General features: G+C 73.1%; 58 protein-coding genes and 12 pseudogenes (2 of these 70 running past the window's edge). 49 read left to right on the top strand and 21 right to left on the bottom strand.

Annotated elements, in window-relative coordinates; genetic code table 11:
• The 15 genes and pseudogenes from U6N30_RS24535 to U6N30_RS24465 form a co-directional block, all read left to right on the top strand.
• Positions 1-535 carry the 3' portion of a BMP family lipoprotein gene (locus U6N30_RS24535; protein ID WP_324274336.1) on the top strand. Its footprint begins 509 nt before the window's first position, so only the last 535 of its 1,044 coding nucleotides appear in the window; its start codon lies beyond the left edge, outside the window; its stop codon occupies positions 533-535.
• 170 nt (positions 536-705) lie between these two features.
• Positions 706-1,344 (top strand): annotated as a pseudogene (locus U6N30_RS24530) (ATP-binding cassette domain-containing protein); the annotation flags it as partial.
• A gap of 404 nt (positions 1,345-1,748) precedes the next feature.
• A complete protein-coding gene (locus U6N30_RS24525) occupies positions 1,749-2,453 on the top strand; it encodes an ATP-binding cassette domain-containing protein (protein WP_324274335.1) in 705 nt (234 codons plus the stop codon).
• Entirely contained in the window at positions 2,450-3,016 is a 567-nt protein-coding gene (locus tag U6N30_RS24520; RefSeq protein ID WP_324274334.1) for an ABC transporter permease subunit, read from the top strand. The genes U6N30_RS24525 and U6N30_RS24520 overlap by 4 nt, the downstream gene beginning before the upstream one ends.
• A 70-nt stretch (positions 3,017-3,086) precedes the next feature.
• Entirely contained in the window at positions 3,087-3,692 is a 606-nt protein-coding gene (locus U6N30_RS24515; RefSeq protein ID WP_324274333.1) for an ABC transporter permease subunit, read from the top strand.
• A gap of 55 nt (positions 3,693-3,747) precedes the next feature.
• Positions 3,748-4,920 (top strand): ABC transporter permease, encoded by a 1,173-nt coding sequence (locus U6N30_RS24510; protein ID WP_324274332.1) that lies wholly within the window; start codon positions 3,748-3,750, stop codon positions 4,918-4,920.
• A pseudogene (locus U6N30_RS24505) lies at positions 4,920-5,300 on the top strand (cytidine deaminase); the annotation flags it as partial. The gene U6N30_RS24510 and the pseudogene U6N30_RS24505, both read left to right, overlap by 1 nt.
• A gap of 40 nt (positions 5,301-5,340) precedes the next feature.
• Entirely contained in the window at positions 5,341-6,471 is a 1,131-nt protein-coding gene (locus tag U6N30_RS24500) for a thymidine phosphorylase (RefSeq protein WP_324274331.1), read from the top strand.
• Positions 6,420-6,608 carry a hypothetical protein gene (locus U6N30_RS24495; protein ID WP_324278446.1) on the top strand — a complete coding sequence of 63 codons (189 nt, stop codon included), beginning with the start codon at positions 6,420-6,422 and terminating at the stop codon, positions 6,606-6,608. The genes U6N30_RS24500 and U6N30_RS24495 overlap by 52 nt, the downstream gene beginning before the upstream one ends.
• A 126-nt stretch (positions 6,609-6,734) precedes the next feature.
• Positions 6,735-7,145: an ATP-binding cassette domain-containing protein gene (locus tag U6N30_RS24490; protein WP_324274330.1), complete on the top strand. Its 411-nt coding sequence runs from the start codon at positions 6,735-6,737 to the stop codon at positions 7,143-7,145.
• Positions 7,028-7,609 carry an ABC transporter ATP-binding protein gene (locus U6N30_RS24485; RefSeq protein WP_324274329.1) on the top strand — a complete coding sequence of 194 codons (582 nt, stop codon included), beginning with the start codon at positions 7,028-7,030 and terminating at the stop codon, positions 7,607-7,609. The genes U6N30_RS24490 and U6N30_RS24485 overlap by 118 nt, the downstream gene beginning before the upstream one ends.
• Positions 7,610-7,622: 13 nt before the next feature.
• Complete coding sequence (locus U6N30_RS24480) at positions 7,623-9,236, top strand: ABC transporter permease (RefSeq protein WP_324274328.1); 1,614 nt, start codon at positions 7,623-7,625, stop codon at positions 9,234-9,236.
• A complete protein-coding gene (locus U6N30_RS24475; protein WP_324278445.1) occupies positions 9,125-9,538 on the top strand; it encodes a hypothetical protein in 414 nt (137 codons plus the stop codon). The genes U6N30_RS24480 and U6N30_RS24475 overlap by 112 nt, the downstream gene beginning before the upstream one ends.
• Before the next feature lie 241 nt (positions 9,539-9,779).
• Positions 9,780-10,052, top strand: a pseudogene (locus tag U6N30_RS24470) (DEAD/DEAH box helicase); the annotation flags it as partial.
• 178 nt (positions 10,053-10,230) lie between these two features.
• Complete coding sequence (locus U6N30_RS24465; protein WP_324274327.1) at positions 10,231-11,310, top strand: DEAD/DEAH box helicase; 1,080 nt, start codon at positions 10,231-10,233, stop codon at positions 11,308-11,310.
• Between the two features lie 113 nt (positions 11,311-11,423).
• Here the strand turns inward: U6N30_RS24465 and U6N30_RS24460 are convergent, their stop codons facing one another.
• The 6 genes and pseudogenes from U6N30_RS24460 to deoC form a co-directional block, all read right to left on the bottom strand.
• Positions 11,424-11,846 (bottom strand): hypothetical protein, encoded by a 423-nt coding sequence (locus tag U6N30_RS24460; RefSeq protein ID WP_324274326.1) that lies wholly within the window; start codon positions 11,844-11,846, stop codon positions 11,424-11,426.
• A gap of 59 nt (positions 11,847-11,905) precedes the next feature.
• Positions 11,906-12,523 carry a hypothetical protein gene (locus tag U6N30_RS24455; RefSeq protein ID WP_324274325.1) on the bottom strand — a complete coding sequence of 206 codons (618 nt, stop codon included), beginning with the start codon at positions 12,521-12,523 and terminating at the stop codon, positions 11,906-11,908.
• Positions 12,496-13,764: an aldehyde dehydrogenase family protein gene (locus tag U6N30_RS24450; protein ID WP_324274324.1), complete on the bottom strand. Its 1,269-nt coding sequence runs from the start codon at positions 13,762-13,764 to the stop codon at positions 12,496-12,498. Before U6N30_RS24450 ends, U6N30_RS24455 begins: the two co-directional genes overlap by 28 nt.
• Positions 13,761-14,709, bottom strand: a pseudogene (locus U6N30_RS24445) (aldehyde dehydrogenase family protein). Before U6N30_RS24445 ends, U6N30_RS24450 begins: the two are co-directional and overlap by 4 nt.
• A gap of 83 nt (positions 14,710-14,792) precedes the next feature.
• Positions 14,793-15,200, bottom strand: a pseudogene (locus tag U6N30_RS24440) (aldehyde dehydrogenase family protein); the annotation flags it as partial.
• A 7-nt stretch (positions 15,201-15,207) separates the two neighbouring features.
• The gene (deoC, locus tag U6N30_RS24435) at positions 15,208-16,203 is read right to left on the bottom strand and encodes a deoxyribose-phosphate aldolase (RefSeq protein ID WP_422677978.1); all 996 of its coding nucleotides are present in this window, start codon (positions 16,201-16,203) and stop codon (positions 15,208-15,210) included.
• A 203-nt stretch (positions 16,204-16,406) separates the two neighbouring features.
• Here deoC and U6N30_RS24430 point away from each other — a divergent pair.
• Positions 16,407-17,288, top strand: a pseudogene (locus U6N30_RS24430) (DUF222 domain-containing protein); the annotation flags it as partial.
• 373 nt (positions 17,289-17,661) lie between these two features.
• Here the strand turns inward: U6N30_RS24430 and U6N30_RS24425 are convergent.
• Together U6N30_RS24425 and U6N30_RS34535 are read right to left on the bottom strand one after the other, a co-directional pair.
• The gene (locus tag U6N30_RS24425) at positions 17,662-18,831 is read right to left on the bottom strand and encodes a hemerythrin domain-containing protein (protein ID WP_324274323.1); all 1,170 of its coding nucleotides are present in this window, start codon (positions 18,829-18,831) and stop codon (positions 17,662-17,664) included.
• A gap of 472 nt (positions 18,832-19,303) precedes the next feature.
• Positions 19,304-19,714, bottom strand: a pseudogene (locus tag U6N30_RS34535) (TetR family transcriptional regulator); the annotation flags it as partial.
• Here U6N30_RS34535 and upp point away from each other — a divergent pair.
• Genes upp through U6N30_RS24410 form a run of 3 tightly spaced genes read left to right on the top strand, consistent with a single transcriptional unit; the run spans position 19,635 to position 21,304 of the window.
• Entirely contained in the window at positions 19,635-20,258 is a 624-nt protein-coding gene (gene upp, locus U6N30_RS24420; RefSeq protein WP_324274322.1) for a uracil phosphoribosyltransferase, read from the top strand. The pseudogene U6N30_RS34535 and the gene upp overlap by 80 nt on opposite strands.
• A gap of 2 nt (positions 20,259-20,260) precedes the next feature.
• The gene (locus U6N30_RS24415; RefSeq protein ID WP_324274321.1) at positions 20,261-21,151 is read left to right on the top strand and encodes a Gfo/Idh/MocA family protein; all 891 of its coding nucleotides are present in this window, start codon (positions 20,261-20,263) and stop codon (positions 21,149-21,151) included.
• Positions 21,152-21,157: 6 nt separating this feature from the next.
• A complete protein-coding gene (locus U6N30_RS24410; protein WP_324274320.1) occupies positions 21,158-21,304 on the top strand; it encodes a hypothetical protein in 147 nt (48 codons plus the stop codon).
• Here the strand turns inward: U6N30_RS24410 and U6N30_RS24405 are convergent, their stop codons facing one another.
• The 5 genes from U6N30_RS24405 to U6N30_RS24385 form a co-directional block, all read right to left on the bottom strand.
• On the bottom strand, positions 21,305-21,871 hold the full coding sequence (locus U6N30_RS24405) for a dihydrofolate reductase family protein (protein WP_324274319.1): 567 nt from the start codon (positions 21,869-21,871) through the stop codon (positions 21,305-21,307).
• Between the two features lie 61 nt (positions 21,872-21,932).
• Positions 21,933-22,265 (bottom strand): hypothetical protein, encoded by a 333-nt coding sequence (locus U6N30_RS24400; RefSeq protein ID WP_324274318.1) that lies wholly within the window; start codon positions 22,263-22,265, stop codon positions 21,933-21,935.
• A 41-nt stretch (positions 22,266-22,306) separates the two neighbouring features.
• The gene (locus U6N30_RS24395; protein WP_324274317.1) at positions 22,307-22,762 is read right to left on the bottom strand and encodes a phosphohexomutase domain-containing protein; all 456 of its coding nucleotides are present in this window, start codon (positions 22,760-22,762) and stop codon (positions 22,307-22,309) included.
• Complete coding sequence (locus U6N30_RS24390; RefSeq protein ID WP_324274316.1) at positions 22,717-23,571, bottom strand: phosphohexomutase domain-containing protein; 855 nt, start codon at positions 23,569-23,571, stop codon at positions 22,717-22,719. Before U6N30_RS24390 ends, U6N30_RS24395 begins: the two co-directional genes overlap by 46 nt.
• Before the next feature lie 274 nt (positions 23,572-23,845).
• The gene (locus U6N30_RS24385) at positions 23,846-25,231 is read right to left on the bottom strand and encodes a purine-nucleoside phosphorylase (RefSeq protein WP_324274315.1); all 1,386 of its coding nucleotides are present in this window, start codon (positions 25,229-25,231) and stop codon (positions 23,846-23,848) included.
• A gap of 108 nt (positions 25,232-25,339) precedes the next feature.
• Here U6N30_RS24385 and U6N30_RS24380 point away from each other — a divergent pair, with 108 nt between their 5' ends.
• From U6N30_RS24380 to U6N30_RS24345, 9 genes and pseudogenes are all read left to right on the top strand, one after another.
• Positions 25,340-25,858: a peptidase M16 family protein gene (locus U6N30_RS24380; protein WP_324274314.1), complete on the top strand. Its 519-nt coding sequence runs from the start codon at positions 25,340-25,342 to the stop codon at positions 25,856-25,858.
• 95 nt (positions 25,859-25,953) lie between these two features.
• Positions 25,954-26,544 (top strand): hypothetical protein, encoded by a 591-nt coding sequence (locus U6N30_RS24375; protein ID WP_324274313.1) that lies wholly within the window; start codon positions 25,954-25,956, stop codon positions 26,542-26,544.
• Positions 26,541-26,831: a hypothetical protein gene (locus U6N30_RS24370; RefSeq protein WP_324274312.1), complete on the top strand. Its 291-nt coding sequence runs from the start codon at positions 26,541-26,543 to the stop codon at positions 26,829-26,831. The genes U6N30_RS24375 and U6N30_RS24370 overlap by 4 nt, the downstream gene beginning before the upstream one ends.
• 51 nt (positions 26,832-26,882) lie before the next feature.
• Positions 26,883-27,056, top strand: a pseudogene (locus tag U6N30_RS34530) (AfsR/SARP family transcriptional regulator); the annotation flags it as partial.
• Positions 27,032-27,925 (top strand): AfsR/SARP family transcriptional regulator, encoded by an 894-nt coding sequence (locus U6N30_RS24365; protein WP_324274311.1) that lies wholly within the window; start codon positions 27,032-27,034, stop codon positions 27,923-27,925. The pseudogene U6N30_RS34530 and the gene U6N30_RS24365, both read left to right, overlap by 25 nt.
• Positions 27,814-28,731 (top strand): annotated as a pseudogene (locus U6N30_RS34525) (nSTAND1 domain-containing NTPase); the annotation flags it as partial. The gene U6N30_RS24365 and the pseudogene U6N30_RS34525, both read left to right, overlap by 112 nt.
• Positions 28,732-29,539: 808 nt before the next feature.
• Positions 29,540-30,379 carry a WD40 repeat domain-containing protein gene (locus tag U6N30_RS24355; protein ID WP_324274309.1) on the top strand — a complete coding sequence of 280 codons (840 nt, stop codon included), beginning with the start codon at positions 29,540-29,542 and terminating at the stop codon, positions 30,377-30,379.
• Complete coding sequence (locus tag U6N30_RS24350) at positions 30,369-30,536, top strand: hypothetical protein (RefSeq protein ID WP_324274308.1); 168 nt, start codon at positions 30,369-30,371, stop codon at positions 30,534-30,536. Before U6N30_RS24355 ends, U6N30_RS24350 begins: the two co-directional genes overlap by 11 nt.
• Before the next feature lie 25 nt (positions 30,537-30,561).
• A complete protein-coding gene (locus U6N30_RS24345; protein ID WP_324274307.1) occupies positions 30,562-31,275 on the top strand; it encodes a WD40 repeat domain-containing protein in 714 nt (237 codons plus the stop codon).
• Positions 31,276-31,284: 9 nt separating this feature from the next.
• Here U6N30_RS24345 and U6N30_RS24340 read toward each other — a convergent pair whose 3' ends face one another.
• Positions 31,285-31,590: a hypothetical protein gene (locus tag U6N30_RS24340; protein WP_324274306.1), complete on the bottom strand. Its 306-nt coding sequence runs from the start codon at positions 31,588-31,590 to the stop codon at positions 31,285-31,287.
• A gap of 501 nt (positions 31,591-32,091) precedes the next feature.
• On the bottom strand, positions 32,092-32,358 hold the full coding sequence (locus U6N30_RS24335; RefSeq protein WP_324274305.1) for a hypothetical protein: 267 nt from the start codon (positions 32,356-32,358) through the stop codon (positions 32,092-32,094).
• 252 nt (positions 32,359-32,610) lie between these two features.
• On the opposite strand from U6N30_RS24335, the gene U6N30_RS24330 reads away from it, so the two are divergent.
• The 7 genes and pseudogenes from U6N30_RS24330 to meaB form a co-directional block, all read left to right on the top strand.
• Positions 32,611-33,915 carry a glutamate--cysteine ligase gene (locus U6N30_RS24330; protein WP_324274304.1) on the top strand — a complete coding sequence of 435 codons (1,305 nt, stop codon included), beginning with the start codon at positions 32,611-32,613 and terminating at the stop codon, positions 33,913-33,915.
• Entirely contained in the window at positions 33,812-35,308 is a 1,497-nt protein-coding gene (locus U6N30_RS24325; protein ID WP_324274303.1) for an amidohydrolase, read from the top strand. The genes U6N30_RS24330 and U6N30_RS24325 overlap by 104 nt, the downstream gene beginning before the upstream one ends.
• A gap of 8 nt (positions 35,309-35,316) precedes the next feature.
• A complete protein-coding gene (locus U6N30_RS24320; RefSeq protein ID WP_324274302.1) occupies positions 35,317-35,805 on the top strand; it encodes a methylmalonyl-CoA mutase family protein in 489 nt (162 codons plus the stop codon).
• Positions 35,806-35,864: 59 nt separating this feature from the next.
• Positions 35,865-37,079, top strand: a complete 1,215-nt coding sequence (locus U6N30_RS24315; RefSeq protein WP_324274301.1) for a methylmalonyl-CoA mutase family protein — start codon at positions 35,865-35,867, stop codon at positions 37,077-37,079.
• Positions 37,076-38,943, top strand: a pseudogene (gene scpA, locus U6N30_RS24305) (methylmalonyl-CoA mutase). Before U6N30_RS24315 ends, scpA begins: the two are co-directional and overlap by 4 nt.
• Complete coding sequence (locus U6N30_RS24300; protein WP_324274299.1) at positions 38,907-39,281, top strand: cobalamin-dependent protein; 375 nt, start codon at positions 38,907-38,909, stop codon at positions 39,279-39,281. Before scpA ends, U6N30_RS24300 begins: the two are co-directional and overlap by 37 nt.
• A gap of 58 nt (positions 39,282-39,339) precedes the next feature.
• A pseudogene (gene meaB, locus U6N30_RS24290) lies at positions 39,340-40,190 on the top strand (methylmalonyl Co-A mutase-associated GTPase MeaB); the annotation flags it as partial.
• 105 nt (positions 40,191-40,295) lie between these two features.
• Here the strand turns inward: meaB and U6N30_RS24285 are convergent.
• Positions 40,296-40,721: a gamma-glutamylcyclotransferase gene (locus tag U6N30_RS24285; RefSeq protein ID WP_324278443.1), complete on the bottom strand. Its 426-nt coding sequence runs from the start codon at positions 40,719-40,721 to the stop codon at positions 40,296-40,298.
• A gap of 120 nt (positions 40,722-40,841) precedes the next feature.
• Between U6N30_RS24285 and U6N30_RS24280 the strand changes: the two are divergent.
• The 14 genes and pseudogenes from U6N30_RS24280 to U6N30_RS24215 all read left to right on the top strand — a co-directional run.
• Positions 40,842-41,177 (top strand): annotated as a pseudogene (locus U6N30_RS24280) (FAD-dependent oxidoreductase); the annotation flags it as partial.
• 86 nt (positions 41,178-41,263) lie between these two features.
• Positions 41,264-42,289: an NAD(P)H-quinone dehydrogenase gene (locus tag U6N30_RS24275; protein WP_324274297.1), complete on the top strand. Its 1,026-nt coding sequence runs from the start codon at positions 41,264-41,266 to the stop codon at positions 42,287-42,289.
• Between the two features lie 184 nt (positions 42,290-42,473).
• The gene (locus U6N30_RS24270) at positions 42,474-43,916 is read left to right on the top strand and encodes a metallopeptidase domain-containing protein (protein WP_324274296.1); all 1,443 of its coding nucleotides are present in this window, start codon (positions 42,474-42,476) and stop codon (positions 43,914-43,916) included.
• Positions 43,916-44,140, top strand: a complete 225-nt coding sequence (locus U6N30_RS24265; RefSeq protein WP_324274295.1) for a hypothetical protein — start codon at positions 43,916-43,918, stop codon at positions 44,138-44,140. Before U6N30_RS24270 ends, U6N30_RS24265 begins: the two co-directional genes overlap by 1 nt.
• A gap of 130 nt (positions 44,141-44,270) precedes the next feature.
• Complete coding sequence (locus U6N30_RS24260; RefSeq protein ID WP_324274294.1) at positions 44,271-44,717, top strand: hypothetical protein; 447 nt, start codon at positions 44,271-44,273, stop codon at positions 44,715-44,717.
• Positions 44,696-47,203 (top strand): reprolysin-like metallopeptidase, encoded by a 2,508-nt coding sequence (locus U6N30_RS24255; protein ID WP_324274293.1) that lies wholly within the window; start codon positions 44,696-44,698, stop codon positions 47,201-47,203. The genes U6N30_RS24260 and U6N30_RS24255 overlap by 22 nt, the downstream gene beginning before the upstream one ends.
• Before the next feature lie 194 nt (positions 47,204-47,397).
• Positions 47,398-47,898, top strand: a complete 501-nt coding sequence (locus U6N30_RS24250; RefSeq protein WP_324274292.1) for a hypothetical protein — start codon at positions 47,398-47,400, stop codon at positions 47,896-47,898.
• A complete protein-coding gene (locus tag U6N30_RS24245) occupies positions 47,793-48,761 on the top strand; it encodes a rhamnosyltransferase WsaF family glycosyltransferase (RefSeq protein ID WP_324278442.1) in 969 nt (322 codons plus the stop codon). Before U6N30_RS24250 ends, U6N30_RS24245 begins: the two co-directional genes overlap by 106 nt.
• The gene (locus U6N30_RS24240) at positions 48,754-49,677 is read left to right on the top strand and encodes an NAD-dependent epimerase/dehydratase family protein (RefSeq protein WP_324274291.1); all 924 of its coding nucleotides are present in this window, start codon (positions 48,754-48,756) and stop codon (positions 49,675-49,677) included. The genes U6N30_RS24245 and U6N30_RS24240 overlap by 8 nt, the downstream gene beginning before the upstream one ends.
• The gene (locus tag U6N30_RS24235; protein WP_324274290.1) at positions 49,670-50,200 is read left to right on the top strand and encodes a glycosyltransferase family A protein; all 531 of its coding nucleotides are present in this window, start codon (positions 49,670-49,672) and stop codon (positions 50,198-50,200) included. Before U6N30_RS24240 ends, U6N30_RS24235 begins: the two co-directional genes overlap by 8 nt.
• Entirely contained in the window at positions 50,197-50,607 is a 411-nt protein-coding gene (locus tag U6N30_RS24230) for a hypothetical protein (protein ID WP_324274289.1), read from the top strand. The genes U6N30_RS24235 and U6N30_RS24230 overlap by 4 nt, the downstream gene beginning before the upstream one ends.
• A 79-nt stretch (positions 50,608-50,686) precedes the next feature.
• Positions 50,687-52,060: a class I SAM-dependent methyltransferase gene (locus U6N30_RS24225; protein WP_324274288.1), complete on the top strand. Its 1,374-nt coding sequence runs from the start codon at positions 50,687-50,689 to the stop codon at positions 52,058-52,060.
• Between the two features lie 642 nt (positions 52,061-52,702).
• Complete coding sequence (locus U6N30_RS24220; protein ID WP_422677977.1) at positions 52,703-53,071, top strand: glycosyltransferase; 369 nt, start codon at positions 52,703-52,705, stop codon at positions 53,069-53,071.
• 111 nt (positions 53,072-53,182) lie between these two features.
• On the top strand, positions 53,183-53,608 hold the full coding sequence (locus tag U6N30_RS24215; protein WP_324274287.1) for a glycosyltransferase family 2 protein: 426 nt from the start codon (positions 53,183-53,185) through the stop codon (positions 53,606-53,608).
• Between the two features lie 9 nt (positions 53,609-53,617).
• Here U6N30_RS24215 and U6N30_RS24210 read toward each other — a convergent pair whose 3' ends face one another.
• The 5 genes in view from U6N30_RS24210 to U6N30_RS24190 are tightly spaced (at most 58 nt apart) and all read right to left on the bottom strand, a layout consistent with a single transcriptional unit that may run on beyond the window.
• Positions 53,618-53,977, bottom strand: coding sequence for a Wzt carbohydrate-binding domain-containing protein (locus U6N30_RS24210; protein ID WP_324278440.1), 360 nt, complete (start codon positions 53,975-53,977; stop codon positions 53,618-53,620).
• Entirely contained in the window at positions 53,899-54,633 is a 735-nt protein-coding gene (locus U6N30_RS24205; RefSeq protein ID WP_324274286.1) for an ABC transporter ATP-binding protein, read from the bottom strand. The genes U6N30_RS24210 and U6N30_RS24205 overlap by 79 nt, the downstream gene beginning before the upstream one ends.
• Positions 54,591-54,824, bottom strand: coding sequence for a hypothetical protein (locus tag U6N30_RS24200; RefSeq protein ID WP_324274285.1), 234 nt, complete (start codon positions 54,822-54,824; stop codon positions 54,591-54,593). The genes U6N30_RS24205 and U6N30_RS24200 overlap by 43 nt, the downstream gene beginning before the upstream one ends.
• Positions 54,825-54,829: 5 nt before the next feature.
• Entirely contained in the window at positions 54,830-55,060 is a 231-nt protein-coding gene (locus tag U6N30_RS24195; RefSeq protein ID WP_324274284.1) for a hypothetical protein, read from the bottom strand.
• A 58-nt stretch (positions 55,061-55,118) separates the two neighbouring features.
• A protein-coding gene (locus tag U6N30_RS24190; protein ID WP_324274283.1) for an ABC transporter permease crosses the window boundary here: on the bottom strand, positions 55,119-55,470 show its 3' portion. 266 nt of this gene lie beyond the right edge of the window; 352 of the gene's 618 nt are visible here — the last part of the coding sequence; its start codon lies off the right edge, out of view — the gene reads right to left on this strand; the stop codon is at positions 55,119-55,121.

The following is a 55,470-nucleotide window of genomic DNA, read 5'->3' as shown; positions in this document are numbered from 1 at the left end:
CGGTGTCGAGACGCCGCTGATCCAGAAGTTCCAGGCCGGTTTCGAGGCCGGCGTCGAGGCCGTGGACCCGGCCATCACGGTCACCTCGGAGTACATCTCGCCGGCCGGTGACTTCTCCGGCTTCAACGACCCGGCCCGTGGCCAGATCGTCGCGCAGGGCATGTTCGACCGCGGGGCGGACATCGTCTACCACGCCGCCGGTGGCTCTGGTCTGGGTGTCTTCCAGGCCGCTGCCGCCTCCAACGGCCGCGCGATCGGCGTCGACTCCGACCAGTACCAGACCGTCGACGACCCGGCCCTGCAGGCCGTGATCATGACCTCGATGCTCAAGCGCGTCGACAACGCCGTCCAGTCGTTCATCGACAGCTTCGTCGAGGGCGACTTCGAGGGCGGCCAGGACGTCATCTACGACCTCGAGTCCGAGGGCGTGGGCCTGTCCGAGTCCGGTGGCTTCATCGAGGACATCCAGGGCGAGATCGACGAGTACCGGCAGCAGATCATCGACGGTGAGATCGAGGTCCCGACGACCCCGTGACACCCGGTCGCGGGCCCGCTCGGGTGGGCCCGCGACCGCGATCGACCCCGACGGCGGGTCCGGGCGCGCCGCTCCACGGTGCGGAACCCGGGCCCGCCGTCGTGATCCGGCGCCGCTCGCCCGCCGCCGCCGAACCCCGGTCTCCCACCTGGACGGCGTGGTGCGACATCATGCGGCCAGCCCGATCCGCGCACCCCGAGGGTCCGCCCGGCCCGGGAACCCGCCGTTCGACGGTCGATCCCGTCGCCGGCGCAGACGAGCAGACGTGCGCCGCGCACCCGTGGCCGCACACGAGGGAGAGGCCCACCATGGCCGCAACAGGAGTGACCGGCGGGAGCCCGCCCCCGGCGCAGGCCGGCCAGGCCGCCTACGCCGTCGAGCTGCGCGGCATCACCAAGCGTTTCCCCGGTGTCGTCGCCAACCGTGACATCGAGTTGCGGGTCCGCCGCGGTGAGGTGCACGCGATCGTGGGCGAGAACGGCGCCGGCAAGTCCACGCTGATGAAGACCCTCTACGGCATGCACCGCCCGGACGAGGGGGCGATCCTGCTCGACGGCCGCGAGGTGCACTTCCGGAGCCCCGCCGACGCCATCGCGGCGGGGATCGGCATGGTCCACCAGCACTTCATGCTGGCCGACAACTTCACCGTCCTCGAGAACATCGTCCTCGGCAGCGAACCCACCCGGGGGTTCCGGCTCGACCGGACCGAGGGCCGCCGCCGCATCGTGGAGATCTCCGAGCGATACTCCCTGGACCTCGACCCCGACGAGCTGGTCGAGAACCTCGGCGTCGGCGCCCGGCAGCGGGTCGAGATCGCCAAGGTGCTCTACCGCGGGGCGACGGTCCTCATCCTCGACGAGCCGACCGCGGTCCTCGTCCCGCACGAGGTCGACGAGCTGTTCGGCAACCTGGCCGAGCTCACCCGCGAGGGCCTGACGGTCATCTTCATCTCGCACAAGCTCGACGAGGTGCGCCGCGTCGCCAACGCGATCACCGTCATCCGGCGCGGGACGACCGTCGGGGTGGCGGACCCGCGGACGACGACGGTCAAGCAGCTGGCCGAGATGATGGTCGGCTCGGAGCTGCCCTCCCCGGAGACCCGCAGCTCCACCGTGCGGGACGAACCGGTGCTGGTGCTGCGCGGCCTCACCGTGCACACCCGCGAGGGAGGGCGCTCGTCGACGACGTCAGCCTCACCGTCCGGGCCGGCGAGGTGGTCGGGATCGCCGGGGTCGAGGGCAACGGCCAGGCCGAGCTCGTCGACGCGATCATGGGTCTGCGTCCGCTCGTCGCCGGCGAGGTGCGCCTCGACGGCGGACGCGCGGGCGACGGCGGGGACCACGGCCCGGAGGACATCACCGGCTGGAGCACCAGGGCCCGGCGCGAGGCCGGTCTGGGCTTCATCCCGGAGGACCGGCACCGCCAGGGCATCCTGCTCGACGCGCCGCTCTGGGAGAACCGGATCCTCGGCCACCAGACCCTCCCGCCCGCGGCGAAGGGCCAGTTCATCGACCGCAAGGCGGCTCGCGCCGACACCGAGCGGATCATGACGGAGTACGACGTCCGCGCCCCGGGACCGGACACGCTCGCCGTCGCCCTGTCCGGCGGCAACCAGCAGAAGCTGATCGTCGGGCGGGAGATGAGCTCGAAGCCCCGTCTGCTGATCGCCGCGCACCCGACGCGGGGTGTCGACATCGGCGCCCAGGCCGCCATCTGGGAACTGCTCAAGGACGCCCGAGCCGAAGGGATGGGGATCCTGCTGATCTCTGCCGACCTCGATGAGCTGATCGGCCTGTCGGACACGCTCCAGGTGATGCTGCGCGGGCGGCTGGTCGCGACCCTGGACCCGGCCAGCGTCACCCCCGAGGACCTGGGCGGCTACATGACCGGGGCTCGCGGCGCGGCGGGTGCGGCATGACCGTCGTCCGCCGCGTGGGCCTGTCGCTGTTCGCGCCCGTCCTGGCCGTCGTCGGTGCGCTGGTCATCTCCATGGCCGTCATGGCGGCGCTGCAGGTGAACCCGATCCGCGTCTTCGAGGTGATGCTCGACTTCGGCGACTCGCCCGCGCAGCAGATCACCGCGCTCGTGGTGATCCTCAACCGAGCCATCCCGCTGTTCCTCGCGGGTCTGGCGGTCGCGATCGCCTTCCGCATGGGCCTGTTCAACATCGGCGTCGAGGGCCAGTACCGGCTGGCCACGATCGTGGCCGCCGCGGCCGGTGCGGCCGTGACGCTGCCCGGGCCGCTCCACGTGCTGTTCATCATCGCCGTGGCGGTCGTCGTCGGCGCGTTCTGGGCAGGCATCGTCGCGGTGCTGAAGGTGACCCGGGGCGTCAGCGAGGTCATCAGCTCGATCATGCTGAACTTCATCGCGCTGGGCCTGGCGTCCTACCTGCTCACCGGGCCGTTCCGGGGAGTGCGGAGGGCGCGTCCATCATCAGCACGGCGGAGATCGCCGAGTCGGGTCAGCTCGGCGGCCTGAACGGGGTCTTCGACGTCCTCGGCCTGGCGAACCCCCGCGCCAGCTCTACGGTTTCCTGCCGATCGCGATCGTGGTGGGCGTGGTCCTCGCCGTCCTGCTCAACCGGACCCGCTTCGGCTACGACCTCAAGATCAGCGGCCTGTCGCCGTCGGCGGCCAGCGCCAGCGGCGTCGATGCGCGCGGCATGGTGATCAAGGCGATGCTGCTCTCCGGGGCGGTCGCCGGTCTCATCGGCCTGCCCGACCTGTTCGGCACCACTCACTCATACACGACCGACTTCACCGCCGGCCTGGGGTTCCTCGGCATCGCGGTCGCCCTGCTGGGGCGCAACCGGCCGCTGGGCATCGCCTTCGCGGCCCTGCTGTTCGCGTTCCTCGACCGCGCTCTGGTCCCGCTGCAGATCGCGGACTTCCCGGCCTCGGTCGTCACGATCATCCAGGGCACGATCGTGCTCGCCGTCGTCGTCGCCAACGAGGTCGCCCGGCGGGTCACCCGACGGTCGGCCGAGCGGGGAGCGCGGAGCCTCCGGCGCCGGTCGCGGGTGACGGCGGGGCGGCGGCGACGCAGACGCCGAGCGGCCCGGCGGGCCCGGCCGGCGATACCGACGAGCGGCAGGGGCGCAGCGATGAGCACCGTGGTGACCTCACCCGGGCCGCGGCCCAGCCGGGGCCCCTGACCGACCTGCTGACCGGCGGGGGAAGGGGCGGCGGTTCCTCTGGATCGCGCTGGCGGTGGTCGTGCTGATGTCCCTCGTGCGCGCCATCAGCGGCGAGGAGGCGCTGACGTCGTCCTCGACGATGTCCGCTGCCCTGCTGCTGGCGGTGCCGATCGGGCTGGCCGCGCTGGGCGGGCTGTTCGCCGAGCGTGCGGGCGTGGTCAACATCGGCCTCGAGGGCATGATGATCCTGGGCACCTGGGGCGCCGGGTACGCCGGCTACCAGTGGGGCTGGGGCGCCGCGCTCGTCGGCGGGGTGCTGTTCGGTGCGCTCGGCGGGCTGCTGCACGCGATCGCCACCGTCACCTTCGGCGTCGACCACGTGGTGTCCGGCGTGGCGATCAACATCCTGGCCGCCGGGGTGGCGCGGTTCCTCTCCGAGCTCTTCTACTCCGACAACGAGGCGGGTGGCGGGGTCACCCAGTCGCCGTCGATGTCCAGCGATCCGCCGCGGCTGTCGCTGCCGGTGCTCTCCTCCGGGCCGGACCTGCTCGGTGACCTGGAGCGTCAGCACTGGTTCCTGCTCAGCGACGTCGCGGGGATCCTGCGCGGGTTCACCAGCGGCGTCGGACTGCTGACGGTCCTCGCGGTGCTCCTGATCCCGGCGTCCTACCTGCTGCTCTGGCGGACGGCGTTCGGGCTGCGGCTGCGCTCCTGCGGCGAGAACCCGGCGGCCGCCGACTCGCTCGGTGTCGCGGTGTACCGGATGAAGTACATCGCGGTGATCATCTCCGGGTCGCTCGCGGGCATGGGCGGGGTCTTCCTCGTCTTCATCGCCGGCATCTACCGCGAGAACCAGACCAACGGCCGTGGCTTCATCGGTCTGGCCGCGTTGATCTTCGGCAACTGGCGCCCCGGCGGCCTCGCCACGGGTGCGGGGCTGTTCGGCTTCGCCGACGCCCTGCAGCTGCGCAGCCGCTCCGCCGTCGTCGCGTTGCTGCTCCTGGTGGCCGTGCTCCTGGCCGCCGTGGCGGTGTGGCAGTTCCTCCGTCGCCGGGCCCTGCAGGCGGTCCTCGCCGCAGCCTTCGCCGCCGCGGCCCTCACCGGCTTCGTGCTCATCGACGAGCTCCCGCCGGGGATCGTCTCCTTCACCCCGCACCTGACGACGCTGCTCGTCCTGTCGCTGGCGTCCCAGCGATTGCGCATGCCCCAGGCCGACGGCCTGGTCTACCGACGAGGAGAGCACTAGTGACCCGTCCCGAGCCCGACTGGGAGGCGCTGCGGGCGGCCGCACGCGAGGCGATGACGCACGCGTACGCGCCGTACTCGACGTTCCCCGTCGGCGTCGCCGGGCTCGTGGACGACGGGCGCGTGGTGACCGGCTGCAACGTGGAGAACGCCTCCTACGGCCTCGGGCTGTGCGCCGAGTGCGGCATGGTGAGCGACCTCGCCCGCACCGGGGGCGGCCGCCTCGTCGCGGTCGCGTGCGTCGGCGGGGACGGGCAGCCGCTCATGCCCTGTGGCCGCTGCCGGCAGCTGCTGTGGGAGCACGGCGGGGCCGAGATGCTCATCGAGACGGTGTCGCTCGGCATCGTGCCGATGCGCGAGGTGCTGCCCGACGCCTTCGGGCCGGACGACCTGGTCGCTGCCGCGGAGCGGGGCAGGGCTGATGGATGCCATCGACGTCCTCCGTACGAAGCGGGACGGCGGGGAGCTGACGGCCGAGCAGATCCGCTGGGTCGTCGGCGCCTATACCGACGGCGTGGTTCCGGACGAGCAGATGAGCGCCCTGCTCATGGCTGTCTTCTTCCGCGGGATGACGCCGGACGAGCTCGCCGTGTGGACCCAGGCGATGATCGACTCGGGCGAGCGGAAGGACCTCTCCTCGCTCGGCCGGCCCACCGCCGACAAGCACTCCACCGGCGGGGTCGGCGACAAGATCACCCTGCCGCTGGCGCCGCTCGTGGCCGCGTGCGGGGTGGCGGTGCCGCAGCTCTCCGGCCGAGGGCTCGGGCACACCGGCGGCACGCTGGACAAGCTCGAGGCCATCCCCGGGTGGCGGGCCGACGTCCACGAGGAGGCCTACCTCCGGCAGCTGCGCGAGGTCGGCGCGGTGATCTGCGCGGCGGGCAACGACCTGGCCCCGGCGGACAAGAAGCTGTACGCGCTGCGCGACGTGACGGGCACGGTCGAGTCGATCCCGTTGATCGCCAGCTCGATCATGAGCAAGAAGATCGCGGAGGGTGCCGATGCGCTGGTGCTGGACGTGAAGACCGGCTCCGGGGCCTTCATGAAGAGCGCCGACGACGCGCGCACGCTGGCGCGGACGATGGTCGGGCTGGGAGAGGCGGCCGGGGTGCGGACGGTCGCGCTGGTGACCGCGATGGACCGCCCGCTGGGTCGCGCCGCGGGCAACGCCGTCGAGGTGGCCGAGTCGGTCGAGGTGCTCGCCGGGGGCGGGCCGGCCGACGTCGTCGAGCTGACCCTCGCCCTGGCCCGCGAGATGCTGGCCGGGGCGGGGCGGGAGGACGTCGACCCGGCCGACGCGCTGGCCGACGGCCGCGCCATGGACGTGTGGCGCGCGATGATCGCGGCCCAGGGCGGCGATCCCGACGCCCCGCTCCCTGCACCGGCCGAGACGCACGTGATGACCGCCCCGGCGACCGGCACGCTGACCCGGCTGGACGCGTTCTCCTCGGCGTCGCGGCCTGGCGGCTGGGCGCGGGCCGGGCCCGCAAGGAGGACCTGGTGTCGGCCGCGGCCGGCGTCGTCTGGCGGGCGGGGGTGGGCGAGCAGGTGACCGCCGGCCAGCCGCTGCTCGAGCTGCAGACCGACGACGCCTCGCGGATCCCGCGGGCGCTGGAGGCGCTCGAGGGCGCGATCGGCGTCGACACGGACGAGCAACCGCTGCCGCTGATCCTCGACCGCATCGAATGACACGGCGACCCTCCGGGCCGCACCGCGGCCGGCTGCCGTCCCCGATCGCCGTGGAGCCGCTGCGTCGCGCCTGCGCGGACCCTCCGGGGCACACTCGCCGCGACAGGGCGGGGACACTCTCTTTCTGTGACCCGCTTTTCTCCGGCCGTCGAACGCGACCGGCCCCAGCCGATCGACGCGGACGCCGCCATCTCCATCCGCGGCCTGGTCAAGCGGTATGGCGACTTCGTGGCCGTCGACGGTCTCGACCTCGACATCCGGCGCGGCGAGATCTTCGCGCTGCTCGGCCCCAACGGCGCCGGCAAGACGACGACGGTCGAGATCTGCGAGGGCTACCGCAGCCGAGACGCCGGGGAGGTCCGCGTGCTGGGGAGGACCCGGCCGACGGCGCCCGGTCGTGGAAGGCGCAGCTGGGCATCGTGTTGCAGTCCGGCGCCGGCGACAGCCAGCTCACCACCCGGGAGATGCTGGCGGCCCAGGCGTCCTACTACGCCGACCCGCGCGATCCCGACGAGGTCCTCGAGCTCGTCGGTCTGACGGAGAAGGCAGGTGTCCGGGGCAAGGCGCTCTCCGGCGGCCAGCGCCGGCGTCTCGACGTCGCGCTCGGCATCGTCGGCCGGCCCACGCTGCTCTTCCTCGACGAGCCGACGACCGGCTTCGACCCCGAGGCGCGGCGCCAGTTCTGGTCGCTGATCCGGTCGCTGCGGGAGCTCGGCACCACGATGCTGCTCACCACGCACTACCTCGACGAGGCGGAGGCGCTGGCCGACCGCGTCGGCGTCATCACCCGGGGCAGCTGGTGGAGGTGGCCGTCCCGTCGCTGCTCGGCGGACGGGAGACCGCTCCCGCCGTCGTCAGCTGGACCGAGGACGGCGCCCGCCGTACCGAGGCCACGGCGTCGCCGACTGCCTTCGTGCGCGACCTCGCCGCGCGCTTCCCCGGCGAGGTCCCGGACCTCGCGGTGGCCCGGCCCACCCTCGAGGACGTCTACCTGCAGATGATCGGCGAAGCGCGATGACGACCACCACGAGCCCGACCTCGGTGAAGCCGCTGCCGTCCCTGCCGAGCGTCTACCGCTCACGCGCCTCGGTCGAGCTCAAGGAGTTCTTCCGCCAGCGGGAGTCGGTGGTCTTCACGCTGATGCTGCCGGTGCTGCTGCTGGTCGTGTTCGGTGCGGTGCTGGACTTCGACCTGGGCAATGGCGTCAGCTTCATCCAGTACTTCATGGCCGGGATCATCGCGGCCGGCATCCTGGGCGCCAGCCTGCAGAACATGGCGATCAGCATCGCGACCGAGCGCTCGGACGGCACGCTGAAGAGCCTGGTCGGGACGCCGATGCCGAAGAGCGCCTACTTCGTCGGCAAGGTCGTGCAGGTGCTCGCCGTCACGGTGGCGATCATCGTGGTGCTGCTGCTCATCGGCGTCGTCTTCTACGGCATCGAGCTGCCCTCGGGCGCCGACTGGCTGACCTTCGCCTGGGTGGCGGCTCTCGGGGCCGCCGCCTGCACGCTGCTCGGGATCGCGATCTCCAGCCTGGCCAAGAACGGCCGGTCGGCCTCGGCGACCGTGACCCCTTCGCGCTGCTGCTGCAGTTCATCTCGGGGTGTTCTTCCAGTTCGACGAGATCCCGACGTGGATGCAGACGGTGGCGGCGTTCTTCCCGCTGAAGTGGATGGCGCAGGGGCTGCGCTCGGTCTTCCTGCCCGACGTGATGGCCGCATCGGAGCCGGCAGGGTCGTGGGAGCTGGGCCGGACGGCGCTGGTCCTGGGTGCGTGGTGCATCGCCGGGCTGCTGTTGTGCGTCGCGACCTTCCGCTGGCAGGACCGCGGGTCGGACTGAGCTACGTTCCCCTGGTGCCTGCACCGCTGAACGCCGAGAACGTCGTCCGCGCCCCGAAGGTCCTGCTGCACGACCACCTCGACGGCGGCCTGCGGCCGGAGACGGTGCTCGAACTGGCCGACGAGCACGGCTACGGCGGTCTGCCGGGGGCCGATCCGGAGAGCCTCGGGGCGTGGTTCCGCCGGGCGGCCGACTCCGGTTCCCTGGTGCAGTACCTGGAGACGTTCGCGCACACCGTCGGGGTGATGCAGCAGCCGGAGTCGATCCACCGGGTGGCGCGGGAGTGCGCGCTCGACCTGGCCTCCGACGGCGTCGTCTACGCCGAGGTGCGGTTCGCGCCCGAACTCTCCACCGCGCACGGCCTTCAGATCGAGGAGGTCGTCGAGGCGATGGTGGACGGCTTCGCCGTCGGGAGCCGCGAGGCCACCGAGGCCGGTACCCCGATCCGGGTCGGTGCCCTGCTCTGCGCGATGCGGCAGGCCGACCGCTGGGACGACGTCGCAGGGTTGGTCGTCCGCTACCGGGACGCCGGCGTCGTCGGGTTCGACCTGGCCGGTCCCGAGATCGGTTTTCCCCGGACCGGATCCCTTCGGCGATCGGGGTGCTCGACGGTGCCCGGGCGCACCGCACGATCCACGCCGGTGAGGCCGCCGGCATCGACAGCATCCGCGCGGCGCTGGACGGGGCGCGTGCCGAGCGGCTCGGCCACGGTGTCCGCATCGCCGACGAGGTGGCCGCCGACGGCACGCTGGGCCCGCTGGCGCAGCGGGTGCTCGACGAGCAGGTGACCCTGGAGATCGCGCCGTCGTCCAACGTGCAGACCGGCGCCTACCCCTCGCTGGCCGAGCACCCCGTCGACCGGCTGCACCGGCTCGGCTTCGCCGTCACCCTCAACACCGACAACCGGCTGATGAGCGGCGTCTCGGTCAGCAGCGAGGTCACCGCCGTCGCGAGCACGTTCGGCTGGTCCTGGGACGACGTCCGGACGGTCACCGAGCGTGCGCTCGCCGCCGCGTTCCTGGGTGACTCGGAACGCTCCCGCCTGCTCGAGCAGGTCGTCCGGCCCGGGTACGCGGCGCTCCTGGCCTGACGGAGGGTGACCGCTGACACCCGGTCGGGGGAATCGTCCGGCGGTCTTCGCTGCTAACCTGGGTGCACCGGCACAACGCCGGTCATCCTCCCGGACGGTTGGTCCGGGCATGAGCGCATCCGTGCAGATCACGCGTTCCATCCCTGGGCGCATCCGATCGCCAAGTGAGGACGCCGGTACCTGACGGTGCTCCTCCTCTTTCACGGGACGCGCTCCGAGCTGTATCGGAGCCCCACCCCGCATGTCGTTGATCCACCCTGCCGCGTTCGAGTCCACCGCGACCGAGAACGCCGTCCAGAACACTGAGATCACCACCGAGAACATCGCCACCGAGAACGTCGTCGAGGCCCCGGCCGGCCCGACGTTCCACGAGCTGGGTCTTCCCCAGACGCTCGTCACGGCGCTCGAGCGGCGCGGTATCCACCGTCCGTTCGCCATCCAGACCTCCGCCCTGCCCGACGCCCTCGCCGGGCGCGACGTGCTCGGCAAGGCCGCGACGGGGTCGGGCAAGACGCTGGCCTTCGGCCTGCCGCTGCTCGCCCGCGTCGGCCAGGAGGTCAAGAACGGCCGCCGCGCCCCCGCGGTCTGGTCCTCGTGCCGACCCGTGAGCTGGCCCAGCAGGTGCACGACGCGCTGGCGCCCTCGGTCAGGCCAGCGGCGTCCAGCTGGTCGCCGTCTACGGCGGCGCGCCCATGTACCGCCAGATCCAGCAGCTCCGTCGTGGCGTCGACGTGATCATCGCCACGCCGGGCCGGCTGCAGGACCTGATCAACCAGGGCGAGGCCACCCTCGCCGAGGTCGTCATCACCGTGCTGGACGAGGCCGACTTCATGGCCGACCTGGGCTTCCTCCCGGTCGTCAAGGAGCTGCTCGACCAGACCGACCGCAACGCCCAGCGGCTGCTGTTCTCGGCCACGCTGGACGGCGAGGTCGACTCCCTCGTCCGTCGCTACCTCAAGGACCCGGCCCGGCACGAGGTCAAGCGAGCCGGGGACGACGCCCCGCCGGCCGAGCACCTGGCGTTCAGCCTCGCCTTCCGGGACAAGCTGCAGGTGGCCACCGAGCTGGCCGGCCGCCCGGGCCGGACGATCGTCTTCGCCCGCACCCAGCTGGGTGTCGACCGGCTGGCCGAGAACCTGAAGGCCGCCGGGATCAAGGCGGAGGCGATCCACGGCGGGCTGCCCCAGGCGGCGCGCAAGCGCGCTCTGGAGGAGTTCACCGACGCCCGGTCCCCGGTCCTCGTGGCCACGGACGTCGCCGCCCGCGGCATCCACGTGGACGACGTCTCGCTGGTCCTGCACTACGACCCGCCGACGGACGCCAAGACCTACCTGCACCGCTCGGGCCGCACGGCTCGCGCGGGTGCCGCCGGCGTCGTCGTCTCGCTGCTGCTGCCCGACCAGGTCGGCCAGTCCAAGCGCCGGTTCCGCACGGCGAAGGTCGACCCGGCCGTCGACCGGATCCGTCCGGGCGACCAGGCGATCCTCGACCTGGTGGCCACGGGCATCCCGGTGGAGCCCAAGGAGCGCACCCAGCGCGACATGCGTCGTGGCGGCGGTGGCCCCGGTGGGCGCCCGCGTCGTGACGGCGACCGTCCCACCGGCGGGTCCCGCGGCGGCCCGCGTCGCTCGTTCGGCGACAAGCCGCGGCCGGCCGGCGACCGGACCTCGGGCGGTTCGTACGGCGACCGTTCGTCGTCGGGTGGTTCCTACGGCGAGCGGGGTTCCCGCTCGGGCGGGCGGCCCAGCCGTCCGTCGCGCTACTCCAGCTGAACCGCACCTGAACGACGAGGCGGCCGGTACCGGGTTCTCCGGGGCCGGCCGTCGGGGCCCCGTCCGGAGGCTCGCCGCGAGCTTGCGAGCGGTGAGTGGGACGGGGCCCTTTTTCAGTCGCGGAAGACGAGCGCCCCGCCGATCTGGATGACGACCTCGTCCCACTGCCGGCGCAGCTCGCCGGCGTCCTCCTGGCGGAGCGGGGCGGACGGCGGGGTCTCGCCGCGCGCCACGGCCTGGCCCAGACCGGACGACGGCGCGAGCAGCTCGTCGACCCGGGTGAGGCCGGCGTACTCAGCCAGGTCCCGCACGCCCTCGACCGGCTGGGCGAACGCCTGGTGGTCGACCAGTCCGGCGGCGCCGTCGGCGACCTCGGAGAGGACCTCGGTCAGCTCGGTGAGGTCGTACCGGTCCTGGTCGGACGGCAGCGGTGGGACGTCGGTGTCGGCGACCTCCGGCCAGGACGCGATCTCCATGAGGTCGTGGGCCTCGGTTCCCCTGCAGAAGCGGACGAGGTCCTCGGGGGTGTCGAACACGAAGACCTCGCCGTCGCGACCCAGGAACCGGGCGACGTCCTCGACGTAGCAGCGCAGGGTCAGCCCGGCGCCCTCGGGGACGACGATCTCGACGGGCAGGATGCCGACGGCCTCCCAGAACTCCCCGGCCTTCGCGACCTCGCTCGGCGAGGTGCCGATCCGGCCCCTCGGGCGATGGTGCGCACCGGGGCCGCGGCGGCCGAACCCGCCGGCTGGTCGCCCGCACCCACCTCGTCGTCCCCGTCCCCCAGGTCTCCGGGGGTGCCGTCCTCGGCCTCCGACGCCGAGGGGTAGTCCTCGAGCGTGGCCGCCCCCGCGCCCGTCCAGTCGAAGTGCTCGTCCAGCTCCTCGACGACGTCCTCCCACAGGTCGTCGAGGACACCGCCCACGCCCACCCAGGCGTCCTCGCCGGAGCGGCCGACGAAGGCGTCGACGCCGAGGCCCAGGGAGCCGATCTCCGGCTTGGCGGCCAGTTCGGCCACGGCCTCGAACTGCGTCTCGTCGTCGTCCTCACTGGTGTCGAGGCACTCGGCGAGCCGGCTGACGATGTCGATCGTGGCGGCGAGCTCCTCGACGGCCCACCGGTCCGGGTTCTCGGCGGCGATGTCGTACACGCCGTCGAGGTCGAAGCGGTGGTCGTCGTCGGGCGTCAGGTCGGCGGCACCGAGTCCGGCCACGACCGGCCACACCGGATGGTCGGAGAGGTCGTGGTGGGTGCTGCGCCGGCAGAACGCGGCGAGCGCCGCGGGGGTCGGGAAGAGGTGGACTTTCGCAGTCTCGTCCTCGGTCGTGCCGAGGAACGCCTGCCATTCCTCCCCGTCCTCCTCCCACGGCGGAGCCCACAGCGTGTAGCCGGTGCGGTCATCGAGGGTGAGTGCGATCGGGACGATGCTGGGCCTGGCCACGGGCCCATCCTGCCCGGTCCACCGTGGAACGCGCGCCCGGGTTCCGGAGCGGCGTGCACGGCTGCACCCCGATCGGGTGCCAGGAGGAGGACCCTCCTGCTCCCATCACTCGCAAGGCTCGCGGGGAGCCCTGCAGGAAGGCTGTCAGACGCCGATCGGATGCCACACGGTCTTGGTCTCGAGGAGCGGCGACATCCGGGACAGGCCGGGGTCCGCCGTCCAGTCCGGCTCGGTCGCCGGGGGCGGAGCACCCGCTTGACAGTGCCGGCGGCCTCCCGCTCGAACTCCATCGCGCGTCCGGCGGGGGCGCCGGTCAGGTCGATGGCGTCGACGTCGGCGTGCTCGGCCAGCCAGGTGCCCAGCTCAGCGGCGTCCCCGGTCAGCAGGTTCACCGCTCCCTTCGGGACGTCGCTGGTGGCGAGCACCTCGGCGAGGGTGACCGCGGGCAACGGCCGCTCCTTGGACGTCACGACGACCGCGGTGCTGCCGGTGGCCAGGACCGGCGCGAGGACGCTGACCAGGCCGAGCAGCGAGGACTGCTGGGGCGCCAGGACGGCGACGACACCGGTCGGCTCGGGCATGGAGAAGTCGAAGTACGGTCCGGCGACGGGGTTGGCCCCGCCGAGGACGGCGGCCAGCTTGTCGGTCCACCCGGCGTACCAGACCCACCGGTCGATGGCGGCGTCCACGGCGGCGCGCGCCTTGGACGCCGACAGGCCCTCCCCGGCGGCGACCTCCTCGCAGAACTGGACGTGCCGGCCCTCCATCACCTCCGCCACGCGGTACAGCACCTGTCCGCGGTTGTAGGCGGTGGCGGCCGACCACGCGGGGAACGCGGCGCGGGCGGCGACGACGGCGTCCCGGGTGTCCTTGCGGGAGGCCCAGGCGGCGTTGGCGAGGAAGTGGCCCTTGCTGTCGGTGACCTCGTACGTGCGCCCGGACTCCGAGCGCGGGAACGCGCCGTTCACGTACAGCTTGTAGGTCTTGCGGACGGCGAGACGATCGCTGCTCACTGCTCAGCACCCTTCAGGTACGCGGCCAGGCCGTGGCGGCCGCCCTCGCGGCCGTAGCCGGACTGCTTGTAGCCGCCGAACGGCGAGGTGGGGTCGAACTTGTTGAACGTGTTGGCCCACACGACGCCGGCCCGCAGCTGGTTCGCGATCTTCAGGATCCGCGAGCCCTTCTCCGTCCAGATCCCGGCCGAGAGCCCGTAGGTGGTGTTGTTGGCCTTGGCGACGGCCTCGTCGGGCGTGCGGAAGGTCAGCACGGAGAGCACCGGGCCGAAGACCTCGTCCCGGGCGATGCGGTGCGCGGGGAGACGTTGGTGAACACGGTCGGCGGGAACCAGAACCCGCGCTCCGGGAGGTCGCAGACCGGCTGCCAGCGCTGGGCGCCCTCGGCCTCGCCGTAGTCGGAGAGCTCCCGGATACGGGCGAGCTGCTCCGCGGAGTTGATGGCGCCGATGTCGGTGTTCTTGTCCAGCGGGTCACCGACGCGCAGGGTGCCGATCCGCCGCTGCAGCGAGGCGATGACCTCGTCGTGGATCGACTCCTGCACCAGCAGCCGGGAGCCCGCGCAGCAGACGTGACCCTGGTTGAAGAAGATCCCTGGACGATGCCCTCGACCGCCTGGTCGATGGGCGCGTCGTCGAAGACGATGTTGGCCGCCTTGCCGCCGAGTTCGAGAGTGACCCGCTTGCGGGTGCCGGCGACGGCGCGGGCGATCGACTTGCCCACCTCCGTCGACCCGGTGAAGGCCACCTTGTCGACGTCGCCGTGCTCGACGACGGCGCGGCCGGTGTCCCCGGCGCCGGTGACGATGTTGACCACGCCGGGCGGCAGGTCGGCCTGGCGGCAGACCTCGGCGAACAGCAGCGCGGTAAGAGGCGTGGTCTCGGCCGGCTTGAGGACGACGGTGTTGCCGGTCGCCAGGGCGGGCGCGATCTTCCAGGCCAGCATGAGCAGCGGGAAGTTCCACGGGATGACCTGGCCGGCCACGCCGAGGGGCGCGGTGCCGGGCCGAGGCCCGCGTGGTCGAGCTTGTCGGCCCAGCCCGCGTGGTAGAAGAAGTGCGCCGCGGCCAGCGGGACGTCGACGTCGCGGGACTCACGGATCGGCTTGCCGTTGTCCAGGCTCTCCAGGACGGCGAACTCGCGGGCGCGCTCCTGCAGCAGCCGCGCGATGCGGAAGAGGTACTTGCCGCGATCGGCCGGGCGCATCGGCCCCCACACGCGGGTGAACGCGCGCCGGGCGGCGGCGACGGCGCGGTCGACGTCGGCCTCGCTCGCGCCCGAGACCTCGGTGAGGACCTCCTCCGTGGCCGGGTTGACGCTCTTGAAGGGCTCACCGGTGCCGTCGACGAACTCGCCGTCGATGAACAGGCCGTAGGACGGCGCGATGTCGACGATGGACCGCGACTCGGGCGCGGGGGCGTACTCGAAAACACTCATGGCTGGATCAGTCCACCGTGACGTAGTCGGGGCCGGAGTAGTGGCCGGTGCGCAGCTTCTGCCGCTGCAGCAGGAGGTCGTTGAGCAGGCTGGAGGCGCCGAAGCGGAACCAGTCGGGGTCCAGCCAGTCGGCGCCGACGGTCTCGTTGATCAACACGAGGTGCTTGATGGCGTCCTTCGTCGTCCGGATGCCACCGGCGGGCTTGAAGCCGATCTGGCGGCCGGTGGCGGCGCGGAAGTCGCGGACCGCCTCGAGCATCACCAGGCTGACCGGCAGGGTCGCCGCCGGGTTCACCTTGCCGGTCGAGGTCTTGATGAAGTCGCAGCCGGCGAGCATCGCGATCCACGACGCCCGGCGCACGTTGTCGAGGGTGACCAGCTCACCGGTCTCGAGGATGACCTTGAGGTGTGCCTGCCCGGAGGCCTTCTTCACCGCGACGATCTCCTCGTAGACGTCGAGGTAGCGCCCGGCGAGGAAGGCCCCGCGATCGATGACCATGTCGATCTCGTCGGCGCCGTTGGACACCGCGTCCTCCACGTCGGCGATCTTCACCGCTCGGCTGGCGCGGCCGCTCGGGAAGGCGGTCGCGACGGCGGCGACGTGGATGCCGCTGTCGCCGAGCGCCTCGCGCGCGACGCCGGCCAGGTCGCCGTAGACGCAGACGGCCGCGACCTGGGGGCAGGCGGCATCGCCCGGGTCCGGACGCCGGGCCTTGGCGGCCAGCGAGCGGACCTTGCCGGGGGTGTCGGCGCCCTCGAGCGTGGTGAGGTCGACCATCGAGATCGCGGTGTCGATGGCCCAGGCCTTCGAGGTGGTCTTGATCGACCGGGTGCCCAGCATCGCGACGCGCGATTCGGCGCCCACCTGGTCGACGCCGGGCAGCCCGTGCAGGAAGCCGCGGAACGCCGAGTCGGAGCGGGTGACGTCGTCGTACGGCGGAAGCGGAGCCATCAACGCGCGCGCGTCATCGGACAGCGCGTCGGGGTCGAGCACGTGGGTCATGCGCCCCATTGTCCCCTGCGAAGGTTCATGATCCGAACCTGCAGCCCCGATGGGGTGGGGCGTCGCTTCCGATCGTGCTCTCGAGACTCTCTCAAGAGCCCCGTCAGCTGTGTGGATACGCGCCTGACCTGCGGATACAGGGTGCGTCGGTCCTTCTCGCACGGTAAACTTCGAACACCTGATCGAGTGGTGCGGGAGGTGTCGTGGGCGAGCTGCAGTCGGCGCTCGACGCCCTGGCCGTCGAGGATCTGCAGGCGCCGTTCCCGTCGCAGCTGCTCGACCGGCTCAGCGAACTGCTGGTGGCGTCCAACCGGCTGGCCGCCGAGATCGCCCGCACGGTGCGGGAGTGCGAGCGCACCGGCGCCGCCGAGCTCGACGGGAAGAAGACCATGGCCGCATGGCTGCGGGGGCACGCGCGACTCTCCCCGGCCGTCGCGTCGCGGGTGGTGCGCACCGGCCGGGCGCTGGAACACCTTCCGGCGGTGGCCGCCGGCTGCGCCGCCGGGACGATCACTGCTGAGCAGGCCGCGGCGATCGCCCCGGTCGCCACCGAGGAGAAGCTGGCCGCCGCCGCCGAGCACGGCGTGGACCTGGCGGGGGTGGATGTGGCACTGGCCGAGGTGGCCGCCACCCGCCCCTACGCCGAGCTGACTGAGGTGGTGCAGCACTACCTGGGCCGGCTGGACCCCGACGGGCCGGAGCCGGACCCGACCGAGGAACGGGAACTGTCCTGGACCCGTCGACCCGACGGCGGGCTGGACGGCCGGTTCCACCTCGACCCGGTCGCCGGGGACAAATTCTGCGCGTCGGTCGAGTCGATTCTGCAAGCCGGCCGCTGCGCCGCCGACACTCGCACCCGACCCCAGCAGCAGGGCGATGCACTGGTGCAGTTGTGCGACAACGCGCTGGCCTCCGGCGGCCTGCCGATCACCCGCACCGTGAAGCCGCACGTGTTCGCCCGTATCGACCTCGATGACCTGGTCGACCCGTCGGCCGGTGCGGGCGCCGGGCGCACCCAGTACGGCACCACCATCTCCGCCGCCCGCGCGCGCTGGCTCTCCTGTGACGGCAACGTCTCCCGCATCGTGTTCGGCCCCGACGGAGCCGTGCTCGACCTGGGCCGCTCCCACCGGGTTTCCACCCCTCCCTGCGCCGCGCCGTCGAACTCCGCGACGCCGGCTGCGTGTTCACCGGCTGCGACGCCCCGCCTGGTGGTGCGACGTCCACCACCTCATCCACTGGGCCTTCGGGGGCGAGACCAACCAGGCCAACTCAGCCCTGTTGTGCGAGCGGCATCACACCAAGGTCCACCACGGCTTCCGGGTGGAACGACAACCCGACGGCCGCTGGCGCACCTGGCGTCCCGACGGCACCGAGATCCTGATCGGCACACCGCTCCTCGTCTGACGGTCGGCATCGTCACTGACGTGCGGTGCAACCGACTCGAGCGGTCGGAGGTCAGGGGACGGGGTGGGGCGCGAACTGGTCGTGCAGGGCGTCGAGATTGGCCTGCATCTGCGGGCGCATGTCGCGGTGATGGGGGAGGAGTGCCCCGTACAGGGCGCGCATGGGCCGCACGGGGAGCCTGGTGATCTCGTAGGAGTGCACCACCCGGGTGCCGCCGTCGACCGGCTCCAGGTCGTAGCGCCAGGTGGTGGAGTCCCGGCGGGACAGGTCGATCCGCTCGGGCAGCGTCCGGAAAGCGAAGGCGCGACCCGTTTCGGCCGACACCACCTCGCAGCGGCGTGACCATCGGGCCGCCCAGCCGGAGTGGTTGCTCCCACGGAACACCGCCCCCACAGTTCCGTCGGCCGCTCCGGGCAGCCAGGCCGCCGTGTGGCACTCCGGGCTGCGTTCGCCGATGCGGGTCACGTCGCTGACCACCGCGTAGACATCGAGGGGGCCAGCGGGAACGACGCGCTCGACCGAACCGGAGGTGCGCCACGGGCGGTTGCTCACGCCGGTGGCCGTGCCATGGAGGCGGCGCGCGTACCGGGCGTAGACCCTTGGTGCGAGGTGGGGCATCAGCAGTCGTGGCCCGAGCGGGGCGTGCGACAGCATGCCCCGGATCACCACGGGGTCCGCCCGGTACATCACCATCCCGAACACCAGGGGCAGTTGCTTCCGGGGCAGCCCACCGATGCCCTCCTCGCCCAGCCGCTGCCACTCCGCCGGTGTCAAGTGCGCGGCCGCCAGCGGCAGGATGTGCTCCTCCTCGGCGGCCAGGTGCTCGGTGATCCGCCCGGTCAGCTCCTCGACCGCGGCGGCCAGGGTCTCCCTCGCCTCGGTGGCCGCGGTCAGCCGCCAGCCGGCGGCGGCAGCGGTGACCGTTCCTTGCGCCTCGGCGATGCCGTCGTGCTGGCTCTCCATCCGCTGCACGGTCTCCGCGACCTCCGTCGGCACGCGGGGCCCGAGCACGGGCCAGAGCAGCCGGTCCTCCCCGGTGTGGTGGTGGTGGAGCAGGTCGCCGAGCAGGTCGAGGTGGTCGGCCACGACGGCGGCGCGGGCGGTGTCCCCGTCCGTCACCCCGCGGACGAGGGCGGGCGCCTCGCCGAACTGGCGCCGGATCGAGTCGTGCACGACGACCATGTCGCGGGTGTCCGTGTCGGTCGTGGGGAAGGTGGTCATGCCGGGTTCCTGACGTCGGTGGGGGCGGCTCGGGAGGGACGAGCAGGGCGCAGATCTGTGCGGTGACGCACTGGACCAGCAGATCCACGGACCAGCCGAGGGTCGTCAGGGCGGTGTGCGCGGCGCGGGCGGTGACGACGAGCCACAGCGCGTCGGTCGCCGTGTCGATGCTCCAGCCGTGCGCCAGCGGACCGCGGTCGGCAACGGCCTGAACCAGGCGGCGGAGGTCCTTTCTGCGGTCCGCCTCGGCGGCGGACCACAGCGGCGCGGTCGCCGGGTCGGCGGTCGCTGCGTCCTCGAACGCGACCAGCAGCCCGCCGGCGCGCGCCCCGACCTCGGCGAGCGCACGGACGTACCCCTCGACGACATCGGCGGCTCGTGGTCGCGCGAGCGCGACGGTGAAGGCCTCGCGGTCGGTCATCGGCACGTCGGCGTCGTCCCCGCCCAGGGCGCGGTCGACGCAGGCCAGCAGCAGTGCGCTCTTGCTGCCCTGTGCGTACACGGTCTCCACGGAGGTACCGGCTGCACCGGCGATCGTCTTCATCGTCGTGCGCAGATAGCCGTCGCGGACGAAGAGTGCGGCCGCCGCATCGAGCACCGCGGCTCGCGTCGATTCGGCCTGCGCCCGGCGGAGGGGAGGCGTAGGGCCGAGTTGGCACCGCCGACTCCGGCGCGGCTGGATTCGACACAGCCGGACTGTGGCGAAAGCTCGCAGACGTGTCAAGAGGGGGCGGCGCGTGCGAAACCGGCCTTTCGGGCGCAGGCGCGAACCTCCCGATCCGGCGGCCGATACGGTGTGCCGCGTGCAGCTCACCGTCGTCGACCACCCGTTGGCCCGTGCCCGTCTGACCAGGATGCGCGACGAGCGGACGGACAACGCCATGTTCCGGGCCGCCCTGCGCGAGCTGACCCAGATGCTGGTCTACGAGGCCACCCGCGATCTCGCGATCGCGGAGGAGCCGATCCAGACCCCCGTCGTGGCGACGACTGGTTTCCGGCTGGCCGCGCCGCCGCTGATCGTGCCGGTCCTGCGGGCCGGCCTGGGCATGGCCGACACGGCGCACGGGATGCTCCCGGAGTCGCAGATGGGCTTCGTCGGCCTGGCCCGCAACGAGGAGACCTTCCAGCCCGAGGCCTACATGGCTTCGCTGCCGTCGTCGCTGGTCGACCGCGAGGTGTTCGTCCTCGACCCGATGCTGGCCACCGGCGGCTCGCTGGTGCACTGCTGCGGGCTGCTGACCGCCCGCGGCGCCACCTCGATCACCGTCCTGTGCGCGCTGGCCGCCCCGGAGGGCATCGCGCGCCTCGAGGAGAGCGGGCTGCCCCTGCGCGTCTTCACCGCCAGCGTCGACGAGGGCCTCAACGACAAGGCATACATCGTGCCCGGCCTCGGGGACGCCGGGGACCGCCAGTTCGGCGCGGTCTGACCGTGCGCTTCGGCGTCCTGGGCACCGGCTTCTGGGCCAAGGAGATCCACGCGGCCGCCCTCGCCGCGCATCCCGCGGCCGAGCTGGTCGGTGTGTGGGGCCGCGACGTCGCCAAGGCCAAGGCGGTCGGTGCCGAGTTCGACGTCCCCGGGTTCGGCGACGTGGACGAGCTGCTCGGCCAGGTCGACGCGGTCAGCATCGCGCTGCCGCCGGACGTGCAGGCGCCGCTGGCCGAGCGCGCGGCCGCGGCCGGCAAGCACCTCCTGCTGGAGAAGCCGATCGCCCTCGACGTCGAGGGCGCGGACCGGGTGGTGGCCGCCGTCGGGGACGCCGGTGTCGCCTCGGTCGTGTTCTTCACCTTCCGGTTCCGCCCGGCGACGGCGACCTGGCTCGAGCAGGTGGCCCGCACGACGGTGGCCGGTGGCCACGGTTCCTGGCTGTCGTCGCTCGCGGGCTCGCCGTTCGACTCCTCGCCGTGGCGCAAGGAGCGCGGGGCGCTCTGGGACATCGGCCCGCACGCGCTCTCGCTGCTGGTGCCCGCGCTCGGACCGGTCGTCGCCGTGCAGGCGGGCGCGGGGCTGGGCGACACCGTGCACCTGGTGCTCACGCACGGGTCGGGGGTCGCCTCGACGGTCACCGTGTCGCACACCGTGGCGCCGATGTCGGTGGGCAACGAGTTCTTCGTGCACGGGGACGCCGGGCGGCTGGTGCTGCTGCCGGAGGACCGGGTGGCACCGGAGGCGTTCGCGGTGGCCGTCGACGAGCTGATGCAGGCCGCGGTCGCCGGCGGCACGCACCCCTGCGACGTCGGTTTCGGGCGGGACGTCGTCGCCGTGCTGGCTGCCGCCGCGCGGGCACTGGAGTCCGGCTGCCGGGAGACCGTCGCGGGCTGAGACCGCGTGACCGTCAGGGCGCGGCGGCACTACGGCCCGGGCGACGTCCGGCTCGCCCACGGCCCCGAGGAGGCCGTGGAGATCGACGAGGTGGTCCGCGTCGTCGAGACCCTGGTGCTGACCGCACTGCGGACCTGCGGCACGCTGGACTGATCAGCCGCGCCTCCGGGCGTGGTGCAGCATGACCACCCCGTTGCCGAAGCGGCGGCTGTCCACCAGCTCCAGGTCGGCAGGGGCGTCGCCCGGCCCGAACAGGGGCCGTCCCCGGCCGAGCAGGACCGGGTTGACGAAGAGCCGGTACTCGTCGATCAGGTCGTGCCGTCGGAACGCGTCGATCAGGTCGGCGCCGCCGACCGTCATGTCACCGCCGGGCTGCTGCTGGAGCGACCGGATGTGCTCCGGGTCGACCTCGCAGTGCACGGAGGTGGCCCACTCGTCCTGCTCGAGCGTGCGGGAGAAGACGATCCGCGGGATGCGGCGGTAGATGCCCGCGAATTCCGGCATCGGCCCGCTGACCTCCGGGTCCTGGTCGGCCGCGGGCCAGAAGTCCGCCATCAGCTCGTGGGTGACCCGCCCGAACAGGAAGGCGCTCGTGGTCGCCAGGTACGCGTTGATGAACGCGTGCATCTCGTCGTCCATCGTGTGCCAGCTGATGTCCCGGTCGGGCCCCTCGAAGAAGCCGTCGAGGGACACCCCCATGTGCACGACGATCTTCCGCACCGGTTCCTCCGTTCGTAGGCGTTGCCGATCTGACCTGCCGCGCTCGCGGAACTGAGCGGTGTCAGAGACCGAGCGCCGTCGACATCTCCGCGCGCAGCTGGTCCAGCTCGTCCTCTCCGCGACCGCGGGCGGCGATCAGGCCGGCGTCCTCGTGCACCGGGACGACGGTCTCCAGGTAGGCCTTGAGCTTCGGCTCCGTGCCACTGGGCCGGACGATCACCCGGACGCCGTCACCGAGCAGCCGGACGGCGTCGACCGGCGGGTCCGCCAGCGCCAGATCCGCGTACGTCACGGGGCGGTCGAGCAGGGTCGCCGGCGGCTGCGCCCGCAGCCGCTCCATCGCGCCGGAGATCAGCGTCAGGTCCTCGACCCGCACCGACAGCTGCCCGGTCACGAACAGCCCGTGGGTGGTCGCCAGCTCGTCGAGCCGGTCGGTCAGCGTGCGCCCTCGGCCTTGAGCTCGGCGGCGAGCAGCGCGGCGGCGAGTGCCGCCGAGATGCCGTCCTTGTCCCGGGCGACGGACGGCGTGACCGCGTAGCCGAGCGCCTCCTCGTAGCCGTAGACGAGCGGCGCGTCGTCCGAGCCTGCGCGGATGATCCACTTGAACCCGGTCGGCGTCTCCGCCGACGGCTGCCTCGCCGCAGCGGCGATCACGTGCATCAGCGAGCCGCTCACCAGCGACGACGCGTAGGTCCCGCGCACGCCGCGGCGCAGCAGCCAGTCGGCCAGCAGCGCGCCGGTCTCGTCGCCGGTCAGCTGCCGACCTCCGCACACGACGGCGCAGCGGTCGGCGTCGGGGTCCTCGGCGATGGCCACGTCGGCGCCGATCCGCGCGGACAGCGCCTTCAGCAGGTCGGTCGCGCCGGGCTCCTCCGGGTTGGGGAAGGCCACGGTGCGGAAGGTCGGGTCGGGGAGTCCTGCTCCGGCACGGTCACCGGCTCCGCCAACCCGGCGGCGGCGAAGACCGCACGGGTCGTCTCCGCGCCGACGCCGTGCATCGCGGTGTAGGCGACCGTCAGGTCGCGGCGGCCGGCCACCCGCGCCGGCTCCAGCGCGTCGACGACGGCCGCCACGTAGTCGGCCTGGACGTCGTCACCCAGGGTCAGCCACTCGTCGGACAGCCGGACCTCGCGGGCCGGCCCGACCGCCGCGATCGCCGCCTCGATCTGCCGGTCGGCCGGCGGCACCAGCTGCGCCCCGTCGCCGAGGTAGACCTTGTAGCCGTTGTCGTCGGGCGGGTTGTGGCTGGCGGTCACCATGATCCCGGCGGCGCAGCCCAGATGCCGGACGGCGAACGCCAGCACGGGTGTCGGCAGTGCCTTCGGCAGCACCTGCACCGCGAATCCGGCACCGGCCAGCACCGCGGCCGAGATGTGCGCGAACTCGTCGGACCGGCGCCGGGCGTCGTAGCCGATGACCACGCCACCGCCCGCGTGCCCGGCATCGGCCAGGTAACGGGCCAGGCCGGCGGCGGCCCGGGTGACCACGGCGGCGTTCATCCCGGCCGGCCCGGCGCGCAGCGGGCCGCGCAGCCCCGCCGTCCCGAAGGTCAGCGGACCGGCGAAGCGCCGGGCCAGCTCCGCCATGGCATCCGGACTGTCATCCGAGGCCTCGACGAGCGCCTCGATCTCGGCGCGGTCGCCGTCGTGCGGATCGGCGTCGGCCCAGGCCCGCGCGCCGGCGAGCAGGTCGTCGCCCACCGCTACGCCCCGCTGCCCGGCGCGATGTCGCCGCGGGGTGCCGGTGCCGAGAAGTGCTCGGCGTCGAACTCCGGCAGCGTGTACTCGCCGCCGACCCGTGCGTGGACCGGATTGCCGGGGTCGGGCTCGCCGTGCGCCTCGACCAGGGCGTCGGCGTAGACCTCGGCGTCGTCCTGCGGGTCGTAGCCGAGCGCGCGGGCCGCGGTGAGGTCCCACCACTTGCGGGTGTTGGCCGAGACGCCCCAGACGACGGAGAAGCCCGGCGACGGTGCGGTCAGCGCGGCGTCGACCAGGGAGATGGTGTCGGCGGGGAGAGCCAGGTGGCGAGCTGCCGGGTCGTCGTCGGCTCGGCGAACGCGCTGCCGATCCGCAGGCAGACGACGTCCATGCCGTACCGGTCGACGTACAGCGAGCCGAGCGCCTCCATCGTCACCTTGGAGACGCCGTAGTAGGTGTCCGGCCGCGGTGCGGCGTCGACCTCGCGCAGCAGGCCGCCGTCCGGTCGCGGGGTGTACCCGGTGGCGTGGTTGCTGCTGGCCAGCACCACGCGGGGCACACCGTTGCGCCGAGCGGCCTCCAGTGCGCAGAAGGTGCCGTCGATGTTCGCCGTGCGGATCGCCGGCCAGGTCGACTCGCCGGAGATGCCGGCCAGGTGCACCACCGCGGACGCGCCCGCCGTGGCGTCGACCATGGCCACGAGGTCGGTCACGTCGGCGACGACCTGCTCCTCGCCGGGGCGGACGTCGGGAACCGGGATGACGTCCAGACTCCGCATCGCCCAGCCGCGCTCGGGCAGGCCACCGCGCAGCACCGTGCCGATCCGGCCGGCCGCGCCGGTCAGGAGGACGAGGCTCACGGGAGCCGCCCGATCAGCTCGACGAGGAACTGCCCCAGCCGGCCCGCGGCAGCCCGGCCCGCCGTGATGACCTCGTCGGCGTCGAGCTTTCGCCGGTGACCCCGCCGCGGCGTTGGTCACCAGCGAGAGCCCGAAGACCTCCAGCCCCTCGGCGTGCGCGGCGATGGCCTCCAGGGCCGTGGACATGCCGACGAGGTCGGCCCCCAGGGTGCGCAGCATGCGGATCTCGGCCGGCGTCTCGTAGTGCGGGCCGGGCAGCGCCGCGTAGACGCCCTCGGTGAGCGAGGGGTCCAGCTCGCGGGCCAGGGACCGGAGCCGCGCGGAGTAGAGGTCGGTGAGGTCGACGAAGGTGGCTCCGACCAGAGGAGAGCGCGCGGTGAGGTTGAGGTGGTCGCTGATGATCACCGCCTGGCCGACCCGGTGGTCGGTCGCCAGGCCCCCGGCGGCGTTGGTGAGGATCACGGTCCGCACGCCGGCCGCCGCCGCCGTCCGCACGCCGTGCACGACGGGGTCCACCCCGCGGCCCTCGTAGAAGTGGGTGCGGCCGAGGAAGAGGAGCACGCCCCGGTCGCCCACCCGCACCGACCGGACCTCGCCGCCGTGGCCGACCGCGGTCGGGGCTGCGAACCCGGGCAGGTCCCCGATCGCCACCGAGGCGGAGGCCTCGCCGAAGGCGTCGGCCGCCGGCGCCCAGCCGGAGCCCATGACCACGGCGACGTCGTGCGGTCCACCCAGCGCGGCGGTGAGGTCCTTCGCCGCCATGGCGGCGAGGGCGTGCGGATCGGTTCCGGGGTCCTGGTTCACGCAGGGACGCTAACGCAGGCGCACCGCTCCGATGGTCCCGCCCGCCTCAGTCGTCACCGGCCCGGCGTGGCGCCCGGTCCCGGAACCGGCGGCTCCGACCATGTCCGCGTGCAGCGCATCGAGATCGACGGGGTCCCGGTCCTGACCGCTTCCGGGCCGGAGCGTGTCACGGCGGCCCTGGTGTTCGGCGTGGGCCACCGGGACGAGACCTTCGCGACGGCGGAGGTGACCCACCTCGTCGAGCACCTCGTCATGGGGTCCCTGCCGAAGTCGCACCTCACGCGCAACGCGGTCACCGATGTCGACGTGACGGCGTTCTACGCGACCGGGCGGCCGGAGGCGGTGCGCGCGTTCCTCGACGGCGTCTGCCGGGCGCTCCGCGAGCTCCCGACCGACCGGTTGGAGTCCGAGGTCGGCGTCCTCCAGGCCGAGGACTGCTCGACCGGGAACTCCACCTACGGATCGCTGTGGGCCGCGCGGTACCGGCTGGCCGGACCGGGGCTCGTCGCGACCGGCGGCCCGGGCGCGGCCTACCTGACCGAGGAGGTCGTGCGGGCGCACGCGCGGCGCTGGTTCGTGCGGGGAACGCCGTCCTCTGGTGGCACGGCGAGCTGCCGGACGACCTGACGCTGCCGCTGCCGTCGGGTTCCCGGCCCGAGCGCTCCCTGCCCGCTCCCAGGCCGCAGGACGGGCCGGTCTGGACCGAGTACGTCGCGCCCGGCGTGGGTCTGCTGCTCGGCACCGACAGCACCTACGCCCCGGCCCTGAGCGTCGGCATCGAGGTCCTCAAGGAGCGGGTGCGCGACATCGCCCGGCACGCCCGCGGCCTGAGCTACCACGTCGACTCCATGGCGCTGGACCTGCACGCGGGCCTGCGGGAGACCGCCGTCGTCATCGACGCGCGCGAGGGTCAGGAGGGCGAGGTCGCGACGATCCTCTGGGACCAGTACTCGGCCCTGTGCGGCGGCGGCCCGACGGTGGAGGAGATCGGCCACGCGGTCGAGGGCTTCGTCGAGGAGCTCGACGGCGACGACGAGGCCGTGGTGCAGTCCGAGCTCGCCGACGCCGCCTACTGCACCGTCGCGCGCATCCCGTTCCACCCCGTCGCCGAGGTGCTCGCCGACTGGCGGGCCATGACCCCGGAGCGCGTCGCGACCGCGCTGCGGGCGGCCCGGGGCTCCGCGGTGCTCTACCTGCCCGAGACCGCGCGCTTCCCGGGCATCGACGGCGTCCACCGGCGCACCATGTGCAACCGCCAGGGGACCTCCCGCGCGGCGCGACGTTCCGGACCCCGGCGTTCACCCGACTGGTGAACAAGGCGGCCCGCATCTCCATCGTGGTCACCGACGACGGTCTCGCCGAGCGGGACGCCGACGGGGACGGTCACCTCATCCCGTGGCCGGAGGTCGAGGCGGTCGTGCCCGCCGACGACGGCAGGGGCTACCAGGTGGTTGGCCGCAACATGTGCGGGATCGTCGTCCACGAGGAGCTGTACGGGCGCAGGGCGGTGGCGGCCGTGCGCGAGCGCATCCCGGCGCACCTCTGGCTCGCGCCACCGCCCGGGTCGCGGTTGCCGGCGCCCCGCCGACCCGTCGACTGATCCGCGTGCGGAGGCCGGCTGCCCGGGTGTCCGCGGGGCTACCGTCCCGGCATGAGGATCGCGGTCCTCGGACCGCTCGACGTGCTGGACGACGACCTCGCTCCCGTCCCCGTCCCGGGAGCGAAGGAGCGGCTGCTGCTGGCCGCTCTGACGGTGGGCGCTCCTGCCGCGGTCAGCGCCGACCGGCTCGTCGAAACCCTGTGGGACGGCGATGTGCCGGCATCGGCCCGGAAGTCCCTGCAGGCTCACGTGGTGCGGCTGCGCAGCTCGCTGGAACCGGACCGACCCAGAGGCTCCACCGGTCGGTACGTCGTCCGCCGGGGGACGGCTACGCCCTCGCACTGGGCCGTGACGACATCGACGCGCTGCGCATCGGCGACCTCGCATCCCGGGGGCGGGCGCAGCTCGCCGCCGGTGATCCGGCGGGGGCGGAGGGGCAGCTCCGGGTCGCGGTCGAGCTGTGGCGCGGCGAGCCGTACGCCGACTGGCCCGACGCCGACTTCGCCGAGACCGAGCGGCGCCGGCTCGACGAGGTCCACTCCGGGGCCGTCGCCGCGTTCCTCGGGGCGCGGCTCGCGCTGGGCCGGCACGCCGACGTCGTCCCCGAGCTGGAGCGGCTGGTCGTCGAGGACGGCCTGCGGGAGGACTGGTGGCGGCTGCTCGTGCTGGCCCTCTACCGCTCGGGGCGGCAGGCGGATGCGCTGGCAGCGGTGCGACGGGCGCGGACGCTGCTCGCGGAGGAACTCGGCGCGATCCCCGGTCCGGCGCTGCGCGAGATGGAGGCCGCGGTCCTGGCGCAGGACCCGGCCCTGGAGCTGCCGGTCGGCCGTACGCCGCCCGTGGTCGTCCCCGGGCCCGGGGCAGCCTCCGGCGCATGCCCGTACAAGGGCCTGGCCGCCTACCAGGTGATGGACGCGCCGCTGTTCCACGGACGACGGCGCCTGGTCGCGAGCTTGGTGGGCCGGCTCGTCGACTCTCCGGGGTGGTGGTCTCCGGCCCGAGCGGGGCCGGCAAGTCCTCCGTGGTGCGGGCCGGGCTCGTACCGGCACTCGCCGAGGGCGGGATCCCCGGCAGTGCGGCGTGGCGGACGGTGATCGTCACACCGGGCCCGCAGCCGGTCGACGTGCTGGCCGGGCTGACCGGCGAGTCCCCGCCGGAGGCGCCCGTCCTCCTGGTGTGCGACCAGTTCGAGGAGTTGTGGGCGCCGGGGGTCGGACCGGCGGAGCGGACCGCCTTCCTCGACGCGGTCCTCGGACTGCTCGACGACGGGATCGTCGTCCGGTGCCTCGTGGTCGTGCGCGGAGACCACGTCGGTCGGCTGGCCGAGCACCCGGCGTTCGCCGCGCGGCTCGGCGCGGCTCTGGTGCTCGTGCCGGCGCTGACGGAGTCGGAGCTGCGGGAGATCGTCGAGGAGCCGGCACGCGGGGTGGGCCTCGCGGTCGACCCCGAGCTGGTGGACGCCGTCGTCGCCGACGTGCTGGGCCGGTCCGGCGCACTGCCCCTTCTCTCCACGGCGCTGGTCGGCACCTGGGAGCGGCGGCGGGGCGACACGCTCACCCTGGCCGGGTACCTCCAGGCCGGCGGTGTCGCGGGGGCGCTGACCCGTTCTGCGGAGTCGGCGTACACGGGGCTGGACGCCGAGGGGCAGGAGACCGCCCGCCGCCTCCTGGTCCGACTCGCCGACGTCGACGAGGGCGGCACGCTGGTCCGTCGCCCGGTGCGACTCGCCGAGCTGGATCTGGACTCAGACCGCGGCGACCATCGCCGGGCCGTGGTCGACGCGTTCGTCGGCCGCCGGCTGCTGGCGGTGGACGGCGAGCTGCTCGAGGTGGCCCACGAGGCGCTCCTCACCCAGTGGCCACGGCTCGCGCGGTGGCTGGAGGACGACGCTGCCGGACGGGCGGTCCGCCGGCACGTGGCCCCGGCTGCCCTCGACTGGGAGGCGTCCGGCCGGCCGGACGACGAGCTGTACCGGGGCGCCCGGCTCGCCGCCGCGCTCGACTGGGCCGCCGGCGCAGACGCGGACGTGACCCCCGTGGAGCGGCGGTTCCTCGACGCCTCGCGTGCCGGCGCCGAGGCCGAGCTGACCGAGGCCCGTTCCCGCGCCCGCCGGGAAGCGGCCGGGCGCCGGCGCACGCGCCGCCTGGCGGCCGGGCTGGCGGTCGTGCTCGTCGTCGCGCTCGTGGCGGCCGGCGTGGCGGTGGTGGCCCAGCGCCAGGCCGAGCGCGCATCCCTGGTCGCGGACGCCAACCGCCTGGCCGCGCTGTCGACCACGGCGGCCTCCCTCGACCTCTCCCTCCTCCTCGCGGCACAGGCGGTGCGGCTCGCCGACACGCCGGAGACGCAGGACGGCCTGCTCGGCGCGGTGGTCGCCGCAGGCCGCGCCGTGCGCGTCGTGCCGTTCACGGGACGGGCCCTGGCCGGCTCCCTGGCCGGCGGCGGCCGGACGCTGTTCCTCGGCGTGGGCGACGAGATCCTGCGGTGGGCCGTCGGGTCGTCGTCCATGCCCGAGCCGATCTACGAGTTCACGTACCCGTGGTGGACGAACGACGCCTCGCCCACCGAGGACGTGCTGATGGGCGCGGGTGTGCACGACGGCAGTCCCTGGGTGGAGCTGCTCCTCGCCGACGGGACGGTCCGGCCGTTGCTCGGAGGAGATGCGCTCGGCGGGGTGCCGGTCGGGGGCCTTCACCGCGGACGGCCGCCGCGTGCTGCTGCTCCTGGCGAGCTTCGACCCCGCCGCGCGGGGCTTCTCGTCGCGCTGGCAGCTGGTCTCCGTCGATCCGGACCGCCCGCGCGCCGACGACACCGGGATCGGCGGGACGCATGCGGTGCCGGTCCACGAGCTGGCCGCCACCGTGTCGGACGACGCGGTCGGGGCGGTCCTGTGGGGGTTCGACGCCGGCGCGCCTGCCACCCGGATCGACCTCACCGACGGCAGTCAGGCGGCCCTCGCCGTCCCTGCGAGGACCGTCGAGAGCCTCGGCTTCCTGGCCCTCCCGGCGGGTGCGGCGCAGCTCTGGGCGGACGGCACGGTCACCCTCTACGACCGCGACGGCGAAGCCGTCCAGACGCTGGACGCCCACCAGGCGCCGGTGCGGGACCTCGCGCTGTCCCCGGACGGGACGTGGGCCGTGACGGTGGGCGACGGGGGTGCCGTGGTGCTGTGGGACGTCGACGCCCCGACCGGCCGCTGGTCACAGCGGGAGCTGCTCACCGGTCACCGCGGCGACGTCGTCATGGCGGAGATCGATCCCGCCGGCCGCCAGCTCGTCACCGCCTCGCTCGACGACACGGTGATCGCGTGGGACATGACCGGCGACGCCGGGTTCGGCGCGCTGTATCCACCCACGGGGAGCGCTGGATCTCCAGCCAGCCGCAGCTCGTCGGGCCGGGACTGCTGGTCGCGCCGACGCGGGCGGCGAGCAGCGCGCGGGTCGATCCGGCGTCCCCGCCGGACGACACGGTCGGCGTGGCGGCCACGTTCCTCGACCCCGAACCGGCGAGCTGGTCGAAGAGATCGCGCTGGGCGACACGGTGCCCGGTGACATGTTCGGCTCGTCGGCCGCGGTCAGCCCGGACGGCAGCATGGTCGCCGTCACCTGGGGGCTGGGGGCCACGGTGCTCGACACCCGGACCCGCGAGGTGATCTCGCAGGTGACGCTTCCCGCGGGGGAGGGGACGCCCCGCCCGGCCAGCACGTGACGGACTGGCCGGTGTGGTGCGCGGCGTGGACCCAGGACGGGACGCGACTCCTGCTCGGCATGGACGGCACCCCGACGGCTTCAACGGGGACGTGGCCGTCGTCGATCCCCGCACCGGAGAGGTGGTCGACGTGGCCGGGGTCCCCGTCACCGCTCAGGCGATGCAGCCGACACCGGACGGGGAGCACATCGTGGTGGCCGGCCGGGCGGGCGGCTCGATCCACGTGCTGGACGCGGACACCCTGGACTGGGTCGACAGCGTCGACCTGGGCTCCAGGGACTTCGTCGTGACACTCGCCTTCTCACCGGACGGTCGGCGGCTGGTCGGTGGCGGCAAGTTCGGCCTGCTGCACGTGATCGACACCGGATCCTGGGAACCGGTCGCCCTGCCCGCCAACGTCCACGACGACGCCGTCCTCCAGGTCGAGTGGCTCGACGATCGGACGGTCGTCTCCTCCGGGGTGGACGCGACGGTCCGGCTCTTCGACGTCGAGCGGGGCTCGTCCGCGCCCAGCCGCTGCGGGCGGCGACCGACCCGGGTACCGGCTCCACCTGGTTCGTGCCGGAGCCGGGGAGGAGGTCATCGCCCTGAGCGGGGACCGGCCGGGCCGGCGGTACCCCTGGACCCGGGCCGCTGGGCCGACCAGGCGTGCCGGATCGTCGATCGCGACCTCACCCGGGAGGAGTGGGACCGCTACCTGCCCGAGCAGCCGTACGAGGCCACCTGCACGAGCTCCTGACGTGGTGTCTCACAGCGGGTCGCCGTGGCCCATCCTGTCCCGGTCGTGGATCGAGGGCGCCGGCCGGGTCGCGTCGCACGGCGGCTGGCGGAGCACGTAGCTCTCGTAGGCGTCGGAGAACAGCAGGGGGCCGTCGTCGCCGAGCCGGCCGGGGTGGAACCACACGCGGGTCAGCGATGCCGCGCACGTCTCGGAGTCGAAGACCCCCGGGTGGCCGCCGGCCGCCGAGGGGCCGGCCCAGGCCACACCGGTGGCGGTCGCGACGGCGACGACGACGGTGGTGACACGACGGGTGTGCGAGCGGGTGGTGGACATGGCCGGTGCCTCTCGGTCGTTCGCCGGGTCGTTCCCGGCGACGCGACCAGCACAGGCGTGGCCGGTTGCGGTCCGGCTCGCCGCGGTTGTGGCCTGGTTGTCACCGCCCGTCGGCGGCGCTCGCACGGCACCTGCGCCTGCGGAGCCGGCGCCGCGCGTCAGCAGTCGGAACTGAGCACGAACGCGTACCCGTGCGCCACGAAGAGGGTGCTGCCGGCCGCGGCGGCGGAGGGCAGTCGCTCCAGGCGCAGGCAGGTCGACGGGCTGGGATCGCCTTCCACTGGGACGGCGGACGCCGGTCCGGCCGTGCTGAGCAGTCCGGTGGCGAGGAGGGGGCGGCGACGGCGAGGACGGCGGCGCGACGACGGTTCGGGGAACGGGACATGACCGGTACCTCCGGGGAGCGGCGCCGGGGGATCCCGGCTGCGCCTCCAGTCCACGCAGGAGCGGTTGCGGTCACAGCCGGACCGGTTGTGGTCCGGCTGTGACGGCGTCCACCGGCTACCGGGTGGCCAGATCCGGGGAACAGGCCGGCTGCCGGGACAGGCGGCTGTCGTAGGCATCCGACACCAATCGGTACTGGTGGTGAGCGGCGTCGAGGGTGCCGGGCCAGACGCCCGCCGGGGCGATGGCCACGACGCAGGCGTCCCGGTTCAGGGCGGGCGGGTCCGCGGCGGCGGTTCCGCTGAGGACGCCGGCCAGCAGCGCGGCCGAGGTCAGGGTGATCGTGGCGGTGGAGGCGGGGTGGTGGAACAGGCGAGTGGACATGATCCGTACCTCACGGTGGAGTGGGCCGGGCCGTCCGGGCTGCACGAGGGCGCAGGGCGGGTGGTCGTAGGGGCCTTGTGGATGTGCGCCGGTAGCGGAGGGTCTCCGCCCGGTGCGGGCGTCGGTGGATCCCGACACCGGGAAGAGGTCCGACCGCGGTGCAGGGATACGGCCCGCGCGGCCGGATCACCGTGGGGAGTGATCTTGCTCCGCCACCGGGTGGCGGGCTGGGAACGAACCTAGACTTCCGACGTGCAGATCCCTTTCGAATCCTCGCAGCGCGCCAGCCTGGGTGTGGAGTGGGAGCTGCAGCTCGTCGACCGGGGAACCCGCGAGCTGACCGCGGGCGCGGTCGAGATCCTCGAGGAGATCCGGCCCGAGGGCGCCGAGGAGCATCCCAAGGCCAAGCACGAGCTGCTGCAGTCGACGATCGAGATCATCACCGGGGTCTGCACCACGGTGTCGGAGGCCAAGGCGGACCTAGCCGGAACACTCGCCGAGGTGAGCGCCGTCGCCGAGCGCCGCGGACTGGGCCTGCTGTGCGCGGGCACGCACCCGTTCACCGACTGGCAGACCCAGCTCATCTCGCCCAAGGAGCGCTACCTCCAGCTCGTCGAGCGCATGCAGTGGCTGGCCCGGCGGCTGCAGATCTTCGGCGTCCACGTGCACGTCGGCGTCCGGTCGCCGGAGAAGGCCATCCCGGTCGTCAACGCGCTGTGCCAGTACATCCCGCACTTCCTGGCGCTGTCGTCGTCCTCGCCCTACTGGGTCGGCTGCGACACCGGCTTGGCGTCGTCCCGGACCAAGATCTTCGAGTCGATGCCGACCGCGGGACTGCCCTACCAGCTGGCGGGCTGGGACGAGTTCGAGGACTACATGGAGACGCTGATCTCGACGAACTCGATCGAGAGCGTCCGTGAGGTGTGGTGGGACGTCCGCCCCCACCCCGGCTTCGGCACCGTGGAGCTGCGCATCTGCGACGGGCTGCCGACCCTGGACGAGATCGGCGCGGTCGCCGCCCTCAGCCAGTGCCTGGTCGAGCAGTTCGACACCCAGCTCGACCGCGGCTACACGCTCCCCAGACCGGCGAGCTGGGTGCTCCGGGAGAACAAGTGGCGGGCGTCCCGCTACGGCCTGGACGCCGACATCGTCGTCGACGAGAAGGGCACCGTCCGGCCCGTGCGGCAGGCGATCCTGGACCTGGTCGAGGACCTGGTGCCGACGGCGAAGCGGCTGGACTGCGAGGCCGAGCTGCGCGACGTCGAGCGGGTCCTGGCCGTCGGTGCCTCCTACCAGCGGCAGCGTGCGGTCGCCGCGACGTCCGGCGGCGACCTGAAGCCGGTCGTCGACAGCCTGCTCGCGGAACTGCGGGACGGCCTGCCCTCCTCGGGCCCCGCGGGCGATCCCGCCGCTCCGGTGCCGGGACCGGCCGACTGCGCTGGGGGCACGCGGCGTGACCCCGGTCGTCGAGAAGCTCGGTGCCGCCGTCGACGACTGGGTCGCCGCCAACCAGGGCGCGCTGTCGGCCACCCGCCGGCACCTGCACGCCCATCCTGAGCTCGGCTACGCGGAGTTCGAGACCACCTCCTTCCTCGAGCAGCGGCTGCGCCACCACGGGCTCACCCCGCGCCGGCTGCCCACCGGCACCGGGCTGACCGTCGACGTCGGCTCGGGCGGACCGGTCGTCGTGCTGCGGGCCGACATCGACGCGTTGCCACTGGCCGACCTCAAGGACGTGCCCTACGCCTCCACCCGCGAGGGCCTCGCGCACGCCTGCGGCCACGACGTGCACACCACCGTCGTGCTCGGCGTGGCCGTCGCGCTCGCGTCCATGGACGGGCTGCCCGGCACCGTGCGCTGCGTCTTCCAGCCCGCGGAGGAGACGGTGCCCGGCGGCGCGACGGAGGTGGTCGCCTCCGGTGTGCTGGACGGGGCCTCCCGCGCCTTCGCGCTGCACTGCGACCCGTCGATCCCCGCCGGGACCGTCGGCCTGCGCACCGGCGCGATCACCGCGGCCTGCGACCGCATGGACGTCACCCTCATCGGCCCGGGCGGCCACACCGCCCGGCCGCAGCTCACCGTGGACCTGGTCGACGCCCTCGGGCGGCTGATCACCGACGTCCCCGGTCTGCTGTCCCGGCAGGTCGACCCGCGGACGGGGATGTCGCTGGTCTGGGGCGCGGTGAACGCCGGCGTCGCGGCCAATGCCATCCCGCAGCGCGGCCAGCTGCGCGGCACCGTCCGGGTCCTGGACCGGGAGGCCTGGAAGGGCGCCGAGGAGCTCATGCGCTCGCTCGTGGGGCGGGTCGCCGCCACCACCGGCGCCGAGGTGGACGTCGACTACATCCGCGGCGTCCCGCCGGTGGTCAACGACCCCGCGCGGTCGCGCTGCTGCGGGCCGCGGCGCTCGAGACGGTCGGCAGCGACCACCTGGTGCTGTCCCCGCAGTCCATGGGCGGGGAGGACTTCGGCTGGTTCGCCGACGTCATGCCCATCGCGCTGGCCCGGCTGGGCACCCACGGTGGCGGTCCGCCGCTCGACCTGCACCGCGGGACGTTCGACGTCGACGAGCGCGCGCTCGGCGTCGGTGTGCGGCTGCTGGCCCGCACCGCGCTGCACGCCCTCGAGGCCGACGCCGAGCCGTCTCCCACCAGCCCACCCGCACCCCTCGCAGGCGGCGTCCGGCGCCCGGAGACACTGCAGGTCACACCGCCGTGGAGGAGACCCACCGAGGATGAGTTCCACCGACCAGCAGGCTGACGCGCCGGCCCCGGCCGACGCCCCCGCTCCTGCTGACGCAGAGGTGCCGGCCGAGCACGAGGTCCCCAGCGACCTCTCGCTGGCCGCCGAGTTCGACGCCGCGACGCGGGACCAGTGGCGGGAGCTGGTGGCCGGGGTGCTGCGCAAGAGCGGCCGGGGGACCTGCCCGACCCGGTCGAGGAGGCGCTGAGCCGCACCGTGGCGACGGGGGTGCGGGTCGCCCCGCTGTACACGGCCGACGACGCGGCGGGCCTGGCCGTGGCCGCGGGCGTTCCCGGACTGCCGCCGTTCGTCCGCGGTGCCCGACCGGGTGGTGGACCGGCCGGATCGGCGGAGGTCAGCGCCGCGGGCGGCGCCCAGGGCGGTGCCCCCGGCGCCTGGGACGTGCGCCAGCGGCACGCGCATCCGGACGTCGCCGTCACCCGGGAGGCGATCGCCGGCGATCTGGAGAACGGTGTCACCTCGTTGTGGCTGGTGGTCGGGGAGGGGGCGGTCCCGGCCGACGAGCTGGGCGCGGTGCTGTCCGAGGTGTTCCTCGACCTGGCGCCGGTGGCGGTGACCGGTGGCCTGCCGGCCGCGGAGGCGTTCCTCGCGCTGGTCGAGGGCCGGGACGACCTGGCTGCGGGCGGCTCGCTGGGCCTGGATCCGCTGGCGGTGCAGGCGGCGACGGGGAGCGGCAGGACCTGACCGGGCTCGCCGCCATCGCCCGCCGGGCCGCCGCGCATCCCGGGCTGCGGGCCGTCGTCGTGGACGCCACCGTGTTCCACGACGCCGGGGCGTCGGTGGTGGAGGAGATCGGCTGCTCGCTGGCGGCCGGCGTCGCCTACCTGCGCGCCCTCACCGAGGGCGGTCTGTCGGTGGACGAGGCGTTCGGCCAGCTCGAGTTCCGCTACGGCGCGACCGCGGACCAGTTCACGACGATCGCGGCGCTGCGCGCCGCCCGCCGGTTGTGGGACCGGGTCGGTGAGGTCAGCGGTGCCGCGCCGGAGGCCCGGGCCCAGCGGCAGCACGCCGTCACCTCCTCGGTGATGACGACGAGGCGTGACCCGTGGGTGAACATGCTGCGCACCACGGTGGCCTGCTTCGCCGCCGGCGTGGGCGGCGCGGACGTGGTGACGGTGCAGCCGTTCGACGCGGCGCTGGGCCTGCCGGACGCGTTCTCCCGCCGGATCGCCCGCAACACCCAGAACCTGCTGGTGGAGGAGGGGCACCTGGCCCGCGTGCTCGATCCGGCCGGTGGCTCCTGGTACGTGGAGTCGCTGACCGACTCCCTGGCACGGGCGGCCTGGGACTGGTTCACCGAGATCGAGCGGGCCGGGGGTCTGGTCGCGGCGCTGGACTCGGGCCTGGTGGGTGACCAGATCGCCGCCGCGTGGGACGCGCGGGCGCGGCGGCTGGCCACCCGCAGGGACGCGCTCACCGGGGTCAGTGAGTTCCCGAACCTGGCGGAGAAGCTGCCCGTACGCGAGCCGTACGCCTGGGCGGCGCCGTCCGGCGGGCTGCCCAGGGTGCGGGCGGCGCAGGAGTTCGAGGCCCTCCGCGACGCCGCCGACGCCGCCTCGCAGTCCGAGGGCGCGGATCGGCCGGCCGTCTTCCTCGCGACGATCGGGCCGATCGCGAGGCACACCGCGCGCGCCACCTTCGCGGGGAATCTGTTCCAGGCCGGCGGCCTGGAGACCCCTACCGGCGACGGTGCCGAGGGCTTCGCCGACGCGGGGACGACGGTCGCCTGCATCTGCGGCACCGACAAGGACTACGCGTCCGACGCCGCCTGCCTGGCGAAGGAGCTCAAGGCGGCCGGGGCGACGCAGGTGTGGCTGGCCGGGAAGCCCGACCTCGCGGTGGACGGCGTCGACGGCTACCTGTTCGCCGGGTGCGACGCGCTCGACGTCCTGCGGACCGTGCACGCCGAGTTGTTGGGCCGAAGTGGCCGCAATGGCCCCCAGGGAGGTCAGGCATGAGCGCCATACCCGACTTCGGTTCCGTCGAGCTGGGCCGTCCGTCCTCGGACGTCACGGCCGACGACTGGGCGAAGGCGTTCGAGGAGACGACCGGCCGGGGCGTCGAGGAGGCGGCCTGGGAGACGCCGGAGGGGATCGCGGTCCCACCGCTGTACACGCCCGAACACCTGGCCGGCCTGGACTTCCTGGGCACCTACCCGGGCGTCGCGCCGTACCTGCGCGGGCCGTATCCGACGATGTACACGACGCAGCCGTGGACGGTCCGGCAGTACGCCGGGTTCTCCACCGCCGCGGAGTCCAACGCGTTCTACCGCCGGAACCTGGCCGCCGGGCAGAAGGGCCTGTCGGTCGCGTTCGACCTGCCGACCCACCGCGGCTACGACTCCGACCATCCGCGGGTGCCCGGTGACGTCGGCATGGCCGGGGTGGCCATCGACTCGATCCTGGACATGCGGCAGCTCTTCGACGGCATCCCGCTGGACAAGATGAGCGTCTCGATGACGATGAACGGCGCCGTCCTGCCGGTGCTGGCGCTCTACATCGTCGCCGCGGAGGAGCAGGGGTGGCGCCGGAGCAGCTCACGGGGACGATCCAGAACGACATCCTCAAAGAGTTCATGGTGCGCAACACCTACATCTATCCGCCCAAGCCCTCGATGCAGATCATCAGCGACATCTTCGCGTTCACCTCGCAGCAGATGCCGCGGTTCAACTCCATCTCGATCTCCGGCTACCACATCCAGGAGGCCGGGGCGACGGCCGACCTGGAGCTGGCCTACACCCTCGCCGACGGCGTGGAGTACCTGAAGGCCGGCCAGGCCGCGGGGATGGACGTCGACGCCTTCGCGCCCCGGTTGTCGTTCTTCTGGGCGATCGGGATGAACTTCTTCATGGAGGTCGCCAAGCTGCGGGCCGGGCGGCTGCTGTGGGCGAAGCTGGTGCGCGAGGCCGGGGCGCAGAACCCGAAGTCGCTGTCGCTGCGCACCCACTGCCAGACGTCGGGGTGGTCGCTGACCGCGCAGGACGTCTACAACAACGTGGTCCGCACCTGCCTGGAGGCCATGGCCGCCACCCAGGGGCACACCCAGTCGCTGCACACCAACGCCCTCGACGAGGCGCTGGCGCTGCCGACGGACTTCTCCGCCCGGATCGCCCGCAACACCCAGCTGCTGCTGCGGCAGGAGTCCGGCACCACGCGGGTCATCGACCCGTGGGGCGGCTCGGCGTACGTGGAGAAGCTGACCTACGACCTGGCCCGCCGCGCCTGGGCGCACATCCAGGAGGTCACCGAGCACGGCGGCATGGCCCAGGCCATCGACGACGGCATCCCGAAGCTGCGCATCGAGGAGGCCGCCGCCCGCACCCAGGCCCGGATCGACTCCGGCCGCCAGCCGGTCATCGGCGTGAACAAGTACCGGGTCCAGGCCGACGAGGCCATCGAGGTGCTGCGCGTCGACAACGCCGACGTCCTTTCCCAGCAGAAGGCCAAGCTGGAGCAGCTGCGCGCCGAACGTGACGGCGAGGCCGTGCAGGAGCACCTGCGCCGGCTCACCGACGCCGCCCGCGCCGCCGCGGAGGGACGGCGGGGAGCGGGCTGGAGGCGAACCTGCTCAAGCTGGCCGTCGACGCCGCCCGCGCCAAGGCCACCGTCGGGGAGATCTCCGACGCCCTCGAGGAGGTCTACGGGCGGCACGCCGGCCAGGTGCGCACCATCTCCGGTGTGTACCGCGACGAGGCAGGAGCGTCCGGGCCGATGGAGGAGACCCGCCGCAAGGCCGAGGAGTTCGCCGACGCGGAGGGTCGCCGGCCGCGCATCCTGGTCGCCAAGATGGGCCAGGACGGCCACGACCGCGGCCAGAAGGTGATCGCCACCGCGTTCGCCGACCTCGGTTTCGACGTCGACGTCGGCCCGCTCTTCCAGACACCGGAGGAGGTCGCCCGGCAGGCCGTCGAGGCCGACGTGCACGTCGTCGGCGTCTCCTCGCTGGCCGCCGGCCACCTCACGCTGGTGCCCGCGCTGAAGCAGGCGCTGGCCGAGCTCGGTGCCGACGACGTGATGATCGTCGTCGGCGGCGTCATCCCGCCCGACGACGTCCCGACGCTGCAGGAGATGGGGGCGGCGGCGGTGTTCCTGCCCGGCACCGTCATCGCCGAGGCGGCGCAGGACCTGCTCAGGCAGCTGTCCCAGCGCCTCGGTCACTGATGGCGGCTGTCGACGTCCCTGCGCTCGCCGAGGGGGTCCTGGCGGGGACCGCCGCACGATGGCGCGCGCCATCACCCTGGTCGAGTCGCGGCGCGGTGACCACCGGGAGCGGGCGCAGGAGCTGCTGGTCGAGCTGCTGCCGCACGCCGGGGAGCGCGCCGGGTCGGGATCAGCGGGGTGCCGGGCGTGGGCAAGTCGACCTTCATCGACCAGCTCGGCGTCGACCTGACGGCGGCCGGGTCGAAGGTCGCGGTGCTCGCCGTCGACCCGTCGTCCGCCCGGTCCGGTGGCTCGATCCTGGGGGACAAGACCCGGATGGCGCGGCTGGCGGTCGACGAGAACGCGTTCATCCGGCCCTCGCCCACCTCAGGGACGCTCGGCGGGGTCGCGCAGGCGACGCGGGAGTCGATGGTGGTCGTCGAGGCGGCCGGCTACGACATCGTGCTGGTGGAGACGGTGGGCGTCGGGCAGTCGGAGATCGCCGTCGCGGAGATGGTCGACTCCTTCCTGTTCCTGACCCTCGCACGCACCGGGGACCAGCTGCAGGGCATCAAGCGGGGCATCCTCGAGAGCGCCGACGTCATCGCCGTGAACAAGGCCGACGGGCCGGCCGCGGGCGACGCGCGCAAGGCCGCCCGCGAGCTGTCCGGAGCGATCCGCATGCTGCGCGGCCACGACGAGACCTGGGACGTGCCGGTGTTGACCTGCGCCGGGCTCACCGGTGACGGGCTCGACGAGGTCTGGGCCAAGCTGGTCGAGCACCAGGACCGGATGAGGGCCTCGGGCCGGTTCGACGAGCGGCGCCGCACCCAGCAGGTGCGCTGGACCTGGCAGCTGGTCCGCGACTCCCTCGAGCACCAGCTCCGCGCGCACCCGGGTGTGCGGTCCGCCGTCCCGGACCTGGAGAAGGCGGTGCTGGCGGGCGAGCTCACTCCCGCGCTGGCCGCCCAGCAGATCCTGCAGACCTTCCTCACCGCCCCCGAGGACGCGCCCGCCCCCGTTCCTGAGGGCACCTCAGACGCCGGTGGAGCGGCAGTCCCTCGTGCGCAGGTCGCGTACGTAGTCCGCGGGCGCACCGGCCGCCTCCGCCGCGTCGGCGAGCGCACCCAGGTAGCGGGCCGACGGGAGGCCGCCCTCGAACGCGTCGAGCACGTAGACGTAGGCCACGACGTCGCCGCCCAGGGTGTGCACCCGCAGGTGCAGCTTCCGGTAGAGCCCGAGGTCGGCGCCCTCCCAGGCGTCCAGGGCCCGCTCGTCGGCCTCGGTCAGGTCGTAGAGCGCCACGAACACGCCCGGGTGCAGCGCCTCGTGGTCCTCCTCGGCGGGGACGAGCGTGGCCAGCGAGCCCTCCCAGCCGAACTCCTCGGCGCCGAAGGTGAGCCGCCAGCCCTGGATCCAGCCGGTGCCCGCGTGCGGGGACGACGGGCAACGGCGCAGCATCTGCGCGGGATCCATGTTCGACCCGTAGGCGGCGTAGAGGCCCATTCGCCCGACCCTAACCACCGCGGGCGGCAGGCCGGAGGACGCCGGTCACAGCGCTCCGGGGCGGCACCGGGGAGAATGGCCGGACAAGCCGCAGTCGAGCACCGGAGAAGGCACCCCATGACCCGCATCGTCATCATCGGCGGCGGACCGGCCGGCTACGAGGCCGCACTGGTCGCCGCACAGCTCGGTGCCGAGGTCACCGTCATCGAGCGGGACGGCATCGGCGGCGCCAGCGTGCTCACCGACTGCGTCCCCTCCAAGACCTTCATCGCGGCCGCCGGTGCCATGACGTCGGTGCGCGACTCCGCCGTCCTGGGCCTGCAGGGCGCCGAACTCAAGACCGTGGACCTGGACCTGGCGTCGGTCAACCAGCGCGTCAAGGGGCTCGCCGTCGCCCAGTCGGCCGACATCCACGCCCGGCTCGCGGCAGAGGGCGTCCGGATCGTCGCCGGGCAGGGGCGGCTCTCCGACGAGATCCGGGGCTGGCCGCGCACAAGGTGGAGATCGTCGACGCCGACGGACGGGTGTCCGAGGAGCTGGAGAGCGACGTCGTCCTCATCGCCACCGGCGCGGACCCCCGCGTGCTGCCCGGCGCCGAACCCGACGGCGACCGCATCCTCGACTGGCGCGACGTCTACGACCTCCAGGAGATGCCCGAGCACCTGGTCGTCGTCGGGTCCGGTGTGACCGGTGCCGAGTTCGCTTCCGGCTACCTGGAGGCCGGTGTCCCGGTCACCCTCGTGTCCTCCCGCGACCAGGTGCTGCCGGGCGAGGACTCCGACGCCGCCGCCGTCGTCGAGGAGGTGTTCCGGTCACGGGGCGGGAAGATCGCCGAGAAGGGACGGGCCGCCGCGGTGCGCCGCACCGGCAAGGGTGTGCTGGTCGAGCTGACCGACGGGCGCACCGTCGAGGGGTCGCACGCGCTGATGACGGTCGGCACGGTGCCGAACACGTCGGGTCTGAACCTCGGGAAGTGCGGCGTGGAGACCACGGAGTCCGGCCACGTCGTCGTCGACCGGGTCTCGCGGACGTCGATCCCCGGCATCTACGCCGCCGGCGACGTCACCGGCGTCTTCCAGCTCGCCTCCGTCGCCGCCATGCAGGGCCGGATCGCCATGTGGCACGCGCTCGGCGAGGCCGTGGCCCCGATCCGGCTCAAGACCGTCGCGGCGAACGTCTTCACCCACCCGGAGATCGCCGCGGTCGGCGTGCAGCAGAAGAGCCTGCCGGACTACCCCGACGTCGAGGTCGTCCTGCTGCCGCTGGCCACCAACGCACGGGCGAAGATGAGCGACCTGCACGACGGCTTCGTCAAGATGTTCGCCCGTCGCTCCACCGGCGTCATCGTGGGCGGCGTCGTCGTCGCCCCGGGTGCGTCCGAGCTGATCCTGCCGATCGCGCTGGCCGTCACCCAGCGGCTGACGGTGGCCGACCTGGCCCAGACCTTCGCCATCTACCCCTCGCTCTCGGGGTCGATCACCGAGGCCGGCCGCCGGCTGATGGGCGCCGACCACCTCGCCTGACGACAGCCGTGGGAGCGTCGCGGCGGGTCCCTCCAGGGGTGCGGAGTCAGGCCGGGGCGTGGCCTGACCCCTTTCCCGTGTGAGCCGTGGGGCTGCGCGCCGGCTGGGTCCACTGTGACGAGCGTTCCGCTCAATATCCGCTTCGCGGTGCCGATGGACGTCGGCGCCGCCGATGGAGCAGTGGATGCCTTCTGTCCGCGACTCCGCCGCCCTCGGTACGCCGCGTCTCCTGCGCTCCCTCGTGGTCACCGCCGCCGTCGCCGCCTCGACGCTCCTGCCGGGTGCCGTCGCCGCCGCCGACGAGCCGGCCGGCACGTCGGTCACCGGCCGGCTCGTGCACGCCGTGGCCGAGGCGCACCCCGACGAGGCCGCCGGCCACGAGGGCCACGGCCATGCCGGTGACGGTGCGGTCGCCTGGGTCCAGCCGGCCGCGGGCGACGCCGTCCGGGTCGACCCGGCCGCGATGGCCGACCTCCCCACCGGCGCCACCGTCGAGGTCACCCTCGGCTCGGGGACCGAGGGCTCGGACGACGAGGACGAGGCCCTCGAGGTCCTCGAGAAGGACGTCGTGGCGCTGCCCGTGGCCACCCCGGTGCTCCGCGACCCCGCCGGCCTCACCAACCGGGTCACCGTCGTACTGGTGCGGCCGGCCGGCGTCGCCGCCGACGGCGTCACCGAGGCCCAGATCGTGGACACGGTGAACGGCCCGGTCGCCGACTTCTGGTCGCGGCAGAGCAACGGCGCGGTGCAGCTCGGCGTGACCCGGTCGCACGGCTGGACGGCGACGACCGCCGGCTGCGCCGACGCCGGTGCGCTCTGGAACGAGGTCGCCGCGACGGTCGGCTTCGCCGCCGGCGACGGCAACCACCTGCTGGTCTACGTGAGCGGTGCGGCGCCCGGCTGCGCCTACGCGCTGGCCGAGGTCGGCACCACCACGGGGACGGGCGGTCGCCTCTACGTGCAGACCACGTCGTCCTCGGCCATCGTGCACGAGCTCGGCCACAATTTCGGCCTCGGCCATTCCTCGGCCGAGCAGTGCGACGGCGCAGTGGAAGGCAGCGGCTGCCGCACGGTCGGCTACCGCGACCTGTACGACGTCATGGGGGTCTCGCGGTCGCTCATGGGCTCGCTGACCGTTCCCCAGGCGGCACGCATCGGGCTGCTGCCGGCCGCCCAGATCCAGGCGCTCACGGTGCAGGACGCCGTCACCACCACCACGCTCGCCCCGCTGTCCGGGACGACCGGCACACGTGCGCTGCGCCTCACCGACGCGGCCGGCTCCGTCTACTGGCTGGAGTACCGGACGGCGACGGGGCAGGACGGCTGGCTGGGCACGGACGCCGACCGGCACCGGCTCGAGACCGGGGTCCTCCTGCGCCGTGCCGGCACCCTGCCGGACACCTCCGTGCTGCTCGACGCCACCCCGGGTCCGGCGAGCGCCTGGGAGACCGATTTCCAGGCCGCGCTGCCGGTCGGCGTGGCGGTGCCCGTCTCGGGTGGCGCCTTCACCGTCGTCGTCCAGGGCGTCTCGCCGGCCGGTGCCGTCCTGACGGTCACGCCGACGTCCACCGCGGGTGCGGCTCCCGCCGCCCCGCAGCCCCCGCCGCTGAGCCGCGGGGCACGGTGATGACCGGGACCGGCGACGCGGCCCAGGTCGTCGCGGCGGCCCCCGCGCAGCTCGTGGCGCCCGAGCTCGGTGGCCGGGCCATGCGGACCGCCCCGGGGCTCGAGCCGGTCGCGGACAGCTCGCTCGGCACCCTGCCGCTCGTCGCGGCGGCCGGCGCCCTGCTCGCCCTCACGACGCTGCTGGTCGTCCGCCGGCTCCGCGCACGGTCGCCGCGCGCCCGCTGACGCGGCCTCGCGTTGCGCGCAACGGATCGCACGGCGATTCGAAGCGTATGTGACTCGATACAGCGCGTAATAATGCCGCAGCGGTCGAGGCCGCCCCGCAGACCGGTCCCGACTGTCCTGGAGTTCCCTGGTGCTTACCGCCCGCTGGCCGCGGACCCGTCGGACGCTGATCGTCGGCGCCCTCGCGGCGGTCGTCGTCCCGCTGACCGTTGCGCTCCCCGGGGCGCAGGCGGACGACGGCACCGAGCGGTTGGTCGGCGAGCTCGTGCAGGCCTGGGCTGAGCACTTCGACCCGGCCGACGCCGCTGACCACGCCGACGACGGCGATGACGCCGAGGATGCCGACCACGCCCTGCTGAGCTGGGTCGAGACGGCGCCTGGTGAGGCGGTGCGTGTGGCGACCGAGGACGTCGCGGACATCCCGGTGGGGTCGACCGTCGCCGTCACCGTGGGCGACGAGGTCGCCGACGCCGCATCGGAGGACCAGGGGCAGGACCCGGCGCGGGAGGTGCTCTCGGCGACGGTGCTGGCGGCCGCCCCGCAGACCTCCCGCCGGTGGCCCCGGCCGGCACCGTGACCAACCGGGTCACCGTCGTCCGGGTCGTCCCCGCCGTGAACGCCGCAGCGGACACGACGACCCCGGCCGACGTCGCGGCGGTCGTCAACGGATCGGTCGCAACCTTCTGGGGCGAGCAGACCGACGGAGTCGTCGGGGTCGAGGCCACGGCCTGGCCCACGGACGTCGCCCTCTCGGCAGGCTGCGACGACCCGTTCGGGATGTGGCGCGAGGCCGCAGCCACGGTGAATCCCGTTCCCGCCCCAGCGGATCCGCTGGACTCCTACTCGGGGACCGGCAACCACCTGTTGCTCTACCTCGCGAACGCGCCGGTGAACTTCTCGGACTGCTCGGCCGGGCTCGGCACGATCGGGAACGGCATCGGCTCCGGCGGCCTCCTGTACACGGAGAGTGCCGTCGTCTCGATCATCGCGCACGAGCTGGGCCACAACTTCGGCCTCGGCCACTCGTCCAGCCGCACGTGCACCGGCACCGGCTACGCAGGCACGTGCGCCGACTCCCAGTACGCCGACCTCTACGACGTGATGGGCTTCTCCTGGGGACCCGTCGGGACGCTCAACGTCGCCCAGGCGTCGCGCCTGGGCAGTCTGTCGCACGCGTCGTTCGCGATCGGCTCCCCGGTGGAGACCGTCACGCTGGCGCCGGTGTCCCAGCGCAGCGGCACCCGGGCGATCAGGATCGACGCAGGACCCGGCGTCTACTGGCTCGAGTACCGCCCCGCCGCTGCCCGGGATGGCTGGCTCGGCACGAGCGAGAACACCTACGGCCTGGAGGCCGGGGTCCTGCTCCGGAGGGCTTCGAGCGGGCGTGACACGTCGCTCCTGATGGACGGGACACCCGCGGGAGGCGACCTCGACGTCGCGCTGCCCGTGGGCGTCCCGGTGGAGATCGCGGGCGGATCGCTGACTCCGGGCGTCTTCACGGTGACGGTGACGAGCATGTCGCCGGCCGGCGCGCAGGTGCGAGTCTCGGGCCTACCGGCCCGCCCAGGCAGCTCATTGGTCCGCACCCGAGAGAACGCCGAGGTGTACCTGCTCTCGACGACCGGCAAGCACCTGGTCGCCGATCTACCGACGTTGTCGGCGCTGTCTCGCCTCGGGGCTGTCTCCTTCGTCTCGCAGCGGTACCTGGACCAGTGGGCGACCCAGCAACGCATGGGACGGCTGGTGGCGTCGCCGAGCGGGGACATGTTTTTCCTTGATGCGGGGATGAAGTTGCAGTTCCCGTCGTGCGGGCAGGTGGCCGATTACGGTGGGTCCTGCGACGCGCCGGTCGCCCTCGAGCAGTCGCAGATCGATGCGTTCCATACCGGGCCGATGATGACGTCGTTGTACCGGACGACCACCGGGAAGGCGTTCTTCGTCCAGGGTGGGGTGAAGCGGGAGGCGGTGGATGACGCGGCGCTGGTCGCGGCGGGGATGCCGACGGTCGGTGTGACGCTGCTGGAAGCGGGTGTGGCGCATGTGCCCTATGGGGTGCCGGTCACCCGCCCGGGTGTGGCGCTGCGGAACCGGTCGACCGGTGGCATGACTCTGAGCGTGGGTTCTGACTTCGTGTCGGTGGCCGAGCCGGTGCGGGTGGTGTCGGCGTTGCGGGGGCTGCCGGTGCGGCTGCTGGACGATGTCAGCTTGCGTCAGCTGCCGCGGGTGGGGGTGCCGGGGGCGATCGTCCGGGAGGCGGGTGGGTCTGGGGTGTTCCTGCTGACCGAGGCCGGCAAGTGGCACCTCACCGATCCGGCGATGCTGCCTGCGGCGCCGCCGGAGATGCCGGCGTCGGTGCTGGGGTATTTCCCTGATGCGGGGACGTTCAGCGGAGCTGGGTTCGTGAAGGGTTCGGCCAGTGGCACGGTGTACGTGTTGCGGGAGGGTAAGCGGCGCAGCGTCTCGTCCTGGCCGGATCTGGTCGCGCTCAACGGCGGGGATCCGGCGCCGAGTTTCCTGACCATCGATCAGCGGGTGGCCGATCTGTTGCCGGCGGGTCCGGCGCAGCTGGGGCCGGGTGCGTTGGTGTTCTCGCCGCGCAGCCCCACGGTGTTCTTCGTCAACGGCCGGTCCGAGCTGATCCCGGTGGGGTCGTTCAGCACCACGCTGGAGCTGGGTGCGACGCGGCTCGTGCAGGTGGGTGACGTGGACGTGGCCGCCTACACGGTGCGCAACTCCGGCATCGGGACGGCGATCGACTGCGGCGGCACCCGCTACCTGGGGCTGGGCGGCAAGCTGTACCGGGTCGGTACGGACGCCGCCGCCCACTACACCCTGTACGACACGGCCGTGGACCCGGCGGCGTGCGCGGCGCTGCCCAAGGCAGCGATCGACCTGACCCGCTTCCTGCGGGCGGCCGACGGGACGATCTTCTACATGGAGAACGGCCTCAAGCGGCCGATCGGCTCGATGGCGACATTCACCGCCCTCGGCGGTACCTCGACCAACACCATCCAGATCTCCAGCTTCGCGCTGTCCCAGCTTCCCACCGGCCCTCGGCGGTGACGGCGCCGGCCGCGCGCGGTGTCCGCGACCGGCAGGGTGGTCGGGAGCGGCGCTGGTAGCGTGACGCGGGCCGCGGTGGTGGCTCAGGGGCGGCGCTTCACGCGCTGCGGGACCGGGCAGGAACGGCCGTAGCGAGCTCCGGGCGGCGTCGTGTGGGGGCTCGAGCGCGGTCACCCGAACAGAAAGAGGCATGCATGGGCGGGCACGCACGTCGAGCGGTCGACATCCTCCGGACGGAAGGTGTCCGGTCGCTGGCCGTCAAGGCGGCACGGCGCGCGGCGCACAGCCCAGGCGTGACCGGCCGGGCGCTGCGCATGGGGCGACGCGCCGCGGTGATCGCGCGGACCGAGGGAACCCGGTCGCTGACGGTCAAGGCGCTGGACCGCGCACGGGTGCACCTCGTCACCGACCAGCCCGCGCTGGTCCCGCGCCAGGAGATCCGAATGCTGGTCGGCTACGAGGACGCGCTGGAGGTCGACTGGACGCCGCCGCAGCCGTGGGCGACCGAGCCGCTGGTCGTGCGCGACCGCGGTCTGTCGACGGCGTGGATCATGCACCCGCCGGGGAGTCCTCGGGTGGCGCCCAGAACATCTTCCGGTTCATCAAGTACCTGGAGGAGGCCGGCCACCGCGCGACCATCTACCTCTACCACTCGGCCGATCACGCGATCGACGCGAGGTACCTCAAGCAGCTGATCTCGGCCAACTCGTCCTATCCGGCCATCGCGGCCGACTTCCGCGCCTACTCGCCCACCCAGGGCGTCGCAGCGGACACCGACGCGCTGTTCGCGACCGGCTGGGAGACCGCCTATCCCGCCTTCCGGGACCCCTCCCCGGCTCGCCGCTTCTACTTCGTCCAGGACTTCGAGCCCGCCTTCTACCCGGTCGGTTCCGAGCACGTCCTCGCCGAGAACACCTACCGGTTCGGGTTCCACGGCTTCACGGCCGGCCGCTGGTTGTCGGACAGGCTCGCCGACGAGTACGGCATGCGCACGTCGCCGTTCGGGTTCGGCGCCGATCTGCGGCACTACAGCCTGACCCGCACGGAGGACCGCGAGGACATCTTCTTCTACGCCCGTCCGGTGACGACGCGGCGCGGCTTCGAGCTCGGCGTCATGGCGCTCCAGCACGTGGCCCGGGCGCAGCCGGACCGCACCATCCACCTGGCCGGCTGGGACACGTCCAACTACGACCTCCCGTTCCGGCACGTCAACCACGGCGCCCTTCGGATCGACGCCCTGAACGACATCTACAACCAGTGCGCGGCCGGTCTGGTCCTGTCGCTCACCAACATGTCCCTGCTGCCCCTGGAGCTGCTCTCCAGCGGCGTCATCCCGGTGCTGAACAAGGGTCCGAACAACCACAAGGTCGTCCAGAACGAGTTCATCCGCTACGCGGACCCCTCGCCGCACGCCCTGGCCCTGGCGCTGATGGACGAGGTCGCCCGGCCCGACCGCGGGGACTACGCCCGGCGCGCGGCGGCGAGCGTCGCCGACATGTCGTGGGACCAGCCCGGCAAGGAGTTCGTGCAGCTCGTGGTGGAGGCCATGCGTGGCTGACTGCCTGGTCATCGGCGGCAACGGCTTCATCGGGTCGCACGTCGTCGACTCACTGGTGGACCGCGGTCACAGCGTGACGGTCTTCGACCGCCACCGGCCGGGGCCGCCCCGTTTCACCGATCCGTCGGTGCGGGTGGTCCACGGCGACTTCCTCAACGCCGCCGACGTCCGCAACGCCGTCCGCGACCAGGAGGTGGTGCTGCACCTGCTGTCCACCACCGACCCGGCGACCGCCGAGGGCGATCCGACCATCGACATCCGGACCAACATCACCTCGAGCGTGCAGCTCTTCCAGGTCTGCGCGGAGGCCGGGGTGGCGCGGGTCTACTACGCCTCCAGCGGTGGGGCCATCTACGGCGACCAGGACCAGCAGGTCTTCCGCGAGACCGACGTGACCCTGCCGGTCTCGCCGTACGCCATCGGCAAGCAGGCGATCGAGAGCTACCTGCGCTACTTCAGCCGCACGAGCGCGCTGGAGTCGACCACGTTCCGGATCTCGAACCCGTACGGCCCTCGGCAGAACCCGCTGAAGCGGCAAGGCGTGATCCCGATCTTCCTGCGGCGCGTGGCCGACGGGCAGCCGCTGACCGTCTTCGGCGACGGATCGATGATCCGCGACTACCTGTACGTGGCCGACCTCGCGGAGATGATCGCCGAGGTCGTGACCGCCGGAGCCCGCGAGAGCCTCTACAACGTGGGCAGCGGCGTGGGCACGTCGATCTCCGAGCTCGTGCGGACGATCGAGGAGGTCACCGGCCGGGACGTCCAGGTCGAGAACCGGCCGCGGCCGGCGACGTTCGTCGACCACGTCGTGCTCAGCGTCGAGCGCTTCGAGAAGGAGTTCGCCACCCGGGCGACCACGAGCCTGCCGGACGGGATCCGGCGCACCTGGGAGGAGATCACCAGCAATGGCTGAGACCGCGGACGACGACCTGCTCGCGACGGTCGTGGTGCTCACCTACAACGGCGAGCGCTACCTCCGTGACCTGCTGCACGCGGTCACCCACCAGCGGATCGACGGTGCCGTCGAGATCCTGGTGATCGATTCGGGGTCCACCGACTCCACGCTGCAGATCGTGGCCGACTACCCGCACGCCCGGCTCCTGCAGATCCCGAACATCGAGTTCGGGCACGGCAGGACCCGCAACCGGGCCGCCCACGAGGCGCGCGGACGCTATGTGGCCTACCTGACCCACGACGCCGTCCCCGCGCACGACCGCTGGCTCTACGAGCTGCTCAAGCCCTTCGAGATCAGCGAGCGGATCGTCGCGGTCATGGGCAGCCAGATCCCGCGCCCGTGGTGCTTCCCGCTGCTGAAGTACGAGATCAACGCCGTCTTCGAGGGTTTCGGGCCGGGCTTCGGGACGACGCTGTTCTACGACGACGAGTTCATCACCAGCGAGGGGTCCGCAACGCGGTCACCTTCTACTCCGACGTGAACTCCGCGGCCCGCCGCGACATCCTCACCGGTCCCGTGCCGTACCGGGACGTGTCCTACGCCGAGGACCAGCTCTTCGGACGCGACGTGATCGCGGCGGGGTACATCAAGGCCTTCGCCCCGCGGGCGTCGGCGGTCCACTCCAACGACATGACGCTGGCGGAGTACGACGACCGCATGACGGAGGAGACGATGGGCCAGCGCGAGGTCGGCATCGACGTCGCGGTCCCATCCCTGGGCGTCGTGGGCCGGATGATGGTCCGCGGCATCGCCCGGGACTCGCTCCGGCTGGCGCGCGACCGCGACTTCAGCGTCCGCCGCAAGGCCTACCACTTCGTGCTCAACCCGCTGTTCCACTGGCAGAAGTGGCGCGGCGTCCGACGCGGGGCCGCAGCCCCGATGCCGTGACCCGGCGCCAGCCGGCAGCTGTGCGACACCGCGACGCGGCTCCCCCGGAACCGCATCCGACCACCCGAGGAGGGGCAGCATGACCGAGACGACACCGCTGCGGGAGCTCGACGTCCGGACCGTGGACGGGTGCCGCGTCCTGTCCTCGCCCGACCTGGGCTACGCCGACGGCGCCGAGCAGCGCCTCTACGACATCGTGCAGGCGGCCTCGGATCTGTCGTCCAGTTCGCTGGAGCTGGCCGAGGCGGCCACCGACTGGGGGACGACGTACTCGCTGGTCCCCACCCGGGCGAATGTCGTGCGGGGCCTCGATCTGCCCCCGGACGCGAAGGTCCTGGAGATCGGCTGCGGATGCGGTCCGATCACCCGCTACCTGGGTGAGCAGTGCGCCGTCGTGGACTCGGTCGAGCCGATGCCGGCCCGGGCCCGGGTCGCGCGGGCGCGGTCCCGCGATCTGACCTCCGTCGAGGTCTTCGTGGGGACGCTCGACGACGTGCCGGCGGTGCCCACCTACGACGTCGTCATGGTCATCGGCGTCCTCGAGTACGTGGGCCTGGGCGTCCTGGACGCCGATCCCTACCTGACGTTCCTCCGGCAGTGCCACGCGGTGCTCAAGGACGGCGGGACGCTGGTGGTCGCCATCGAGAATCCGCTGGGCGTCAAGTACATCAGCGGGGCTGTGGAGGACCACACGAACCGTCCCTTCGACTCCCTCGAGGGGTACGCCCTGCAGTCGCCCGCCCGCACCTTCCCCCGCCAGGTCCTGCAGGGCCTGCTGGCCGACTCGGGGTTCGCCAGCGAGGTCCTCGCCGCGTTCCCCGACTACAAGCTGCCGCGCGCGGTGATGAACGACACCATGTTCCGAGCCTCCGAGCAGCTGGCGGAGGGGCTGCCGCGGTTCCCCAGCCCGGACTACCTCGTGCCCCGGCTGAACCTGGCCGACGAGGGGCTGACCTGGTCCACCCTGGTCGCCTCCGGGGTCGCCGAGCACTTCGCCAACTCCTTCATCGCGCTGGCCACCAAGGGGTCCGGCCCTCGCTGTGGTCGGGCGACCGCCACGCGGTGCTGTTCAACTCCGAGCGTCAGCCCGAGTACGCGGTGCGCAGCGAGGTCCGGGGCAGCGGGGACGACCTGCACGTGGTGCGTCGTCCCCTCTATCCGGAGCGGGCCCGGACCACCGGTGACGACCTGCCCGTGCGGCACACCATCGCCGAGACCGAACCTGTGGTCACCGGCCGGGATCTCCTCCAGGTGTTCCTGGAGGAGCCGGCCCGCCGGCCGGAGCTGCTGCGGCGATGGGCGGACCTCGTCCCGGACGCCGAGTGGGCCCCGGTGGACCTCGTCCCGCACAACGTCGTCCTCACTGCCGGCGACGAGCTGGTCGCCATCGACCAGGAGTGGAGCTACCGCGGGTACGACCGGGACTCCGTGCTGCTGCGCGGCATCTTCCTGAGCGCCGTCCAGCTGGCGTCGCGCACGCGCCCCGAGCGGCTGCTGCCGGCGGGCACGGTGGCCGAGCTGGTGGCCCTGCTCGGTACCGAGCTGGGGCTGACGACCGACGGGGACGCGTTCGACCGGTTCACCGCCCTGGAGTCGGCCTTCCAGGCGCGGGTGAACACGACCGATGACGCGATCTCGGCGCGGCGGGTGCGCTCGGCGGAGGACCTGCGCGCGGTGCTGGACCTGACGCTCGCCGAGGTGCGCGGCGGCGACCGGTTCGACTTCCAGTGGCAGCGCGCCCGCACCGACATCGACCAGCTGCACGTGATGCTCGAGGAGCACGACGCGCAGGCGGAGGCCACGCAGCGGGACCTCGAGGCGAAGCTCGCCGAGTACACGCTGGCCTTCCACGAGGCCCGGGACGAGCTGGCCCGCCTGCAGGCCCGTCAGCCCGGCGTGCTCGCCCGCCGGGCGGCGAAGAGCGTCCTGACCAGGGCCGGCCTCCTGCAGCGGAAGTGAGCACCGGCCTCGGCGGCCTCCCACCGGGCGGGTCGACGAGCGTCGTCGTCGTGAACTGGAACGGCGGTGAGCTGTTCCTGGACTGCCTGCGGTCGATCGTCGAGGACGCCCGGGGGCGGGCGCGGCCGTCGAGGTCGTGGTCGTGGACAACGCCTCGCAGGACGGCTCGCCGGAACTGGCCGAGGCCCTCGTCGCGGGGCTGCACCTCGTGCGGCGTCCCACCAACGAGGGGTTCGCGGCGGGGGCCAACGCGGGCATCCGCGCGTCGACCGGGGACGTCGTCGTCCTGGTGAACAACGACGCCCGGGTGGAACCGGGCTTCCTCGCGGCGATCACCGCGCCGATGCTGCGGGTCGGCGGGGAGGACGTCGCCGCGGTCACCGGGCGGGTGCTGCTGGCCGGTTCCTACCGGCCGGCGCCGCCGGGCACCGAGGGCGCCCTGGTGGCGCACGACGGGACCCGCTGGGTCCGCGCGGATCCGGGGAGGCCGGGGCCACGCTGCTGAACTCGACGGGCAACCTCATGACCCGGTCGGGCAACGGCCGGGACCGCGACTGGCTGGCGCCGGCGGACGCGCCCCGGCACCGGCCGAGGTCTTCGGGTTCAACGGGGCTGCGTGGCGCTGCGGCGCCGGGCACTGGACGAGGTCGGCCTCTTCGACAGCTCGCTCTTCATGTACTACGAGGACACCGAACTGTCCTGGCGGCTGCGGCGGGCCGGCTGGCGGATCGAGCACGCGCCCACCGCCGGGACGCGCCACCAGCACGCCGCGTCGTCCGGCACGGGGACCGAGTTCTTCCAGGTCCACAACATCCGCAACCGCCTGGTGGTCAGTCTCGCGCAGGCACCCTGGCCGGTCGTCCTGCGGGCGTTGCTGCGCACCCTCTGGCACCTGGTCGCGGGGCCGCGGCGCGGGCGCACCGCCCGGGCGCTGCTGCAGGCGCTGCGGATGGTTCCGTCGGCCCTGGCGACCCGACGGCGCACCGATCGCAGCGCGCGCATCCCGCGCCGTGACGTGGCCCGCTGGATGGTCGCCGACTGAGGCCGACCCTCAGCTCAGGACGTCGATGCGGGTGTCGACGGAGATGACGCCGTTGCCCGCGGTCTCGCCGTCGACGCTGAAGGTCGCGGCCTGAGCCTGCAGGTCGAGCATCTCGCCGTGGATCTCACCGATCCCGACCCGCACGACGTACTCGCCCTCGCCGAGGTGCAGCTGCGGAAGGGTGAACTCGACCTCGTGGCGGCCTCGGCCGAGCTTGAGCTCGACGCCCTCGTTGTGCGTGTTCACGTGGTAGATGCGCTGGCCCAACGGCGTCTCGATGGCGAAGCCCATCATCCAGCGGTCGACGGAGTCCTCGAGGTCGACCGCGACGTGGGCGACCATCGCGGCACCGGCGGGGAGGTCGCGCAGGGCCGTGCCGTCCGCGGTGCGCAGCTGGACGCTCTCGATCGTGCCGCGGGCACCGGACTGGCCGTCGTCGGAGCGGCGGTCGGCGGCTTCGCGCCGGTCCTCGTCGAAGCCGGCCCGCAGCTCCTTGATGGCCTCGCGGGGGCGCCGTCGAACTCCATCCGCCCGTCGCGCAGCAGCACGGCGCGATCGCACAGGTCGCCGACCTGGTCGGCGGAGTGGCTGACGAGGACGATCGTGCGGCCTTCCTCCTGGAAGCTGCGGATCTGGTCCATGCACTTGCGCTGGAAGGGCTCGTCGCCGACGGCCAGCACCTCGTCGACCAGCAGCAGGTCCGGGTCGACGTGCACGGCGACGGCGAAGGCCAGGCGCACGTACATGCCCGACGAGTAGAACTTGACCTGGGTGTCGATGAAGCTCTCGATGCCGGAGAAGTCCACGATGGCGTCGAAGTGGCGGTCGGTCTCCACGCGCGTCATGCCCAGGATCGCCGCGTTGAGGTAGACGTTCTCCCGGCCGGTCAGCTCGGGGTGGAACCCGGCGCCGAGCTCGAGCAGGGCGGCCAGCCGGCCGCGGCGCAGGACCCGGCCGGTCGTCGGCTGGATGATCGAGCCGATCACCTTGAGCAGGGTGCTCTTGCCCGAGCCGTTGGAGCCCATGAGCCCGACGGTCGCGCCGGCCTCGATGGACAGGTTGATGTCGCGCAGCGCCAGAAGTCCTCGCTGTGCCCGCTGCGCCGGCCGCCGCGCAGGACGCGCTCCTTGAGCGACTTCTCCTTGTGCAGGATGAACCGCTTCGAGACGTCGGTGACGCGGATGATCTCGGGGGACGTCGACGTGGACGTGGTCATGCCGGTCAGAGCTCCTGTGCGAAGTTGCCCTCGAGCCGCGCGAAGACCCGCTGGGCTCCCCACAACAGCGCCAAGGAGATGGCGAGGGCGATGCCCAGCCGCAGTGGCATGTGGTCGGGGAAGGGCTCGTTGGCTCCGGCTGCCCACATGCCTCGCTGGAACGCGAGGATGGCGAGGGTGACCGGGTTCGCCAGGTACAGCTCCTCCAGCCAGCCGCCGCGCAGGAAGCTGGTCACGAAGCTGAACGAGTAGACGATGGGGAGGCCCAGAAGAGGATGAGGACGACGATCTCGATCAGGTGCTGCACGTCGCGCAGGTAGACGTTGACCGCCGACAGCAGGATCGCCAGCGCCGTCGCGAAGACCAGGACCAGCACGATCGCGACCGGGACGTAGAGGAGCTTCTGCGACCAGGGAAGCTGCCGACCACCACCGTCGCCGCGATCAGCACCCCGAACTGGATCGCGAAGTTGAAGATCGCGGCACCGACGGTGCTCAGCGGGAAGACCTCGCGCGGCAGGTACACCTTCTTGATCAGGCCGGAATTGGCCACGATCGATCCGGCCCCGCCGCTCACGGTCTCGTTGAACAGGGCCCACATGGTGAGCCCGGCGAACACGAAGATGGCGAACTCGGGGATGGCCCGC

Source organism: Blastococcus brunescens, from assembly GCF_035320885.1.
Classification (GTDB): Bacteria; Actinomycetota; Actinomycetes; order Mycobacteriales; family Geodermatophilaceae; genus Blastococcus_B; species Blastococcus_B brunescens.
This window is presented reverse-complemented; position numbering and strand designations above follow the sequence as displayed.

What these genes read in the sequence shown, in the direction of transcription:
- U6N30_RS24265 (WP_324274295.1), top strand. Translation starts at nt 43,916, where the DNA reads ATGACCGGGACCGGCGACGCGGCCCAGGTCGTCGCGGCGGCCCCCGCG.
- U6N30_RS24225 (WP_324274288.1), top strand. Translation starts at nt 50,687, where the DNA reads ATGACCGAGACGACACCGCTGCGGGAGCTCGACGTCCGGACCGTGGAC.
- U6N30_RS24235 (WP_324274290.1), top strand. Translation starts at nt 49,670, where the DNA reads ATGGCTGAGACCGCGGACGACGACCTGCTCGCGACGGTCGTGGTGCTC.
- U6N30_RS24340 (WP_324274306.1), bottom strand. Translation starts at nt 31,590, where the DNA reads ATGTCCACCACCCGCTCGCACACCCGTCGTGTCACCACCGTCGTCGTC.
- U6N30_RS24300 (WP_324274299.1), top strand. Translation starts at nt 38,907, where the DNA reads ATGGGCCAGGACGGCCACGACCGCGGCCAGAAGGTGATCGCCACCGCG.
- U6N30_RS24480 (WP_324274328.1), top strand. Translation starts at nt 7,623, where the DNA reads ATGACGACCACCACGAGCCCGACCTCGGTGAAGCCGCTGCCGTCCCTG.
- U6N30_RS24250 (WP_324274292.1), top strand. Translation starts at nt 47,398, where the DNA reads ATGGGCGGGCACGCACGTCGAGCGGTCGACATCCTCCGGACGGAAGGT.
- U6N30_RS24205 (WP_324274286.1), bottom strand. Translation starts at nt 54,633, where the DNA reads ATGGGCTCCAACGGCTCGGGCAAGAGCACCCTGCTCAAGGTGATCGGC.
- U6N30_RS24335 (WP_324274305.1), bottom strand. Translation starts at nt 32,358, where the DNA reads ATGTCCACTCGCCTGTTCCACCACCCCGCCTCCACCGCCACGATCACC.
- U6N30_RS24465 (WP_324274327.1), top strand. Translation starts at nt 10,231, where the DNA reads ATGTACCGCCAGATCCAGCAGCTCCGTCGTGGCGTCGACGTGATCATC.
- deoC (WP_422677978.1), bottom strand. Translation starts at nt 16,203, where the DNA reads ATGACCCACGTGCTCGACCCCGACGCGCTGTCCGATGACGCGCGCGCG.
- U6N30_RS24285 (WP_324278443.1), bottom strand. Translation starts at nt 40,721, where the DNA reads ATGCTGCGCCGTTGCCCGTCGTCCCCGCACGCGGGCACCGGCTGGATC.
- U6N30_RS24500 (WP_324274331.1), top strand. Translation starts at nt 5,341, where the DNA reads ATGGATGCCATCGACGTCCTCCGTACGAAGCGGGACGGCGGGGAGCTG.
- U6N30_RS24520 (WP_324274334.1), top strand. Translation starts at nt 2,450, where the DNA reads ATGACCGTCGTCCGCCGCGTGGGCCTGTCGCTGTTCGCGCCCGTCCTG.
- U6N30_RS24425 (WP_324274323.1), bottom strand. Translation starts at nt 18,831, where the DNA reads ATGACCACCTTCCCCACGACCGACACGGACACCCGCGACATGGTCGTC.
- U6N30_RS24200 (WP_324274285.1), bottom strand. Translation starts at nt 54,824, where the DNA reads ATGACCACGTCCACGTCGACGTCCCCCGAGATCATCCGCGTCACCGAC.
- U6N30_RS24270 (WP_324274296.1), top strand. Translation starts at nt 42,474, where the DNA reads ATGCCTTCTGTCCGCGACTCCGCCGCCCTCGGTACGCCGCGTCTCCTG.